This window comes from Methylobacterium sp. 17Sr1-1, from assembly GCF_003173775.1.
In the GTDB taxonomy this organism is placed as follows: domain Bacteria; phylum Pseudomonadota; class Alphaproteobacteria; order Rhizobiales; family Beijerinckiaceae; genus Methylobacterium.
Genome location: NZ_CP029552.1, coordinates 1,745,001 through 1,800,103, shown reverse-complemented (window position 1 = coordinate 1,800,103; position 55,103 = coordinate 1,745,001). Strand labels below are relative to the sequence as shown.

Here is a 55,103-nt window from a genome sequence, read left to right as displayed (position 1 = left end):
GCTCGCGGGTGAGGCGGGCCGATTCCGCCGCCCGCCAGCGGGCGATCGCCGCGTGGTTGCCGCCGGTCAGCACCTCCGGGATCTCCCGCCCCTCCCATTCCCGCGGCCTCGTGTAGTGCGGGTATTCCAGGCCGCCGCTCTCGAAGCTCTCCTCGACGCCGGAGGCGTGCTTGCCCATCGTGCCGGGCAGGAGGCGCACGCAGGCGTCGAGCAGCACCAGGGCCGCCGGCTCGCCGCCCGACAGGACGTAGTCGCCGATCGAGACCTCCTCCAGGGCGCGGGCCCCGATCACCCGCTCGTCGACGCCCTCGAACCGGCCGCAGACCACGATGACGCCCGGCCCCTCGCTGAGCGCCCGCACCCGCGCCTGCGTGAGCGGCCGGCCGCGGGGGCTCATCAGCAGGCGCGGGCGGGCATCGTCCGCGGGCGCCGCCGCGTCGATCGCTGCGGCAAGAACGTCGCAGCGCAGCACCATCCCGGCCCCGCCGCCGGCCGGCGTGTCGTCCACCGCCCGGTGCCGGCCGAGGCCGTGGTCGCGGATGTTGCGCGCCTCCAGGCTCCAGGCACCCCGCGCCAGCGCGTCGCCGGCGAGCGAGAGCCCGAGATGGCCGGGGAACATCTCGGGGTAGAGGGTCAGGATCGTGGCGCGCCAGGGCGAGACGGGAGCGGTGGGGGAGGTCATGCCGGTTGATGGCCCCGGCGGGCCGGACCGGTCAACCGGGAGCCCGCTTCACCCGGCCCGGCTCGGCGCCAGCCAGGCCCCCGCGAAGCGGAAGACGGGCTCGCCGCGCTGGTTGGTGCCGGTCGCGGTGTGGCTGACGATGCCCCAGCCCGGCCGGGTGCGCGACGGCCGCGCCTCGGTCAGGGTGACGTCGTAGCGGATCGTGTCGCCGGCATAGACGGGCTTCAGCCATTGCAGGTCGCGGAACCCCGGCGAGGGACCGCCCTCGACGATCGGCTCCCCGCGCTCCAGGGCCAGCGCCCGGCCGCGGTCGCGGGCCGCGACCATGCGCTTCATCCAGGCCGCGGCGGTGTGCCAGCCCGAGGCGCACAGACCGCCGAAATGGGTCTGTTCCGCCGCCGCCTCGTCGACGTGGAAGGGCTGCGGGTCGAAGGCGCGGGCGAAGCGCAGGATGTCGTCGCGGGTGAAGAGATGCGCGCCGAGGTCGAAGGTCCGGTCGAGCGGCATGTCCTCGAGATGGACCGAGGGCAGCGCCTCGCCCTCGGGCAGGTCGGCGGGGGCCGGCGTCTCCGGCGGGCGCGGGCGGGGCGGCAGCGGCGGCGTGCCGGCCTTGCCGAACATCGCCCAGAAATCCTGGGTCATCACCGGCTGGCCGGCCCCGTTCGCGATCTCGAGCAGGAAGCGCACGAAGCCGCGGTCGGGCTTGCTGCCGGAGGGCCGGCTCTCGGTGACGCTCATGCGCATCGACAGGGCGTCGCCGGGACGGACCGGGCGCAGCCAGCGCACCGCCTCGATGCCGGGCGAGCCCATCGAGCTCGATTGCAGGATGAAGCCGTCGGCGACGAGCCGCATGCCGAGCGCGCAGGTGTGCCAGCCCGACGCGATCAGCCCGCCGACGAAGCTCTCCCTCGCCGCTGCTTCATCGGTGTGGAAGGCTTGCGGGTCGAATTCGCGGGCGAAGCCCACGATGTCGTCGCGGCTCACCGCCAGCGGCCCGAAATCGAGCCGGAGACCGGGCGTGAGGTCCTCGAAGCAGTAGCGGGGCATGGGGCGCGTCCGGCGGCGGTGACGGGCCGCCGGGCTAGCACGGCGACGGTCTGACGCGAAAGCGCCCGCAACACGAAGGGCCCGTCGAGGCCACCGGCCTGGGTCACACCCTCGATGTCATCCCGGGGGCCGCCGCAGGCGGGAACCCGGGATGACGCGGAGGGTATGAATGGGGCTCGCCAACTTGGACAGACGTCTCAGGAAAACGCTCCCGCCGCCTTGTGGGCGAGGCGGATCGGCTCGGGCAGGCGGAATTTCGGCGCGCAGGCGAGCACCAGGGCGACGCTCGTCGGGATGTCGGCGAGGTGGCCCGGCGAGATGAACAGCGGGTGCTTCCCCGTGCGGGTGCGGACGACCGCGCCGATGGTCTCACCCTTGTCGACCAGCGGCTGGTGGGCGCCCTTCTCCTCCTCGAGAGGCGCATTGCGGCCGCAGAGCCGGGTCTTGCCGACGCCGATCGTCGGACGTTGCAGCCACAGGCCCATATGGCTGGCGATGCCGATGCGGCGCGGATGCGCCGTGCCCATGCCGTCGAACAGGAAGACGTCCGGCTCGGAGGCGAGCCGCCCGAACGCCTCCTCCAGCACCGGGCCCTCGCGGAAGCTGAGCAGGCCCGGCACGTAGGGGAACGGCGTCGGCATCAGGGCCGTCACGGTCTCGACCACCCGGAAATCCGGATAGGTCGCGACCACGATCGCCGCGTGCGAGCGGTCGTTCTTCACGCTGACGTCGACGCCGGCGACGAGCCGCACGGCGTCGAGGTCGAGGGGCCGGTCGGCCACGACCTCGGCGGCGAGCTGGCGCTGGAGTGCCACCGCCTGCGTCGGCGTCAGGTCCCAGCCGTGGCGTCGGACGAGGTCCATCAGGTGTTGAAGCGGAAATGCAGCACGTCGCCGTCCTGCACCAGATACTCCTTGCCCTCGAGCCGGAGCTTGCCGGCCTCGCGGGCCCCCGCCTCGCCCTTCAGCGCCGTGTAGTCCGCATAGGCGATGGTCTCGGCGCGGATGAAGCCCTTCTCGAAGTCGGTGTGGATCACCCCGGCGGCGGCCGGCGCGCGGGTGCCCTTGGTGATCGTCCAGGCCCGGGCCTCCTTCGGCCCGACGGTGAAGTAGGTGATGAGGCCAAGCAGCTCGTAGCCCGCACGGATCACCCGGTTGAGGCCGGGCTCGGTCAGGCCGACCGCCTCCAGGTACTCGACCTGGTCGGCCGGCGGCAGCACCGCGATCTCGCTCTCGATCTTGGCCGAGACCACGACCGCCTTGGCGCCTTCCGCCGCAGCGCGGGCGAAGACGGCGGCCGAGTGGGCGTTGCCGGAATCGGCCGAGCCTTCCTCGACGTTGCAGACGTAGAGCACGGGCTTGGCCGTCATCAGGCCGAGCTGCGAGAACAGGCGCTCCTCCTCGGCCTTGCGCTGGACGAGGCGCGCCGGCTTGCCGTCGCGCAGGAGCGGCAGCGCCCGCTGGACGAGGTCGAGGACTTCCTTGGCCTCCTTGTCGGACCCCTTGGCCTTCTTCTCGAGCGCGACGACGCGCTTCTCGAGGCTGTCGAGATCGGCCAGCATCAGCTCGGTCTCGATCGTCTCGATGTCGGCGATCGGGTCGACCTTGCCCTCGACGTGGGTGACGTCGCCGTCCTCGAAGCAGCGCACGACATGCGCGATGGCGTCGACCTCGCGGATGTTGGCGAGGAACTGGTTGCCCAAGCCCTCCCCCTTCGAGGCGCCGCGCACCAGACCGGCAATGTCGACGAAGGTCAGCCGAGTCGGGATGATCTCCTTCGAGCCGGCGATCCGGGCGAGGTCATCGAGCCGGTCATCGGGCACGCCCACCTCGCCGACATTCGGCTCGATGGTGCAGAACGGGTAGTTCGCCGCCTGCGCCGCCGCGGTCTGCGTCAGCGCGTTGAAGAGCGTCGACTTGCCGACGTTCGGCAGGCCGACGATGCCGCATTTGAAGCCCATCAGATCGTTCCGTTCAGTTCAAGCAGAGCGCCGGCCCGCGGCGTTGTTGGTGGGTTCGGGAGTCGGGGTCAAGCCGGCTTCTCGCCGACGCGCTTCACCTCGTCCCAGCCGCGGCCCGCCATGGCGACGTGGACCTTGTTCTGGAAGCGGGCATCCTCGCCCGCGGCCATCAGCTCGGCGGCGTCGGCCATCGCGTCGCACAGGTCCTCGACCCAGGGCATCTCGGCCTTGGCGAAATCGTTGAGGACGTAGGCGTGGACGAGGGCCTTGTCGCCCGGATGCCCGATGCCGAGGCGGGCGCGCCAGTACTCGTTGCCGCATTGCGCGGTGATCGAGCGCAGGCCGTTATGGCCGGCATTGCCGCCGCCCTTCTTCACCCGGAGCTTGGCGGGGGCGAGGTCGAGCTCGTCGTGGAACACCACCACGGCTTCGAGCGGAATCTTGTAGAAGCGCTGCGCCTCGGCCACCGCCCGGCCGGATTCGTTCATGAAGGTCAGGGGCTTCAAGAGCAGCACGCGCTCAGGCCCGATCACCGCCTCGGTGCAATCGCCCTGGAACTTGCGCCGCCACGGCGCGGCGCGGTGCCGGCGCGCGATCGCGTCGAGCGCCATGAAGCCGATATTGTGCCGGTTGCCCGCGTAGCGAGGCCCGGGATTGCCGAGGCCGACGAACAGACGCATGGCGAAATCAGGCTCCCCGAGAAAAGGGAAACGCCCCGGGTCTCGCGACCGGGGCGTCTCGATGCTGTCGAGAGGTGAGCCGTAAACCGGCTCAGCCCTCCTTGGCCTCGTCGTCCTTGGCGGCCTCTTCGGCGGCCTCGGCGGCCGACTCGGCGCGGGCGGCCTCGGCCACCGCGGCCTCCTCGGCCTCGACCTCGGCGCCGAGCACCGTCGGCGGCACGATCGTGGCGACGACCTCGTCACCGCCGAGCACGAAGGTGACGCCGGCCGGGGCGGGCAGGTCCGAGACGTGGACGGTGTCGCCGATCGCCTTGCCGGTCAGGTCGACGGTGATCGCGTCGGGGATCGACTCGGGGGCGACCTCGACCGCGACGGTGTGGTGCACGACGTTGAGCGTACCGCCCTCCTGCTTGATGCCGGGGGCCGCGTCCTCGTTGGTGAAGTGCACCGGCACCTCGACCTCGATCGACTGGCCGGCGACGACGCGCAGGAAATCGACGTGCAGCGGCACGCCGGTGACCGGGTCGAGCTGGAAGTCGCGCGGGATCGCCCGGACCTTGCGGCCGCCGGCATCGATCTCGAACACGGTGGTGCGGAAGCCGCCGGCGTAGATCAGGGTGCGGGTGCGGATGAGGTCGATGGCGATGGCCTGCGGCGGCTTGTTGCCCCCGTAGATGACGGCCGGCACCTGGCCCTGGCGACGAACGGCCCGGGCGGCCCCCTTGCCGACCCGGTCGCGTGCCACGGCCTCAAGCGGCTTCACGGCGCTCATGGCGTGATCCTTAAATCTCTGGTGTTGCGGATGGCTCAAACGCCGAAGGCCGCCCCCTCGAGGACGGCCCTGTGAACCGACGTCGCCACGCCCGTTCCCGTGACGGGACGATCCGGCCTCCAAGGGTGTCCGGCGGGCGGGGGTGCAGCTAGCAGAGACGGGCCGCGATGGCAAGGTCGTGGTGCGGACGACGCTTCGGCGAGGATAGCCGCGAGTTTCGGGCATCGGCCCGACGGATCCTTAACCGGTCGGGCGCGAGCCTCGGCGCCCGTCTTCCCGATCCCGGAGATCTCCCGTGACGCGCCCGATCCTCTGGGCCATCGGCGTGCTTGCCGGCGCCGCCGTCACCGGCGGATCGATGACCGAGCGCTTCGCCCGGATCGGCCAGGACCAGACTCACGCGCCGGTCCAGGCTCCGGCGCACGATCGCGCTCCCGCCGAGGCGCCCCGGGTCGCGCCGGGCTTCGAATCGCGCGTGACCCTGTCCCAGGACCCGTCCGGCCATTTCCGCGCCCACCCGCAGGTCGAGGGGCAGGTCTTGCGCATGCTGGTCGATACCGGCGCGACGCTCTGCGTCTTCACCCGCGAGGATGCGGACCGGATCGGGCTCGCCGTCGCCGAGCGCGACTTCACCGCGCAGGTCGGCACCGCCAACGGCACCGTGCCGGCGGCGCGTGTGCGGGTGCGCGAGATGCGACTCGGCGGGATCGCGGTGCGCGACGTCGAGGCCCTGGTGCTGCCGCGGGGGCGCCTTGAGACCAGCCTGCTCGGCATGTCGTTCCTGCGCCGCCTGCGCGGGTTCGAGGTCACGGCGGGACGGATGATCCTGCGGGGGTGAGAGGCTGGCCGCACCGACCGGGCGGACCGTCTGCGATGACCCTCTCCCGCCCTGTCCCGGACGGCTGGAACGAAGTGGACGGAGATCCGGGAAAGGGGGGAGGTAATCGAGGCGGATAGGCCACTTTTCCAGCACGACCGCCCACCTTCGGATCTTGTTCTACGACGCGCCCAGACCTCGTCCTAGGTGCTCGGGCAGGCCCCGCCGTTGCTGTTGGAGACGACGGTCGGCAGCACCACCTCCGGGCTCGACGTGACCGAGGCGTTGTAGATCTTGCCGTTGCGCACCGGCCAGATCACGGTCTCGGTCAGGGTGCCGAGGTTGAACCGCCGGGCGAAGCTGGCGGCGAAGACTGGCCGGTAGGCCATCGACAGCTCGACGACGACGTAGCGCGCACCCGCTTTCTTGAAGACGTCCGGCACCGGCGGCAGGTCGGTCGGGCCGGCGGGTCCCGGCGCGGCGGCGTTGCCGGCATCCACCGCGTAGGAGCAGACCCTGGCTCGGCCGGCGGCATCGTAGACCCCGACCGCCTTGGTGGCGATCCGTGCGCCGGCCCCGTCATAGGGCGCCAGCACCGCCCGCCCGGCCTTGGCGATGAGGGCGAACTGGCTCGCCGGAATGTCGCCGCCCTCCCGCGCCACCAGATCGGCCATGGTGCGGGCCGCCAGCGTCACCTTCCGGTAGTTGCTGATGTAGCCGGCGAGATCGGTCGTGCCGAAATAGAGCAGCAGCAGGAGCGGCAGCACCAGCGCGAACTCGACCGCGGCGACGCCGTCCTGCCCGCACCGAAAGCGCGCGAGCGCGTGGTGAAGACTATTCAGGCACGCGAGCGCGTGATGCAAAGTGTCCAAGCGCGCAAGCGCGCGATGCAGGCATCCCGAGCGCGCGGGTCCGGGACGGAGGGCGCCCGGACGGCCCGGAGCCCGCCGGGCGATCACTGGAACGGCTCCGTGCGGAAGGCCACGGTGCTCTGGAGCACCCGCCGGCCGTTCGTCAGCGTGTGCGGGTTGAGGAAGCCGAAGAAGACCGGGAACTCCGCCGCCGCCTGCACGATCACGATCTGGCTCGGTCCGGGCTTCTGGTACCGGGTGCCGAAGTCGCTCCGCCAGGACCGCGCACCGGCATCGACCGGGCTCGCCGGCGTGAAGCTGGCGCCGTCGGCCAGCGCCAGCACGTCGACCTTGATGGTGTTGCAGGAGAAGATCGCGACCCGGCTGGCACAGATCGCGTCCTTGAACTTCCGCAGGGCGACCTGCTGGGTGGTGGTGTCGGGGGGCGGGGGCGGATCCGCCGCGCGGGCGGCCTGGAACTGCCCGGTATAGAGTTGGCGGGCCGCGCCCGAGACGGCGTTGTCGAGGACCTGGCCGGCGAAGAACGCGAGGGCGGTCTCGGTGATCGCCGCGATGAGGAGGAAGAACGGCAGCCCGATCAGCGCGAACTCCACCGCAGTCGCCCCCTCGCGGGCGGACGGAAAGCCGGCGATCCTCGGTCGGATCGCGCTGATCCGGGACCGGAAGCCCGCCGGGACGGTCCGTGGCGGGAGCGGGCGGCGACGGGGCATGGCGCGGCTCAGGTCCGGACCGGCGCTGCGGGCGGGGGCCGGAACGGGTCGGCAACGGGCCCCTGGACGGTCATGCGCAAAGCCGTCGCTCAGCGCGTCGGCGCCGTTCCGCCGGCCGTCGCCAGCGAGTTGCGCTGGCCGGCCTGCCCGCTCACTTCGGAGAAGTAGCGCTGCGCGTCGCCGAGCTGCACCGCCGGCTGGCAGGCGGGCGTACAGGAATAGGATTCGCGTTCGAGCCCGCGCTGCACCGTGATCACCGACGGGTTGCCGGCCCGCACGCTGATCGCCGATTCGGCCAGCATCGTGCCGGCCGCGTCCAGGGCGATCAGGTTGGTGCTGCCGAAGCTCTTGCCGGTCAGGACCACGATGCCGTTCCGCTGCAGCGACACGTCGGCGATGATCGGGTTGCCGACGATCACCGTCGCGGTGCGCTCGGGCAGGCGGATCACCTTGGCGTTGTCGACCGAGACGGTGACGGTGGCGCCGTCGCTCGCCGGCGCGGCGGCGGCCGGCAGCGCGAGGAGCAGGAGGCACGCGGCAAGGCGCGGGACGCTCGGGCGGCGGGGCGGGCTCATCGGCGGAGAGGTCTTTCGGACGCGATCGTGGCTCCCGGCCATCAAGCGTCGGATGGGTTGACAAACCGCTAAGCCTGCTCGGCGGCACCGTCCTGCCCCTGGGGACGGCCGGCGCGCGCCGCCGTCACGCACTCGTTAACCACGGCCGCGATTTCGGATCGATCGACCGGGATCCGCGACCGCTTTAACCCAACCTCAACGGCCGCCGCCTAGCTTGCCGTCAGTCCCGATCGGCGCCAGTCGATTGTCGACGGACTAACCGATACCACTCAGGCGGGAACACAGTTATGATGACCAAGCTGAAGCGTTTCGTCAGCGACGAGTCGGGCGCCACCGCGATCGAGTACGGCCTGATCGCGACCCTGATCGCCATCGCGGTGATCGTCGCGGCGAGGGCCGTCGGCAACAACCTGTCCGGCACGTTCAACAACATCGCCGGCAACCTGAAGTAAGACGCGCCGGGCCGACCCGCACCGGGCGGGTCGGCGCGCCCCTTCTCGCGGGCGAGGCGCCGAGCCCGCCTTTAACTCGGCGGCTCGGTCCGCGCATCGCCGCGCGGGTCGCATCCCCCGGAGACCTTCCGGCCGGCCTCCGCGCGCTCCCCGGAGCGGCCGAGGGCGGTTCCTGACGAGCCGGCCGACGGGCACTGCGCTCACCGCCTGCCTGCTTAGCTCCGCCTGCCCCCTCGCCTGCTTCCCTGCCCGCCGCGAGCCCGCATGGTCAGCCTCTGCCTCCTCGTCGTGTTCCCGTTCCTGATGGCCTACGCGGCGGTCAGCGACATCCTGACGATGACGATCCCCAACCGCATCGGCCTCGCCCTGGTCGCCGCCTTCGCGGTGCTGGCCCCGGCCTCCGGGCTCGGCTGGCTCGAGATCGCCGGCCATGTCGGTGCCGGCGCGCTGGTGCTCGCGGTCGGCTTCGTCATCTACCTGCGAGGCGTGATGGGAGCCGGCGACGTCAAGCTGGCGGCGGCGACCACCCTGTGGCTCGGGATCGGGGCGGTACCCGAGTACCTCGTCGCGACCGCCATGTTCGGCGGCCTGATCGCCCTGGGGCTGGTGCTCGTGCGCGGCCACCCCCTCCCCGGCTTCGCGGCGACCTGGCCCTTCGCCCTGCGCCTGCATGACGAGCGCGTCGGCATTCCCTACGGCGTCGCCCTCGCGGCCTCCGCCCTCGTCACCTGCCCCGCCGCGCCGCTGTGGCGGCTGGTGCTGGCGGGCTGACCGCATCCGTCTCGTCGACAATCACGGCCGGGCCGGGTCGCGGCCGGGGATGGGCTTGAAGCCTCCCGGCCGCTCGCGCGTGTCCGCACCCCTGCTCCCGGTCGTCGTGCCGCTCCACGCCTCCGCCCTTGGGGTTTTCCGAACGCCCGTCCGCCCGGTACCGCTTCGTTAACCCTAAGGGCTATTAACCTTAATTTGAGGAATCCATGGTGGAGTCCGGTCATGGGCGGCCTCCCGCCCTGCCGTTTCCTCTCCTTTGGCGCCCCATGAAGTCCTCGCGCTTGCTCCTCATCAGCGTCGCCGCCGTGACCGGCGCAGGGGCCTTCATCGTGATGAGCGGCCGCGAGCCGCCGCCCCCGCCACCGGCCGAGCCGGTCGCCGCGCCCGCCCCCGCCATCGAGATGACGGAGGTGCTGGTCGCCGCTGCCGAGCTGCCGATGGGGCAGTCGCTCAAGCCGGCGGACCTGCGCTGGCAGCCCTGGCCAAAGGGCGCGGCGAGCGACAGCACGCTCCAGCGCGCCAGCGCGCCGACGGCGCTCGAGGACACGGTGGGGTCGATCGTGCGCAGCCCGTTCCTGTCTGGCGAGCCGATCCGGCGCGAGAAGCTGATCAAGGCCAACGGCAGCGGCTTCCTGTCGGCGATCCTGCCCGCGGGGATGCGCGCCGTCGCGATCTCGATCGATGCCCGCGGATCGAACACCGCCGGCGGCTTCATCCTGCCGAACGACCGGGTCGACGTGCTGCGCATCGCCCGGGACGAGGACGCGGCGCGCGCCGGCGGGGGCGACGCCCAGACCGCCGAGACCATCCTGACCAACATCCGGGTCCTGGCGGTCGGCCAGACCGTGCAGGAGCGCAACGGCGAGCGGGTGGTCACCGGCGACACCGCGACGCTCGAGCTCACCCCGGCCCAGGCCGAGACCGTGACCCTGGCCCAGAAGGTCGGCCAGCTCTCCCTCACCCTGCGCAGCCTCGCCGATGCCGGGCAGGTCGCCCAGGCCGCACAGGAGCCGCAGGCCGAGTCCGGCGTCACGATCGTGCGCTACGGCGTCACCAAGCAGATGCCCCGCCGATGAGCCCGCGCCCGTCCCGCCTCGACCGCGCGAGCGGTTCCCGCCCCGCGAGCCCCCGTTCCATGACGATGTCCGAGCCTCCCCCGGCGGTCCTGCGGGCCGCGGCCGCCGCCCTCCGCGCCGCCCTGTGCTCGGCGATGATCACCGGTGCTATGGCCGTCACGGCGGCCGGGCCCGCCGCCGCGATCGAGGGGCTGGGTCTGCGCGGGACGGTCCAGCGCGGCGGCCTCGCGCCGGCGCCGGTCGTGAATGTCGGGCCCAACGAGGCCGACGTGTCGCGCCGCATCGACCTCACCATGGGCCGGTCGCTGGTGATCGACCTGCCGCGGGACGCCAAGGAGGTGTTCGTCGCCAACCCCAAGGTGGCGAACGCCGTGGTGCGCTCGACCCGCAAGGTGTTCATCATCGGCATCGAGAACGGCGCCACCTCGATCTTCGTGATGGACGGCGACGGGCGCCAGATCGCCGCCCTCGACGTCACGGTCGGGCGTGACCTCAACGTGCTGCGCCAGACCCTGGCCGCCAGTCTCCCGAACGGCCGCTTCGACGTGCGGCCGGCGGGCGATTCGGTGCTGCTCACCGGCTCGGTCGCCTCGGCGGCGGAGGCCCAGCAGGCCGTCGACATCGCCAACGCCTTCGTGGGCACCGGCGGGGCCGGCGCGCCGACCCGCGGCGCGGTGATCAACAACCTGACGATCCGCGGCAAGGATCAGGTGATGCTGCGCGTCACCGTGGTCGAGGTGTCGCGCCAGGTGCTCAAGCAGTTCGGCGTCAACCTGAACGCCAGCTGGAGCACGATGAATTTCGTCAACGGCGTGCCGTTCCCGCTCACCGGCGGCTCCTTTCCGGCGGGCAACGGGATCACCGGCAAGGCCACCTCCGGCGGCTTCTCGCTGCAGGCCAACCTGCGCGCCTTCGAGCAGGCCGGGGTGTCGCGGATCCTGGCCGAGCCGACCCTGACGGCGATCTCCGGCGAGGCGGCGAACTTCACCGCCGGCGGCGAGATCCCGGTCCCGACCAGCCAGAGCTGCTCGGCGGTGCTCGCCTCGAACTCCTCGAATTGCTCGGTCGGCATCGAGTACAAGCCCTACGGCGTCGCGCTGAACTTCACCCCCGTGGTCCAGTCCGAGAACCGGATCTCGATCCGGGTCGGCACCAACGTCACGGAGCTCGATCCGCAGAGCGCGGTGCCGGTCTCGAACGGCAACAACACCATCTCGGTGCCGGGCCTCACGGTGCGCAAGTCCGAGACGACGATCGAGCTGCCCTCGGGCGGGACGATGATGATCGCGGGCCTGATCCAGCAGCGCAACCGCCAGGCGATCAGCGGCCTGCCGGGCCTGCTCAACCTGCCGGTCCTCGGCGCCCTGTTCCGCTCCCGCGACTACCAGCGCCAGGAGACGGAGCTGATGATCATGGTCACGCCCTACGTCGCCAAGCCGATGGACCCGGCCCAGGTCAGGAAGCCCGACGACGGCTTCACCGAGTCGACCGACAGCCAGGCGATCGTGCTCGGGCGCCTGAACCGCCTCTACGGCACGGTCGGCGGCGCCCCCCTCGCCTCCGGCTATCGCGGCCGGGTCGGCTTCATCACCGACTGACGGCAGCGCGCCCCCGGGCCGCCGGGGAGACATCGCCGAGACTCAAAGACTTCGTCGAGACCATGCCCGCGATGACCCGCATTGCCCTTCGCCTGACGCTCCTCGCCGCCACGGCCGGCCTCGCGGCCTGCGCCGCCGACCGCCGGCTCACCACGGGCTCGACCTACCCGGCGACGGTTCCCGAGCGGCACCCGATCGTCCTGTCGGATTCGCCCCGCAACCTCGACGTGTTCGTGACCGGGACCGGGCACATCGACCCGCGCCAGGCCGACGACGTCGACGCGTTCCTCACCGAGTACCGCCGCTACGGCCGCGGCGTGCTGGTCCTGGAGGTTCCGCGCGGCTCGCAGGTGCCCGGCGGCGCGGTGGAGCGCACCCTCGAGCGGGTCCGCGCCCGGGCGGTCGCCTGGGGCGTCGGCCCGCGGGAGATCGTCGTCGCGCCCTATCCGGTCGCCAACGTCGCGGTGAGCGCGCCCGTGCGCCTCAGCTTCCAGCGCATGCAGGCCAAGGTGGCCGGCTCCTGCGGGCTGTGGCCGCAGGATCTCGGCGTCACGAATGCGGGCTTCAACGCGCGCAACGAATCCTACTGGAACTTCGGCTGCGCCACCCAGGCGAACATCGCGAGCCAGATCGTCGACCCGGTCGACCTCGTGCGCGGCCGCCAGGAGGGCCGGATCGATACGGTGATCCGGACCCAGAACCTGACCGACCTGCGCACCGGAAAGGATCCATCAACCAGTTGGAAGCAGGATGGCCGCGCCAGCGTGAAGAACCAGGTGGGGCAGTGATGACGACGCGCCGGACGAGAGTCTCAGCCGCGACGGGGCGCACCGGCGCCGGCCGGGCCCGGTCCGGCGAGGGACGGCGTCCCGCGCCGGGAGCCGCCTCGCGGGGAGCGACGCGCCATGTCTGAGCCGAGCGGCGAGCCCGCCGGCCGGGTCATCACCCCGGTTCCCCGCATCACCGTGCAGGCCTTCTGCGAGTCCGGCGAGGTCGCGGCGGTGATCGAGGCGGCCGCCGGCGACCGGCGGATGCAGAAGGCGCATACGCGCGTCCAGATGGGCGGCGCGCCCGCCGCCGTCGAGGCCTATCGCGGCGCGCCGACCCCGAACGTCCTCATGGTGGAGCTCGGCGCGTCCCGGGGCAACCCGCTCGCCGCCCTCGACAGCCTGGCCGAGGTCTGCGATTCCGGCACCAAGGTGGTGGTGGTCGGCCACGTCAACGACGTCGTGCTCTACCGCGAGTTCATCCGCCGCGGCGTGAGCGAGTACCTGATCGCGCCGATCGATCCCGTCACGGTGATCGCGGCGATCTCCGAGCTGTTCTGCGATCCCGCCGCCGAGCCCCTGGGGCGGACCATCGCGGTGGTCGGCGCCAAGGGCGGCGTCGGTGCCTCGACGCTCGCCCACAACATCGCCTGGGCGGTGGCCCGCGACTACGCCACCGCGACGGTGATCGCCGACCTCGACATCGCCTTCGGCACCGCGGGGCTCAACTTCAACCAGGACCCGCCGCAGGGGGTGGCCGAGGCGGTGTTCGCGCCCGACCGGGTCGACGCGAACTTCGTCGACCGGCTCCTGTCGAAATGCACCGACAACCTGAGCCTGCTCGCCGCGCCCGCGACCCTCGACCGCCCGACCGACTTCGTCGAGGGCGCCTTCGACGGGGTGATCGACGTCCTGCGGACGAGCGTGCCCTGCATCGTGCTCGACGTGCCGCATGCCTGGTCGGCCTGGTGCCGGCGGATGCTGATCGGCGCCGACGAGATCGTGGTAGTGGCCGGCCCCGACCTCACCTCGCTGCGCAACGCCCGCAACCTGTTCGAGGTGCTGCGGCAGTCGCGGCCGCACGACCGCATGCCGCGCCTCGTCCTCAACGGGGTCGGGATGCCCAAGCGCCCCGAGATCGCCGTGGCGGAATTCGCCAAGGCCCTCGACGCGCCGGTGGCCGCCACGGTGCCGTTCGAGCCCGCCCTGTTCGGCACCGCGGCCAATAATGGCCAGATGCTGGCCGAGGTGCAGCCCGGCGCCAAGGTCACGGAGACCTTAAGCGAGCTCGCCGGATCCCTCACGGGCCGCGCCGAGATCCGCCGCGGCCGCGGGAACATCCTGGAACCGCTGCTGGCCCGGCTCGCCCGCCGCAAGGCGTCGTGAGCCTCTCCCCTCCCGCCCCGTCCCGTCGCCCGTTTCCGAGAAGGTGTCGCTGATCCATGTTCGGCAGGAGACCCGGAGCGACCGCGCAGAAGGCGCCGGCCCCGCGCCCCGCCGGCCCCGCCCCGGTGCTCACCGAGGCGGCCGCGCCGGTCTTCCAGGACGGCAAGCGGGCCGAGACCGCCCCGCTGAACGCCTCCCTCGCCGCCTCCCGCGAGGCCCCGGTGCCCGTGGAGAACGGCCGCTCCGACGAGTATTACCGCACGAAGAGCATGATCTTCGGCGCGCTGATCGAGGCGATCGACCTCACCCAGCTCGCCCGGCTCGAGCCGGACGCGGCGCGGGAGGAGATCCGCGACATCGTCATCGAGATCATCGGCCTCAAGAACGTCGTGATGTCGATCGCCGAGCAGGAGGAGCTGCTCGACGACATCTGCAACGACGTGCTCGGCTACGGGCCGCTGGAGCCCCTGCTCGCCCGCGACGACATCGCCGACGTGATGGTGAACGGCGCCAACCGGACCTACATCGAGGTCGGCGGCAAGATCCAGATGACCGCGGTGCGCTTCCGCGACAATCAGCAATTGATGAACATCTGCCAGCGGATCGTCAGCCAGGTCGGCCGCCGGGTCGACGAATCCTCGCCGATCTGCGACGCCCGCCTGCCGGACGGATCGCGCGTCAACGTGATCGCGCCGCCGCTCGCCATCGACGGCCCGGCGCTCACCATCCGCAAGTTCAAGAAGGACAAGCTCACCCTCGACCAGCTCGTGCGCTTCGGCTCGATCTCGCCCGAGGGCGCCAAGATTCTGCAGATCATCGGGCGGGTGCGCTGCAACGTGGTGGTCTCGGGCGGCACCGGCTCGGGCAAGACCACGCTTCTCAATTGCCTCACCCGCTACATCGACGACGACGAGCGCATCATCACCTGCGAGGACGCGGCCGAGCTGCAATTGCAGCAGCCGCACGTCGTGCGCCTCGAGACGCGGCCGCCGAACCTCGAGGGCCAGGGCGCGGTCTCGATGCGCGACCTGATCAAGAACTGCCTGCGCATGCGGCCCGAACGGATCATCGTCGGCGAGGTGCGCGGGCCGGAGGCCTTCGACCTCCTCCAGGCGATGAATACCGGCCATGACGGTTCGATGGGTACGCTGCACGCCAACTCGCCGCGCGAGTGCCTGGGCCGCATCGAGTCGATGATCTCGATGGGCGGCTTCAGCCTGCCCTCCAAGACCCTGCGCGAGATGATCGCCGGGTCGATCGACGTCGTCGTCCAGGCCGCCCGCCTGCGCGACGGGTCGCGGCGCATCACCCACATCACCGAGGTGATGGGGATGGAGGGCGACGTCATCACGACCCAGGACCTGTTCGTCTACGACGTCGTCGGCGAGGACCAGAACGGCAAGCTGATCGGCCGCCACCGCTCGACCGGCATCGGCCGGCCGCGCTTCTGGGAGCGGGCGCGCTACTACGGCGAGGACCGGGCGCTCGCCGCCGCCCTCGACGCCGCCGAGGTGCGCGTGGAGGAGACGGCATGACGTCCCGCGACGCGGTGGGGCGCGTTCCGGCCCGAGCATTGTCCGGCGAAGTGGACACCGGTTCGTCGAAGACAATGCGGCAAAGTCAAAGACCCGGAGCCCCCTTCGATCGCAACGCGATCGAAGGGGGCTCTGCTGGAGGGCGGGGGTGATGGACGTCGAGGCGGTGATCGCGGCGGGCCTGCTCGCGGCAAGCGCGGCGGCGCTCGCCTCCGCCGTGGTGGTACCGCTCCTGCCGAGCGAGGCCCGGGCTGCCAAGCGCCAGCAATCCCTGGTCGGCCAGCGCCAGGCGGTCGAGCGCGTCCAGGCGGTGAGCCGGCGCGACCAGGTGGCCAAGAGCCTGAAGGAGATCGAGGACAAGGAGAAGAAGAGCCGCGTCAGCCTCGAATTGCGGCTGACCCAGGCGGGGCTGTCGATCTCCAAGGTCCAGTTCTGCGTGTTCAGCGCGCTCGGCGGCCTCTTCGTCGGCGTCTTCGGCCTGCTGATGAGCGGCGACCTGCTGATGGCGGCCGGCCTCGCCTTCGCGGCGGGCCTCGGCGTGCCGCGCTGGCTGCTCTCCTACCTGCGCCAGCGCCGGATGACCCGCTTCATCCTCGAACTGCCCAACGCCATGGACGTGATCGTGCGCGGCATCCGCTCCGGCCTCCCCGTCGGCGACTGCCTGCGCATCATCGCCCGCGAGGCCCGGGAGCCGGTCAAGGGCGAGTTCCGGGCGATGATCGAGGCCCAGGCGCTGGGCATCTCGCTCGGCGATGCGGTCGGGCGCCTCTACGAGCGGATGCCGGTGCCGGAGGCGAATTTCTTCGCCATCGTGATCGGCATCCAGCAGAAATCCGGCGGCAACCTGTCGGAGGCCCTGGGCAACCTCTCGCGGGTGCTGCGCGACCGGCGCAAGATGGCCGACAAGGTCAAGGCGGTGAGCATGGAGGCCAAGGCCTCGGCGGCGATCATCGCCTCGCTGCCCTTCGTGGTCGGCCTCCTCGCCTACGTCACCAGCCCCGACTACATCTCGCTGCTCTGGACCACCACGATCGGCCACGTGGCGCTGGCCTGCTCCGCCGTGTGGATGCTCATCGGCGTGTTCGTGATGAGCAAGATGATCCGCTTCGACATCTGATACCAATGGCCCCGTCGATCTCGAGCAAGCCCGAGATCGACGGGGCCATTGATCCATCTCGAATTTTCGATGCCAAGCCAGAGGCTTGACGAAAATTCGAGAGCAGAACCAAAGGTCGTTTTCAACGGCCGTTGGTATGAGCGCGGCGCCGTTCCGGACCCGCCTTCCCGACACTTCCGGCATCCCCGACGCTCCAGGAGGCGGCGCATGCAGTTCCTGTATCAGCTGGCCGATCCATACCTCCTCGGCGCGGCCCTCGCGGCGGTGGCGGCGGCGGCCACAGTCTTCACCCTGGCCCAGGCGCTGCTGGAGCCCGACCGGCTCCGCCACCGCCTCAAGGCGGTGGGCAAGGAGCGCGACCGCATCCGCCTGCGCGAGCGCGAGCGCCTGAACCAGAAGGCGTCCTTGCGCCAGGAGCCCAAGGCCTACATGAAGCGCGTGGTCGAGCGCCTGCGCCTCGACGACTGGCTCGGCACCGAGAACGCCAAGAACAGCCTGATGATGGCGGGCTATCGCGGCCCGCAGGCCGAGATCGCGTTCCTGTTCTTCCGCCTGGTGATGCCGATCGCCTTCTTCGTCCTGTCGGTGTTCTACCTGTTCGTGATCGAGGTGGTGGACCAGCCGGCGCTGATCCGCTTCGGAATGGTGGTGGTGGCGGTCTATCTCGGCATCAAGGCGCCGGAGGTCTTCCTGCGCAACCAGACCTCCAAGCGCCGGGCGGTGATCCAGCGCAACTGGCCGGACACGCTCGACCTCCTGCTGATCTGCGTCGAATCCGGCATGGCGATCGAGGCGGCGTTCCGGCGCGTCGGCGTCGAGATCGCCAACCAGTGCATGACGCTGGCCGAGGAGATGGCGCTCACCACCGCCGAACTGGCCTATCTCACCGACCGGCGCGTCGCCTACGAGAACCTCGCCCACCGCACCGGGCTCGAATCAGTCAAGAACGTCACCACGGCGCTGATTCAGGCCGAGCGCTACGGCACCCCGATCGGCCAGGCCCTGCGGGTGCTGGCCCAGGAGAGCCGCGACCAGCGCATGAACGAGGCCGAGAAGAAGGCCGCCGCCCTGCCGCCGAAGCTCACCGTGCCGATGATCCTGTTCTTCCTGCCGGTGCTGTTCGTGGTGATCCTCACCCCCGCCATGGTGCAGGTGTTCAGTTCGAAGTAGGTCTCACCCGCCCGCCCCGGCGAAGAACCGGTTCTCCGGCCGGGGCAGGCCGAGATGCTCGCGCAGGGTCGTGCCCTCGTACTCGGTGCGGAACAGGCCGCGGCGCTGCAGCTCCGGCACCACCTTGCGGGTGACGTCCTCGAGCCCCTGCGGCACATCCGAGACCATGACGTTGAAGCCGTCGCTCGCCCCGGCCTCGAGCCAGGCCTGCATCTCGTCGGCGATGGTCTCGGGCGTGCCGACCATCGCGAGGCCCGCATAGCCGCCGAGGCGCTGCGCCAGCTGGCGGACGGTCAGGCCCTCGCGGCGCGCCAGCGTGATCGCCCGCTCGCGCCCGGTCTTCGACTGATTGCTCTCCGGGATCTCCGGCAGCGGACCGTCGGGATCGAAGGCCGAGGCATCGACGCCGAGCGCGATCGACAGGGCGGCGATGGCGCTCGCCTCGTGCACCAGGCCGTCGAGATGCGCGCGCTTCTCGCGCGCCTCCTCCACCGAGTCGCCGACCACCACGAAGCAGGCCGGCAGGATCTTGAGATGGTCGGGATCGCGGCCCGCCGCGACCATGCGGCCGCGCACGTCCTCGGCGAATCGCCGCCCGTCCTCGAGGCTGGCGGCGGCCCCGAAGATCACCTCGGCGGTCTCGGCGGCGAGCTGGCGCCCGGCCTCGGACGCGCCCGCCTGCACGATCACCGGCCAGCCCTGGACCGGCCGGGCGACGTTGAGGGGTCCGCGCACCGAGAGGTGGGGTCCCTGGTGGTCGAGGACGTGCATCTTGTCGGGGTCGAAGAAGATCCCGCTCGCGACGTCGCGCAGGAAGGCGTCGTCGGCGAATGAATCCCACAGGCCCTTCACCACCGTGACGAATTCGTGCGCCCGGTCGTAGCGGTCGGCGTGCTCGGGATGGTGCTCCAGGCCGAAATTCTTCGCGGCATCCGGGTTCGAGGTCGTCACCACGTTCCAGCCGGCGCGGCCGTTGCTTAGGTGATCGAGCGAGGCGAAGCGCCGGGCGACGTGGAACGGCTGGTCGTAGGTGGTCGAGGCCGTGGCGACGAGCCCGATCCGCTCGGTGACCACGGCGAGCGCCGGCAGCAGCGTCGCGGGATCGAACGAGGTCACGGTGGCCGAGCGCTTGAGCGCCTCGACCGGCATGTTCAGCACCGCGAGGTGATCGGCCATGAAGAAGGCGTCGAACTTCGCCGCCTCCAGCTCGCGCGCGAACCGGGCGAGGTGGCGAAAATTGAAGTTGGCGTCCGGCAGGCCGCCCGGATAGCGCCACCAGGCGGTGTGGATGCCGACCGGGCGCATGAAGGCGCCGAGATGAAGCCTGCGGTGTCGCGCCATGTCGGGCTCCCCGTGCTGGCCCGTGCGGCCGCGCCGCCCCGATCTGGGATCGCCGCCCTGGTTAGTCAATGAAGTTCGTGTACTACTCCGCCCGGGGCAGCGGGAACGGGCGAGGGTCGCATGAGCGAGACGGGACGGGGCGACGCCCTGAGGGCGCGGTACGGCGCGGAGACGGCCCTCGACATCGCCTGGAACGAGGTCATCGCGGGCCTCCTCGCCCACCGCACGGTGCGGGCGTTCCGGCCCGACCCGCTCCCCGACGGCACCCTGGAAACGCTCGTCGCCGCGGCGCAATCGGCGCCGAGCTCGTCCAACCTCCAGACCTGGAGCGTCGTCGCGGTCGAGGATCCGGCAACGAAGCGCCGCTTGTCCGAGGTGGCGCGCGGCCAGCGCCACGTCGTCGAGGCGCCGCTGGTCCTGGTCTGGCTCGCCGACCTGTCGCGCCTCGGCGCGCTCGGGCGCGACCGGGACGCGCCGACGGAGGGGCTCGACTACCTCGAGATGCTGATGGTCGGCGTGGTCGATGCCGCGCTCGCGGCCCAGAACGCCACCGTGGCGCTCGAATCCCTCGGCCTCGGCTCGGTCTATATCGGGGCCCTGCGCAACGATCCGGAGGCGGTGGCCGACCTCCTCGGCCTGCCGCCGAACGTGCTGGCGGTGTTCGGCCACTGCGTCGGCTGGCCCGATCCAGAGCGGCCGGCCGCGGTCAAGCCGCGCCTGCCGCAGGAGGTGGTGCTGCATCGCGGCCGCTACGATCCCGCCCTCGCGGGCGGTCCGATCGCGGCCTACGACGCCGCGATGGTCGGCTTCCAGGCCGGGCAGCGGATGCCGGAAGTCGGCTGGAGCGGGGCCGCGCTCGAGCGGGTGCGCGGGCCCGGCTCGCTCAGCGGCCGCGATCGCCTGCGCGGCATCCTGGAGCGCCGCGGCTTCGGGCTGAAATAGCACTTCTATTCGCCGCTCCGAACGCTTTTTCGTTGATCGTCCGTTTCGTTCTTCATAAAGAACGAAACGGACGCAGCGCGCGAGCGGGAGAGAACGACGTGCCCGATCAGGACTTGGCGAACGAGCACAGGCGGGCGGAGACGATCGCCGCCGCGAACGGGATCGGGACGGACACGGCCTTCGGCGCGGTGACCCCGCCGCTCTACCTCTCGACGACCTACACCTTCGCGGAGTTCGAGAAGGCCCGGGCCTACGACTATGCCCGCCTCGGCAACCCGACCCGCGACCAGCTCGCCGATACCCTGGCGAAGCTGGAGGGCGGCGCCCGCGCGGTGGTGATGTCCAGCGGCATGGCGGCCCTCGACCTCGCCCTCTCCCCCTTGCGCCCCGGCGACCTCCTGGTGGCGCCGCACGATTGTTACGGCGGCACCCACCGGCTGCTGTCGATGCGCGCGGCGCGGGGCCACTACCGCGTCGCCTTCGTCGACCAGACCGACGAGGGGGCGCTGAGGGCCGCGCTCAGTGAAGGCGCCCGGATCGTCCTCACCGAGACGCCCAGCAACCCGCTGATGCGCATCACGGATGTCCGCCGCGTGGCCGCGCTCGCCAAGGCGGCGGGTGCGCTGTTCGTCGTCGACAACACCTTCCTGTCCCCGGCTTTGCAGCAGCCGCTGGCGCTCGGGGCCGACCTCGTCGTCCACTCGACCACCAAGTTCATCAACGGCCATTCGGACGTGATCGGCGGCGCGGTGATCGCCGCCGACGCCGCCCTGGGCGACGAGCTCGCCGCCTGGGCCAACACCGTCGGGGTCACCGGCTCGCCCTTCGACGCCTACCTCACCCTACGCGGCGTGCGCACGCTGTTTCCCCGCATCGAGCGCCAGAGCCGCAACGCCGCGGCGGTCGCCGCCTTCCTCGACGCGCATCCGGCGATCGCCCGCGTCTACTATCCGGGCCTGGAAGGCCATCCCGGCCACGCCGTCGCCAAGGACCAGCAGCGCGGCTTCGGGGCGATGCTGAGCGCCGAGCTCGCCGGCGGGCGCGAGGCGGTGCGCCGGCTCGTCGGGGCGCTCCGGATCTTCAGCCTGGCCGAGTCCCTCGGCGGGGTCGAGAGCCTGATCGCCCACCCGGTGACCATGACCCACGCGGCGATGGACCCGGAGGCCCGGGAGCGGGCCGGCGTCGGCGACGGGCTGGTGCGGCTCTCGGTCGGGCTGGAGGCGGAGGAGGATCTTCTGGGAGACCTAGCCCGGGCGCTCGACGCGGTCGCGCGAGGGTGACGGGCAGATCGCGCGCCCGGCGCTAGATCCGACGACAGGGTCCCGATACCTCGGGGGAGCGATGACTGACGGTACGATGCGCCTCGGCGCCTTCTTCTACGCCACCGGCCACCACGTCGCCGGTTGGCGCCACCCGTCGAGCGAGGCCGATGGCGGCCTTGTCCTCGACCGCTATGTCGGCTGGGCCAAGCGGGCGGAAGCGGCGAAGTTCGACCTGATCTTCCTCGAGGACGGCACCGGCATCCGCGACGCCGACCTGCGCTCGAGCGAGCGCACCGCCCGCTCGGCGCATTTCGAGCCCGTCACCCTGCTCTCGGCGCTCGCTGCGGTCACGAGCCGGATCGGCCTCGTCGCCACCACCTCGACGAGCTTCAACGAGCCCTACAACGTCGCCCGCCGCTTCGCCTCCCTCGACCACCTCAGCGGCGGCCGGGCCGGCTGGAACCTCGTCACCTCCGCCACCGACCTCGAAGCGGCGAATTTCGGCAATGACCGGATCGCCCGCCACGCCGACCGCTACGAGCGGGCGGAGGAGTTCGTCGACGTGGTGCTGGGTCTCTGGAACACCTGGGACGACGACGCGGTCGTGATCGACAAGGCGTCGGGCCAGTTCTCGAAGCCCGACGGCTTCCGGCCCCTCGACCATCACGGCACGCATTTCGAGGTCCGCGGCCCGCTCAACATCCCGCGCACGCCGCAAGGCCAGCCGGTGCTGGTCCAGGCCGGCTCGTCGGGGCCGGGCCGGGACCTGGCGGCACGCACCGCCGAGATCGTGTTCACGGCCAACCAGACCCTCGACGAGGCGGTGGACTTCGCCCGCGACCTGAAAGGCCGCATGGCCCGCTTCGGCCGCTCCCCCGACGACCTCAAGGTGATGCCGGGGCTCTTTCCGGTCGTCGGCCGCACCGAGTCGGAGGCGCGGGACAAGTTCGAGGAGCTGCAGGCGCTGATCGACCCGGTGGTGGGGCTGGCGCTCTTGAGCCGCATGGTCGGCCACGACCTCTCGGGCTTCGATCCCGAGGGCCCGGTGCCGGAGCTGCCCGCGACCGAGGGCGGAAAATCGCGCCAGCAGCTGATGCTGGATCTCGCCCGCCGCGAGGGCCTGACGCTCCGCCAGCTCTACCTGCGCATCGCCGGCGCCCGGGGCCACTCGCAGATCGTCGGCACGCCGGCGCAGATCGTTGACGAGATGGAGGCGCGGTTCCGCGCCGGGGGCGCCGACGGCTTCAACATCATGCCCCCGACCCTGCCGGGCGGGCTCGACGACTTCATCGAGCTGGTCCTGCCGGAACTGCGCCGCCGCGGCCTGTTCCGTGACCAGTACGAGGGCCGCACCCTGCGCTCCCATCTCGGCTCGCGCCCGCCCGCCGGCTACGGGCCGGGGCGGACGACCACAGGGTAAAAATGCTCCCCGGGACCTTGGCGGGGTTCCGCTGCGTTCACCGTCCGGGCGACCGCCCGGACGGAGAGTTGTTTCGATGTTGCACCCTACCGGCGCCCGCCTCGGGCTCGCCCTGCTTCTCCTGGCCGGCGCCGCGCCGGCGGCCCTGGCGCAGGGAGCGAGCCCCCGCCTCGACAAGGTCGCGAGCTTCGACCATCAGGTCACCGGCGTCACGGTGGCACGCGACGGCCGGATCTTCGTCAACTTCCCGCGCTGGAGCGAGGATGCCCCGGTCTCGGTGGCCGAGCTGAAGGACGGCAAGCCGGTGCCCTATCCGGATGCCGGCTGGAACTCCTGGCGCAACGCCAAGCAGGACGAGATCGACCCCAGGACCCACTTCGTCTGCGTGCAGAGCGTGGTGGCCGACGCCCAGGATCGACTCTGGGTGGTGGATGCCGCCGCCCCCGCGATGGGGGCGGTGATCAAGGACGGGCCGAAGCTCGTCGGCATCGATCTCAAGACCAACCAGGTGGTCAAGACGATCCCGTTCGACGCGAGCACCGTGCTGCAGGCCTCCTACATCAACGACGTGCGGATCTCGCCGGACGGCAAGACCGCCTACCTCACCGATTCCGGCGCCGAGGGCGCCCTGATCGTCGTCGACCTCGACGGCGGGGCGGCGCGGCGCGTCCTCTCCGGCCATCCCACGACCATGCCGGACAAGAGTGTGACCGTGACCGCCGACGGCCAGCCGCTGCGCCGGCCGGATGGGCGCGGCGTCAGCTTTTCGGCCGACGGCATCGCGCTCTCCCCCGATGGCAAGACGCTGTACTGGCAGGCGATCAAGGGCAAGACGCTCTACAGCCTGCCGACCGACGCGCTGACCGGCTGGGCCACCGCGTCCGTGGTGCCCGAGATGCTGACCGACCGGACGCTGGGCGGCAAGGTCGTCGCGGTCGGCGAGAACGGGCCGGCGGACGGCCTGCTGATCGCGCGCAAGGACGGCCGGATGTACGTGACCTCGCCGCAGGACGACGCGGTCAAGGTGCGCGACCTCGCGCAGGCCGGCGGCGGGCTGACCACCCTGGTCCAGGACAGGCAGCTGCGCTGGCCCGACACCTTCAGCGAGGGACCGGACGGCACGATCTACGTCACCACCTCGCACATCCAGGATTCGGCCGACTACAAGCCCGGCGCCCCGATCAGCCTGCCGACGGAGCTGTGGGCGATCCGCACGGGGCCGGGGGCGGGACCCGTGCGGTGATGCGTATCTGCCCCCCCTCTGCGGCAGGGTCTTTCGGGGAAAACCCTTTAGAATCAACCGCGGGATCCCCTCTCCCGAGTGGGAGAGGGGTAGGGGCGATCGAAGATCGCGCAGGGTGGCTCGGTTCAGGATAAACTGCCAACGGTCGAGCTGCGCAGCTCGACGGTTCAGGGTCATTGCGGAAGCCGAGCCACCCTCACGCGGGATCTTCGATCCCCCCAGCCCCTCTCCCAAACGGGAGAGGGGGGACCTGCGCTCGTTCTTTTCCTGGACAGCCCGGCTTCTACGGGGGAGGGTTCGGGTGCCGGCCTCATCCGCCGATGCGTGACGGCTGCCCGCTCCGCCGGGCCGCCGCCAGCGCGCTCCCGCCGATCAGCCCGGCTGCGGCGATCAGCCCGATATGCAGCCACATCGGATCCGCCGCGACGACGCTCCCTTTCGCCCGGTCGTCGAACCGCCCGCGGGCGCCGTGGTCCCGCCGGGCATCGACCGGCTCGAACAGGTTGTCGGGCCGGCCGCGTTCGGCGGCCTGCGCGGTCATCTCGCCGCGATAGCCGTGGCGGGCGAGGTAATGGTCGCTGAAGGCAGGCGCGGCCTGCGCGCCGAAGATCGCGAGCCAGGACGGGGTGCCGATCCAGAGTTCGCGCGGCGCGTCGTGGGCGGCGCGCACGATCTCCTCGGCGATCGCCTCGGGCTGGAAGATCGGTGGCACAGGCTGCAGTTTGCGCGGCAGGCGCGAGCGGGCCCAGTCGAATTGCGGCGTGTTCACCGCCGGCAGCTGCACCATGGTCAGCCGGATCCGGCTGCGGTGGTGCAGCAACTCGGTGCGCAGGCTGTCGACGAAGCCGCGCACCGCCGACTTGGCGGCGCAATAGGCCGATTGCAGCGGGATCGACCGGTAGGCGAGCGCCGAGCCGACATGCACGATGGTGCCGCGATCCGACGCCTTCATGTGGCGCAGGGCGGCGAGCGTGCCGTGGACCTGGCCGAGATAGGTGACCTCGGTGACGCGCCGGAACTCCTCCGGGCTCGTGTCCGCCACCTCGGCGTAGACCGTCACCATCGCGTTGTTGACCCAGACGTCGATGCCGCCGAATTCCTGCGCGAAGGCGTCCGCCGCCCGGTCGAGAGCCGCCGGGTCGGCGACGTCGGCGCGGTAGCCGAGCGCCTGGCCGCCGACCGCCCGCACCTCCTCGACCGCCGCCTCGATCCCGGCCCGGCCCCGCGCGACGATGCCGACGTTCCAGCCCCGGCGCCCGAAGGCGACCGCGACGGCGCGCCCGACGCCGGCGCTGCCGCCGGTCACCACGACGGTGGGACGCGTTGTTCCGCTCATGCGACTGCTCCTTACGCGACTCTCGCGTCAGCCCCGACAACGCGCGCGGCGGCGTTCGGGTGCAGGGGGCGGAAAGCGCAGGGGATGTGCCGGATCGGCGGGCAGGCTGCCCGCTATTATGTCTATACACAAAGGCTGGGCGACGGTACGACAGGCGAGGCTCAGGCGGGAGGGGACGATGAGGGCGGTTGCCGCAGGTTTGGTGGGAGCAGTCGCGCTGGTGCTGCCGGTGCAGGCTCAGGAGACGAAGGTAACGGTCGGCCTCAGCGGCTGGACCGGCTTCGCGCCCCTGACGCTCGCCAAGGAAGCCGGCATCTTCAAGAAGAACGGCCTCGACGTCTCGCTGAAGAAGATCCCGCAGGCGAGCCGCCACCTCGCGATCCGCTCCGGCGACGTGCAATGCGCCGCCACCACGGTCGAGACCTGGGTGGTGTGGAACGCCAACGGCGTGCCGACGAAGCAGATCTTCCAGCTCGACAAGTCCTACGGCGCCGACGGGCTGGCCGTCCGCAACGACGTCGCGGCGATCAAGGATCTGAAGGGCAAGACCGTGGCGGCCTCGGTGCCCGGCACCGCGCCGTATTTCGGCCTCGCCTGGATGCTCAAGGCCAACGGCCTGTCGCTCAAGGACGTGAAGGTCGTCAACCTCGAGCCGGGACCGGCCGCGCAGGCCTTCATCGCCGGCCAGAACGACGCCGCGATGACCTACGAGCCCTATCTGTCGTCGGTGCGCGCCGCGCCGCAGGCCGGCAAGATCATCGCCACCACCCTCGACTACCCGATGGTGATGGACACCTTCGGCTGCACCCCCGACTTCCTCGACCAGAACCCGAAGGCCGCGAAGGCGCTCGCCGACAGCTACTTCGAGGCGCTCGACATGATCGCCAAGGATCCCCAGAAATCCTACGAGATCATGGGCGCCGACGTGAAGCAGACCGGCGAGGCCTTCGGCAACTCGGCAAAGTTCCTGCGCTGGCAGGATCGCGCCGCCAACAAGGCGTTCTTCAACGGCGAGATCCAGAAGTTCTCCGAGCAGGCGGCCGACCTGCTGCTCGAGATCGGGGTGATCCGGCAGAAGCCCGACATCGCCGGGCTCTCCGACGGCCGCTACGTGCAGTGAGGCGTTCGGAGTGAGGCACCTGCGTCCGCTGCAGCCGGTCGGCGGGCCGGCGAAGGTCGTCTTAGGACTGAGCTTCTTCGTGCTGTTCGTGGCGGCCTGGGCCGCCGCGACCCTCGGGGGGCTCGTCCCGAAGACATTCCTGGCCGATCCGGTCACGATGGTCCAGGACGGCTGGCTGCTGCTGACCCGGTTCGACTTCCTGTCGGATATCGGCGTCACGGTGTGGCGGGTGGTCGGCGGCTTCCTGCTCGCCTGCCTGGTGGCGGTGCCGCTCGGCGTGATGATGGGCGCCTACAAGCCGGTCGAGGCGTTCTTCGAACCGTTCGTGTCCTTCGCCCGCTACCTGCCGGCCTCGGCCTTCGTGCCGCTCTTGATCCTGTGGGCCGGCATCGGCGAGACGCAGAAGCTCCTCGTGATCTTCATCGGCTCGGTGTTCCAGCTGATCCTGATGATCGCGGTCGCGGTCGGCAACGTCCGGCGCGACCTCGTCGAGGCAGCCTACACGCTGGGGGCCAGCGACACCGGCATCATCCGCCGGGTGCTCCTCCCGGCGACCGCCCCGGAGATCGCCGAGATCCTGCGCCTCGTGCTCGGCTGGGCCTGGACCTACGTCATCGTCGCCGAGCTGATCGGCTCCTCGTCGGGCATCGGCCACATGATCATCGAGAGCCAGGCGCTGCTCGCCACCGGCCAGATCATCTTCGGCATCATCGTCATCGGGCTGATCGGCCTCGTCTCGGACTTCCTGTTCAAGGCGGCCAACCGGCTCCTGTTTCCCTGGAAGCTCGCCTGATGCGGGACAGTATCGAGGTCGCGGTCGAGGGGGTGTCGCGGACCTTCCCCGGCCACCGCGGCGCCAAGCCCGTGCAAGCCCTCAGCCCCACCGACCTCACGGTGGCGAAGAACGACTTCATCACCATCCTCGGGCCCTCGGGCTGCGGGAAGTCGACGCTCTTGCGCATCATCGCCGGGCTCGACCGGCCGAGTGCCGGCCGCGTCCTGGTCGAGGGGCGCGAGGTGCGCGGGCCCGGCCCCGACCGGGGCATGGTGTTCCAGTCCTACACCCTCTTTCCCTGGCTGACGGTGGCGGAGAATATCGGCTTCGGCCTGCGCGAGCGCGGCGTGCCGATCAACCAGCGCCGCGAGACCGTCGCGGCCTATCTCGACAAGGTGGGCCTGCGCGGCTTCGAGGGGCACTACCCCAAGCAGCTCTCCGGCGGCATGCAGCAGCGCACCGCCATCGCCCGGGCGCTCGCCAACGACCCCGCCATCCTGCTCCTCGACGAGCCGTTCGGCGCGCTCGACAACCAGACCCGCGGGCTGATGCAGGAACTCCTGCTCGGCATCTGGGAGCGCGAGCGCAAGACCGTGATCTTCGTCACCCACGACATCGAAGAGGCGATCTTCATGGCCTCGCGGGTGATCGTGATGACCGCCCGCCCCGGGCGGATCAAGGCCGACGTGCCGGTCGATCTCGGCCATCCGCGCCACTACACGATCAAGACGAGCCCCGAGTTCTCGCGGCTGAAGGCGCAGCTCACCGAGGAGATCCGGGCCGAGGCGGTGCTGGCGGCGCGGGAGCATTGAGGACTTAAGCCTAGCGGCCTCGGCTGACCTCGTTCTCCCGCGTCAGGCCAGGGCGGTCACCTCCGTTGCAAGCAGAAGCCGGATCAAGAACTCTCCCCCTTTCCCGGACGACTGAAGCGAAGCGGAAGGAGATCCGGGATCCAGCGCGAAAAGTCGCGAAGCGTCCGCATGTCTGCAACGTTACAAAGATAGAGCCGCTACGCGGCACTTCTTCCGCTGGATCCCGGATCTCCTTCCGCTGACGCTCCAGTCGTCCGGGAAAGGGCGGTGGCTCATGATGCGTGGTCGAGCCGTTCGGCTTGGCGGCGCCCTCAAAATCCCCTCCCGCCCCGCTCGAATCCCCCGCCGCATGTTCTAACTGCACCCCCTCACCGAACCCCGCCGCCCGCAAGGCGGCGCAACCGGCCAGGAGGACAGAATGCAGGCCTTCGTCGTCCGCACACCCGGCGGCCTCGACCGGCTCGAGATCGCCGAGCGGCCCGATCCCGGGCAACCGGGCCGCGGCGAGATCCGGGTGGCGATCCGCGCGACCTCGCTCAACTTCCACGACCTGCTGGTGGCGAGCGGGCGCTCGCCCGCCGAGGACGGTCGCGTGCTGATGTCGGACGGGGCCGGCACCGTCGAGGCGGTGGGCGCGGGCGTCACCGAGTTCGCCCCCGGCGACGCGGTCGTCTCCTGCTTCTTCCCGCACTGGGCCGACGGGCTGCCGCAAGCGCCGGTCGGCACCTTCGCGCAGGTGCCCGGCGACGGGATCGACGGCTTCGCCGTGACGCACGCGGTCCGGCCGGCCGGCGCCTTCACCCGCGCGCCGCGCGGCTGGAGCCATGCCGAGTCCGCCACCATCACCACCGCCGGGCTCACCGCCTGGCGCGCCCTCGTCGGCGACGGCGGGCTGAAGGCCGGCGACACGGTGCTGGTGCTCGGCACCGGCGGCGTCTCGATCGCGGCCCTGCAGATCGCCAAGGCGATGGGCGCCGCGGTGATCGTCACCTCCTCCTCGGACGAGAAGTTGGAGCGGGTGCGGGTGCTCGGCGCCGACCACACCCTCAACTACCGCACGAATCCCGACTGGGGCCGGCGCGTGCGCGACTGGACCGGCGGTGTCGGCGTCGACCACGTCGTCGAGGTCGGTGGGCCCGGCACCCTGGCGCAGTCGATCGAGGCGGTCCGCGTCGGCGGCCACATCGCGCTGATCGGCGTGCTCACCGGGCGGGCCGGCGAGGTCCCGACCTCGGCCCTGATGGCGAAGCAGACCCGGCTCCAGGGCCTGATCGTCGGCAGCCGGCGCCAGCAGCAGGACTACGTCGCGGGCCTCGACCGGACCGGGATCCGCCCGGTGATCGACCGGACCTACGCGTTCGAGGCGCTGCCCGAGGCGTTCCGCCACCAGGAGGGCGGGAGCCATTTCGGCAAGCTCTGCGTCGCCTGGTAGCGCCCAAGCTCGCCGCAGCGCCAAGCTCGACGCCGCTGCGTCTTCCGGGGTATGTCCTGCCGATGAACGGAATCGTGGTGGTCGGTGCCGGCCAGGCCGGCTTTCAGCTCGGGGCGTCCTTACGAGAGGGCGGCTATGCCGGGCCGGTGACCCTCGTCGGCGAGGAGCCCGGCCTGCCCTACGGCCGGCCGCCCCTGTCGAAGGCCTACATGCTCGGCAAGACCGACGCGGCGGGTCTCGCCTTGCGGCCGGAGGCCTACTTCGCAGAGCACCGGCTGACGGTGCGGGCGGGAGAACGGGCGGTCGCGATCGATCGGACGGCGCAGCGCCTCCAGCTCGCGTCCGGGGAGGCGCTGCCTTACGACCACCTCGTCCTGGCGACCGGCTCGCGCAACCGGCCGCTACCGGTGCCGGGCGCCGATCTGCCGGGGGTGCACCAGCTGCGGACCCTCGCCGAGGCCGAGGCCCTGAAGGCGGCGCTCGCCGGGTCACGCGCGGTCGCGGTGGTGGGAGCCGGCTTCATCGGGCTCGAATTCGCGGCGGTCTGCGCGCAGCAGGGCCTGCCCGTCACGGTGATCGAGGGGCTGGAGCGCCCGCTCGCCCGCTCGGTCTCGCCCGGCATGGCGGCGCTGATCGAGGCCTCGCATGTCAGGGCCGGCACGCGCTTCCTGTTCGGCAGCGGCGTCTCGGGGCTGGTCGGGGACACCTGCGTCCGGGCGGTGGCTTTGTCGGACGGCCGCGAGGTCGCGGCCGACCTCGTCCTCGTCGGCATCGGGATCCTGCCGAACGACGACCTCGCGAAGGCGGCGGGTCTGCGGATCGAGAACGGGATCGCCGTCGACGCGATGCTGGCGACCGAGGATCCGGCGATCTCGGCGATCGGCGATTGCGCCAGCTTCCCCTCGCCCCATGCCGCCGGCGCGCGGGTGCGGATCGAATCGGTGCAGAACGCCGTCGACGGCGCCCGCTGCGTCGCCGCCCGCCTCACCGGGCGCTCTGCCGCCTTCGCGGCGGTGCCGTGGTTCTGGAGCGACCAGGGCCCGCTCAAGCTCCAGATCGCCGGCCTGTGCCAGCCGCACGACCACGCGGTGCGCCGGGGCGACCCGGATTCGGGCGCCGTCTCGGTGTTCTGCTACCGCGGGGAACGCCTCGCCGGGGTCGAATCGCTCAACCGCCCGGCCGATCACATGATCGCCCGGCGCCTGCTCCAGGCCGGCCGCAGCCCGACGCCCGAGCAGGCGGCGGATCCCGGCTTCGACCTCAAGGCCCTGGCGCTCGGCTGACGCGACGAAGCCCCCGAGGGATCGTCCCACGGGGGATCCTTTCCTACGAAGGCTGCTTTCCATAAGGGGATTTTTGCCGCCCATCCCGGGCCGGGACGGGCGGCTCGGGTCACGCCGCCCGGATCGTGTCGACGAAGCGGCGCACCTCGGCGGCCAGACGGTCGGACTGGCGCGACAGGCCGGAGGCCGTGTCGAGGACCTGGCTCGCGGCGCGGCCGGTCCCTTCCGCGGCCTGCGCGACGCCGCCGATATTGCCCGTCACCTCGCCGGTGCCGGTGGCGGCCTGGGACACGTTGCGGACGATCTCCTGGGTCGCCGCGTCCTGCTCCTCCACCGCCGCGGCGATCGAGGCGGACACGCCGCTGATCTCGCGGATGCTGCCGGCGATGCCGTCGATGGCCGCCACCACCGTGCCGGTCGAATCGCGCACCGCCCCGACCTGGCCGGCGATCTCGGCGGTCGCCCGCGCGGTCTGGTCGGCCAGCGCCTTCACCTCGGCGGCCACCACCGCGAAGCCCCGGCCCGCCGCACCAGCGCGCGCCGCCTCGATCGTGGCGTTGAGGGCGAGCAGGTTGGTCTGCGCCGCGATCGTCGAGATCATCTCGGTGACGTCGCCGATGCGCGCGGCGGCCTGGCTCAGGCCCTGCACCGCCTCGCCGGTGCGGCCGGCCTGCGCGACCGCGGCCTCGGCGAGGCGGGCGGCGCCGTCGACCTGGCGGCCGATCTCCTGGACCGAGGAGCCGAGTTCTTCCGCCGCCGCCGCCACGGTGTGGACGTTCGCCGCCGCCTGCTCGGCCGCCGCGGCCACGGCGGTCGATTGCGCCGCGGATTCGGTCGCGGTGGAGCTCATCGTGCGGGCCGCGTCCTGGAGCTGGGCGGAGGCGGAGGCGATCGCTCCGGAGATGCCGCCCACCTCGCGCTCGAATTCCTCGGCGAGGCCGATCAGCATGCCGCGGCGCTCCTGCGACGAGGCGGAGACGGCCTGCTGTCCGCGCTCGGCATCCTCCACCACCTTGCGGGCCACCATGGCCTTGATGCCCTCGACCGCCCGGGCCACCGCGCCGACCTCGTCGCCGCGCCGCGTCTCGACGAGGCGGGCCTCGACCTCCCCCTCGGCCATCCGGTTCATCGCCGCGATGAGGCGGTTCAGCGGCCGGGTGATGCCGAAGGCCGACATGACCATCGCGAGGACGAAGCCCGCCGCCACGGCACAAAGGCCGAGCGCGTGGGTCATGCCCTGCGCCGCGCGGGTCTCGGCGGCGAGGCCCGCGGCCTCGGCCTCGATGGCGGCGGCGATGTCGTCCGAGAGGGCGCCGAAGCGCTCGGTCGCCGTCTTCGTCAGCGGATCGACGACCTGCCGGACCTGGGCGGCGGCGCGCGACGCCTCGCCCGCCTCGATCATCCGGCGCACCGCCAGGCTCTCGGCGGCGAAGCGCTCGACCGCGCCGGCCTGGGCGGCGATCCGGCTCGCGAAGGCGGGCAGCTGCGCCGGCAGTTCGGCCATGACCTGCCGCAGCCGCGCCTGCGACGCGTCGACCTGCGCGAGGTAGGGCTGCCGGGCCGCCGCGTCCGGCGCCGCCACGGCCCGGTCGAGGGCGTAGCCGATCTCGAACACGGACCGGGCCACGTGCCGGGCACCGGCGAAGCCGCGATTCTCGCGGGCGACGAAGCGGTCGTAGCGGGCACCGATCTCGGTCAGACGAGACGACGCGTACCACAGCGCAAAGCCGGCCATGACGCAGAGCAGCGAGGTCACCACCGCGATCTTCGCGGCGATCTTCAGTCGTGAGAACATTTTACCCTCAGACGGGACATCATATCCCGTCCGGCAGACTGGACGTCTAACAGTTAAAAATTACGGCATGGGACAATATTCAGCCCGCGACCACTCAACCCGATCGATCTGACCGATGGATTTCGCAACGTAAGATGGCAGCGTTCGAGCGCTGCTCGCGCGAAGGGGCATCGCCTCCCGGGCGCCGCCACGCCAGCGGCAGCGCCGTCGTCCGGCCGATCAGCGATCATTCTCGGTGGTGAGCTCGCTCGGGTGGATGCCCTTGTCCGGCGCGTCGTCCGGGCGCAGCCGGGCATCCGGATAGGCGCCGTCGGTCAGTTCCACGCCCGCGGCGACGAGGGCGCCCCGGAGCGCGGCCCGCTGCCCGGCGGAGGCTGGGTAGCGGCCCGCCTCGAACAGGCGGATGCTGTCCGCGTCGACGTTGGCGCGCAGGGCCAGCTCGTCCTCCGACCAGCCCAGGAGGTCCCGCGCCCGGCGCAGCTGCGCCGCCGTGATGTCGTCTGCGCCGTTCACTGAAACCCGTCCCCTGCTCTCTCGTGCCTCGTCCCGTCGCGCGGCAATCGCGGCGACGTCCTGGCTAACGGCGGGGCACGGCATTCGTTGCCACACCGACAAGCTTTCGCGAGTCCTGCCATATTATGGCCAAGCTTGCCGCATAAATGCAACAGTCGTCGGCAAGATGCCGCGACGGGGCATCCGCGACCGTGGCCAGGGTTGCGGGCGCGGGGTGCCCTCTCTACGGTCCGCCACAACACGACAAGACGAATGGGGAATGCGATGAAGGCGATGCAGGTTGCGCTGGCCGCCGGTGCCGTCGCGCTGTTGGCGTCGGCCACGCAGGCTTCGGCGCAGAACATGCTCGGCTACGGCCAGAAGAACCGCGACAAGCCGGCCCAGCAGCAATACATCCCGCCGCTGAAGGCCAACGAGAAGGTCTTTCCGCTCGATTCGACCTGGACGGCGGTGAGCCTCAACGGCAAGCCCTTCGCGGGCACCGAGCGGCCGAGCTTCATCATCGACAAGCAGTACCGCGCCCGCGGCTTCGGCGGCTGCAACACCTTCGCGGCGACCGCCTTCCCGCTCAAGGAGCAGCACCTGGCGGTCGGCCCGCTGGCGCTGACCAAGCGCAACTGCGACAAGACGGTCGGCGCCTCCGAGATGCAGTTCTTCACCGCTCTGCGCACCTCGGGCCAGTGGGACCTGGTCGGCTCGCAGCTGGTGATCAAGAGCCAGGCCGGCGAGCTGCGCTTCGACCGCGCGCTCTGACACCGTCATCCTTTCGCAGCATGTCAGAACGGCTCCGCCCACCGGCGGGGCCGTTCTCGCGTGATGTCCCGTCGGAATCGATTTACCGCCGCGCTCCAGTGCTTTAAGGGCCTGTCTCGTCCAGCGCGACGGTCCGGCTTTCGAGCCCCCGCCGGCCGCACGGACCAATCGTCTTGGCCCAACGAGAACGGCGTTGCGAGGAGGAACCGGGATGCGGTCGATGTCGAGGAGAGTGCTGCTCGCGGCGGCGCTGCTGGGAAGCAGCCTGGCCGGCGTCCAGGCGCAGGACAAGACCCCGGTCAAGCTCGGCGCGATCGAGATCCTGACCGGGCCGAACAGCCGCTACGGGATCGCGATCCAGCGCGGCTTCGACCTGGCGCTCGCCGACATCAACAAGGCCAGCGGCGTGCTCGGCGGCCGGCCCCTGGCCATCGCCTACGAGGACTCGGCCGGCGCCAAGGAGCAGGCGCTCAACGCCGCCCGCAAGCTGATCGGCCGCGACAAGGTCCCGCTGATCCTCGGCCCCACCCTGTCGAACGAGATGTTCGCCGCCGGCCCCGTCGCCAACGAGCGCAAGGTGCCGATCGTCGGCACCTCGACCACCGCCAACGGCATCACGGCGATCGGTCCCTACGTCTTCCGCACCTCGCTCCCCGAGGCCGACGTCATCCCGGTCACGCTCAAGACCGCCAAGGACAAGTTCGGCATCAAGCGCGTCGCCGTGATGTACGGCAACGACGACGCCTTCACCAAGTCGGCCTACGACGTGATGAAGGCCGGGCTGGAGAAGCTCGGCATCGAGACCCTGACGACCGAGACCTTCGGCTCGAAGGATTCCGACTTCTCGGCCCAGCTCACCAAGATCAAGGCGCTGAACCCCGACGCGATCGTGCTGTCGGCGCTGGTCGAGGCGGCCTCGGGCATCGAGCTCCAGGCGCGCCAGCTCGGCATCCCCGACAAGGTGTTCTTCATCGGCGGCAACGGCCTGAACTCGCCCAAGCTCGGCGACATCGCCGGCAAGGCGGCGGACGGCACGCTGGTCGGCAGCCCGTGGTTCATCGGCAAGCCGGACGCAGCCAACCAGGCCTTCGTCAACGCCTTCAAGGACAAGTACGGCGGCGACCTGCCCGACCAGTTCGCGGCCCAGGCCTACGACACCCTGTTCATCGTCGCCAAGGCGATCGACGCCGCCGGCGCGCCGGACTCCGAGAAGATCAAGGACGCGCTGATCAAGGTGAAGTACACCGGCGTGATGGGCCCGTTCTCCTTCTCCGACAGCCGCGACCCGGCGGATACGTCCGGCGTGGTGGTGCTGGTGATGAAGGGCGGCAAGTTCCAGCTGCTGCAGTGAGCAACTTCTATCAGTGAAGCACCTCCCCTCCCCAGGCGATCCCGGGCTTGCCCGAGATCGCTCAAGCTTGTGGGGAGGGGCCGGGGGTGGGGGTGGTGCCGGATAAAGCTCAGCGGTGCCTCCTGCACCACCCCCACCCCTAACCCCTCCCCACAGGGGGGAGGGGAAGGCGCCCTATTCTGGAAAGCTATCGTCAACCCCCCACCGATTGACCCGCCGCGCGATATCGGCCACGTCGCGCCATCGTCATCCTGTTCGGCCCCGGGGCCGGGCCGCAGCGGGCGCCGGGCGCCCTACCGAAACCCCACGCCTCCCATGCTTGAGCAGCAGCTCGTCAACGGCGTCGTGCTCGGCGCGACCTACGCCCTCTTCGCCATCGGCTTCACGCTGATGTTCGGCGTGATGGGCGTCATCAACCTCACCTACGGGGTGTACTTCGCGCTCGGCGCCTTCGCGGCGCTCTGGAGCACCCAGGCGGCCGGGCTGCCGATCTGGGCCGCGCTCCCGGTCGGCGCGCTGATCGCCGGGCTGATCGCGGTCCTCCTCGACACCCTCCTCCTCACCCGCCTGCGCAAGGCGAAGGCACCCGAGCTCGCCTCGCTGATGGTGACGCTGGGGGCCACGCTCTTCCTCTATGCCGGCATGGCCGCAGCGCTCGGCACCGAGATCCGGCGCTTTCCCGCGGAGGTCTTCTCCGGCGGCGCCTACAGCCTCGGCGACGTGCGGGTGGGCACGACCCAGATCCTGATCCTCGCCGCCGCCATCGTGCTGATGCTGGCGCTGCTCGCGCTGGTGCGCGGCTCGCGGATCGGCCTCGCCATCCGGGCGGTGGCCGAGAACCCGGACGCGGCGTCCTTGATGGGCATCAACGGTGCCCTGATGCTGCGGGTGGTGTCGTTCCTGTCCGGCGCCATCGGGGGCGCGGCGGGCGTGCTCGTCGGGCTCAACTTCAACGCCATCCAGCCCTTCATGGGCGAGCACATGATGCTGCGGGGCTTCGCCGTCATCATCGTCGGCGGGCTCGGCGACCTGCGCGGCGCGCTGCTCGCCGGCCTGCTGCTCGGCCTCGCCGAGGTGCTCACCGCCGCCTACCTCTCGTCGACCCTCAAGGACATGATCGCCTTCGCGCTCCTCGTCGCCACCCTGTGGTTCCGTCCGCTCGGCCTGTTCGGCCGCGCCGCCGCCAAGCGGGCTTGAGAAGACCATGTGGGAAGCCCTCGACGACTTCTACTGGACCTACCAGAGCCTGATCCACGGGATCGGGGTGAACGGCATCCTCGCCCTCTCGGTCTACGTGGTGCTGGCGGTGGGCCAGCTCTCGCTGGGCCAGGCCGCCTTCATGGGCGTCGGCGCCTATACCGGCGCCCTGCTCTCGGTGAAGTTCGGCGCGCCCTTCGCGGTGTCGATGGTCGCCGCCGCCCTGGTGCCGGCCCTGCTGGCGCTGGTCGTCGGCGGGCCGACCTTGCGGCTCACCGGCGTCTACCTCGCCATCGCGACGATCGGGCTCGGCGAGATCACCCGCATCGTCTTCCTCAACTGGGACTATGCCGGCGGCGCGCTGGGCCTCTCGAACATCCCGGAGCGCGGCGGCGTGCCGGCGATTTACGGGACGCTGGCGGTGCTGCTGATCGGCCTGACGCTGGTGGCGCGCTCCCGCGTCGGCCGCGCCATGGAGGCGATGCGCGAGGACGAGGCCGCGGCCGGCGTGATGGGGGTGAACCTGCCGCGCTACCGGCTGGTGGCTCTCGTCGTCTCCTCGGCCATGGCCGGGGTGGCGGGCTGCCTGTCGGCCCACGTCTCCTCGTTCATCGGCCCGAACGAGTACGGCTTCGAGGCGGCGGTGACGATCCTGAGCTACGCGCTGCTCGGCGGCATCGGCTCGCCGCTGGCGCCGGTGCTGGGCTCCACGATCCTCACCCTGCTGCCCGAGGTCCTGCGCCCGCTCGCCGATTTCCGCCTGATGGTGAACGGCCTGATCATCGTGCTCGCCGTCCTCTTCATGCCCCGGGGCATCCTGCCCTGGCGCATCGCCCGGACGGGCTGAACGATCATGGCGCTTCTCACCGTCCAGGGTCTCACCCGCCGCTTCCAGGGCCTCGTCGCGGTCGATTCCGTCGACTTCACGGTCCAGCCCGGCACCGTCCACGGGCTGATCGGCCCGAACGGCGCCGGCAAGACCACCCTGTTCAACCTCGTCTCCGGGGTGCTGGCGCCGAGCGCCGGCAGCGTCCGCCTCGGCGACCAGCCCCTCGACGGGCTCCCGCCCTACCGGCGCACGGCGCTCGGCCTCGCCCGCACGTTCCAGAACATCCGCATCTTCTCCGAGATGACGGTGCTGGAGAACGTGATGACCGGCCTGCACACACGGCTGTCCGCGACCTGGGGCATCCTGCTGCGCGGCCCGGGCTTCCGGGCCGAGGAGCGCCAGGCCAAGGCCAAGGCGCGCGACCTCCTCGCCTTCGTGGGCCTGTCCGAGGCCGCCGATACCCGCGCCGGCGACCTGCCCTACGGCGACCAGCGCCGGCTCGAGATCGCCCGCGCGCTCGCCTGCGAGCCGCGCCTCGTGCTCCTCGACGAGCCCGCCGCCGGCATGAACCCGGCCGAGACCCACGCCCTCCTCGGCCTCCTGCGCCGCCTGCGCGACGAGCGCGGCCTGACCCTGCTGCTCGTCGAGCACGACATGCCCCTGGTGATGAGCCTGTGCGACCGGCTGACGGTCCTGAATTTCGGCCGCCGGATCGCCGACGGCACGCCGGCGGAGGTGCGCGCCCACCCGGCGGTGATCGAGGCCTATCTCGGCACCGGCAGCCACGAGGTCAGCGTGAGCCGGGGGGCGGTCTCGTGAGCGAGCTTCTGGCTGTCGAGGGCCTGCGCCTCGGCTACGGCCGGGCCGACGTGGTCCACGGCATCGGCCTGACGGTCCGGCGCGGCAGCATCGTGTCGCTGATCGGCTCCAACGGCGCCGGCAAGACCACGATCCTGCGCAGCCTCTCGGGGCTGATGAAGCCCCGGGCGGGCAAGGTGCTGTTCGGCGACGAGGCGCCCGTCGACATCGCCGGCGAGGCGGCCCACCGCATCGCGCGCCGCGGCATCGTGCAGGTGCCCGAGGGCCGCCAGGTCTTCGCCAACATGACGGTGGCCGAGAACCTGCGGCTCGGCGCCTACCACGTGCCGGGGCCGGAGGCAGCGCGGCGCCAAGCGGCGGTCGAGGCGCGGTTCCCGCGGCTCGCCGAACGCTTGCGCCAGCAGGCGGGCTATCTCTCGGGCGGCGAGCAGCAGATGCTGGCGATGGGCCGCGCGCTCATGGCCGAGCCGGTGCTCCTCCTCCTCGACGAGCCCTCGATGGGCCTCGCCCCCCTCATCGTCGACGAGATCTTTTCCATCATCGCCTCCTTGCGGGCCGAGGGGCGCACCATCCTGCTCGTCGAGCAGAATGCCAGCGCGGCACTCGCCATCGCCGACTACGCCTACGTGCTGGAGACCGGGCGCATCCGCCTCCAGGGCCAGGCGGCGGAGATCGCCCGCAACCCGGAGGTGACGGCGGCGTATCTGGGGGTGTGAGGGCGACCGCCCTCACTGCCACACACCCGCCTTGCGCGCCTTCGCGCCCGCCTCCGCCGCCTGAAGGTCCGGCGGAGCCCCCGGAGCGGCACGACCGCCACCGTTGAACAACACCACCTCGGACAGGTCCTGCTCGCCGGCACGGCAACGGTAGAGATCGGCGCCGCCGGCCGGCTGGCACGTCACCTCGCGCCGGCGCAGGTACTGGCGGAACTCGCGGGCGAATGCGCCGCCCTGCCCCTCGACGCCGGCGAGGCGCACGTTCTGCCCGTCGAGGCGCAGGCGGCCGGTATCGATCACCCGCGGCACACCGCGCAGGATCGGGCTTGAGGCCGGGCGCTCGCCGGGATTCTGCCAGGCCGGGCGGGCCGACGGGCGGGCGGTGCTGCCGGTCTCGCGGGCGCCCTCGCGCGCCTCGGCGACCGGAGGGGCCGGGCGGGCTTTCGCCAGTTGGGCCGCGACATCCTGGAAGAACGCCTCCGGCCCGTCCCCGGCGCCGTTCTCCGCCGCCGTGCCGGAGACAGAGGTGCCGACCAGGAGGTCGCCGACCGAACCGACGAACACTCCGTCCCGGCTCGCCGGATCGTCGGATTCCTCCGGCGGGCGGGTCAGGCCGGCGAGCAGCGTGAGCAGCGCCGTGCGCCGCTCCGCCGCCGGCATCGCCCCGGCGACGAGGCGGTCGTAGACCGGGCGGCCGTCGCGCCCGAGATGGCGCAGGCTGGCGCTCGCGGCGCGGCGGGCCTCCGGCGTGTCGGGGAGCGGGGCGCCGCCGGCGACCACCGCCTGCACCCCGCCGTCGGGTCCCAGCACCAGGAGGCCGGCCCGGGCGCCGGCGCGGCCGGCAGCGTCGAGGCGGCGCTCGGCCGCGGCCTCGGCCATGGCCTGGAGACCGCGGTCGAGGGTGGTGCGCACGACCGCCTCGCGCGGCGCCGCGGGGCCGAGGCGGTCCGCGGCCTCGGCCAGGACGAGGTCGGGGAATCCGCTGCGGGTCACCGGCGTGGCGCCGGCCGGGCTGAGCCCGTCGAGCGACCGCCCGGCCTCCGCGGCCTCGGCCGCGGAGAGCGTGCCCCGCATCACCATGCCGTCGAGCACGGCGCGGCCGAGCGCCCGGACGGCGGTCACGTCCCGGTCGGGCTGCAGGCCGGGGGCGAGGCTCAGGCCGGCGAGGTAGGCCGCCTCGGCCGTGCCGAGGGAGGCCGCCTCCTTGCCGAACAGGCCTCTGGCCGCCGCGTCGATCCCGACGAGGCCGGGGCCGAACGGCGCGAGGTCGAGGGCGCGGGCGAGGATCCGCGCGCCGCTCTCCCGCGCGGAGAGCCACAGCACCAGCATCGCCTCGCGCACCCGGTCGGCGAGGCTGCGGGGCGCACCCGGCGCGATCCCGATGATGTCGCGGCGGACCAGCCGCTGTGTCAGGCGCGGGCCTCCGGAGCGGGGCCCGTCGCTGATCGTGTCGCGGAAGGCGCGCCCGATCACCGCCGCGACGCCCGACGCATCGAGGCGGTAGCCGTCCTCGAACCACGGATCCTGGGCGGCCAGGAACGCCTGGCGCATGGCCGGCGACACGGATTCCAGCCGCAGCGCCCTCCCCCGCTCGACCCCGCGGCGGGCGATCGGGGTGCCGTCCTCCGCCTGGACCGTGAGGGTGCGGGGCGACGGCTGTCGTCCGCCCAGGGGCGGCAACGTCGCGGCACACCAGGCGAGGAACAGGGCCGCGACGCCGAGGGCTCCCAAACCGGCGAGCAGCAGGGCGCGCCCCCAGGGCAGCGCTCCGGCCCGCCGCGCGGCGCCGGCCGCGCGGGACGCGAGGGGATGGGCGCCGACGCGCTGCGCCGCCGCCTGCCAGATGGGCGCGGCCCGACGCAGGGGCGCGGCGGCGGCCGCGAGCACCGGCTGGAAATGCCCGGCGGCGGCGCTCCCGGCCCGCGCAGCGCCGGTGCGGACCTGCGCCAGCCCGGTGAAAAAACTGTCCGCGGAGAGTCCGTTCCGGACGGCGGAGACGCGGGAGGGAGCGGGAGCCTCCGGAGGCTCCGGCGGCGGCTGCGGCGGGCTGGACAGGTCGAGCCAATCCCGCCCGGGCTGCGTCGTCATCGGCTCCGCCACCATCCTGCGCGCTCATCCTCCGTCTCGACGCCGCCGGCCCCGAGACGCTGAGACGGGACGCGAAACGGCTACGGTCCCCAGCAACGTTGGCGCCGCAGAAACAGTTCCGCGCCCAGCTACCCGCGCGGGCGCACGGCGCTGAGGAACGGCGCAGTCCGCCGATGCCGACCTGTGGTGGCGGCAAGTCTTCGTCCACAAGCTCGGCCGTTGCGTAACACGATACGCCAGACGACATGCGAATAGTCCGGAACGATATTTTGAAGTCGGCGTTTTGAAGCATCTTCGGAGCGCCGCCGCACCAATCCCGGCGCGCAGGGAGGCAACCGATCATGAACAGACTGACAGTTGGACTGGCGGCACTGCTGCTCAGCACTTCGGCTTACGCGCAAACGGCCGGGAGCTCGGGCGCGGGCGGCGCGCCGGGTCGCGGCGGCGAGATGAGCCAGTCGGGCCCGAAGGCCGGCCAGGGTGGCCAGATGGGCGCCGGCCAGCAGGCCCGCGGCGAGATGGGCAAGGCGGAGGCCGGCAAGGCCGATTCCGGCAGGTCCGAGATGGGTCAGGCCCGCGCCGAGCAGGGCCGTCAGGGTGCCGGCCGCGACGGCATGAACAAGGCGGACGCCAACAAGGCCGACGCCAACAAGGCCGACATGGCCGACCGCAAGGACGGCACCCGCGACCGCGCCGAGACCGGCCGCGCGGGCGAGCGCGGGGCCGAGCGGGATTCCCGCCGGGCGATGGACGAGCGCCGCGACGGCGACCGCCGGGCGGAGCGCCGCGACGACCGGGCCGACCGGTCCGAGCGCCGCGAGGGCCGCGCCGGTTTCCGCAGCGAGGCGCGTGAGGACCGGATCACCACCGTCGGCGGCCGCCGCTACGTCACCATCGCGGGCCAGCGGGTGATCTATGGCTCGCCCGAGTATCGCCGCCTCGCCGTGGTCGAGCGGCGCGAGAACCGCGGCGTGCGGGCCGGCCGGGTCGAGTTCGTGACCATCCAGGGCCGCCGGGTGCGGGTCGGCTCGCCCGAGTACCGCCGCCTCGTCATCCGCGAGAAGAGCGGTCCGCGCCGGTACGTCGTGGTGCGCGGCCAGCGGGTGATCTACGGCTCGCCCGAGTACCGTCGCCTGATCGTCTCCGAGCGCACCGGCGGCGACCGCTACGTGGTGATCTCGGGCCGGCGCGTCCTCGTCGGTTCCCCCGAGTATCGCCGTCTGTCGGTCAGCGAGCGCACCAGCGTCACCGGCAGCGTCCGCAGCCGTGAGGACGTGCGCGGCGAGCGCCGCGAGGATCGCCTGAGCCGCAGCGAGGAGCGCCGCGACGGCCGGATGGACCGCGAGCGCAACCGCGACCTGTCGCGGGGCGAGATGGGCGAGCGCAACGGAGCCCGGCCCGAGCAGGCGGCAGGCAACCAGCCCGGCCGCAACGGGCCTGAGCGCGGCATGAACGAGCGGCAGGCGAACGACCGCCAGGTGGGCGGCCGTGGCACCGGCCCGGAGACCACCGGCAGCACCCAGCGCGGCGGCGCCGGCGGCCAGCCGGGCGGCAAGTCGATGGACGGCAAGTCGATGCAGGAGGGCGGAGCCCGGTCCATGCAGGACGGCGGCACCAAGGCTGGCCAGCCCGGCGGCGCGGGCGGCCGGATGTAATCCGCAGCCATCATCGTCCGATCGTGAACGAGGCCGGTCCCGGGGGCACCCGGGGCCGGCCTTCGCGCGTGCGGCGAAGGCGCCGGGTTGCGGCAATGGAGCGCCCGGGCCCCGATGTGATTGTGCTCACCCGGGTCATGCGCTACCGCCGGAGACCTGCGCCGGCCGCCCCAGTGCCGCCCGGTTGACGCCGCATGGAGGCGGTCGACGCGCGCCGCGGCGGGAGCCGGCCGTGTTCGGGAGGATCAGGATGCCGAGGCGCGCGCCCATCTCCATCATCGGCCCGGACGACGCCGTCGCCCGCGTCGCCCCCTCCGTCCGGCTCGCCCCGGCCGGCGCCCCCACCCATGCCAGCCGAGCAGATTCGACGCGCAGATGCTGAAAACCGCCATCGTCGCGGCGCGGGACCGCCAGCGCCTCCAGGAAATCGCCGGCATCCTGATCGGCTTCGGGGTCAACAAGGTCGTCGACCGGCTCGGCCTGCGGGCGATCCCGCGGCTCGCCTGGCGCAGTGCGCCCGCCGTCGACCTCACCCGCCTGTCGCAGCCCGAGCGCCTGCGCCGGGCGATCGAGGCCTTGGGCCCGACCTTCATCAAGCTCGGCCAGGTGCTGGCGAGCCGCGCCGACCTGCTCGCGCCGCAATGGACCGAAGAGCTCGGCAAGCTGCACGACAAGGTCGCGCCGCTGCCCTGGGAGGTGATCCGGCCCCAGCTCGAGGCCGATCTCGGTGCCCCGCCCGCTGAGATCTTTTCGGAGTTCGACACCAACCCGATCGCCTCGGCCTCGATCGCCCAGGTCTACCGGGCGCGGCTCGAGACCGGCGAGGAGGTGATCGTCAAGGTCCGGCGCCCGGGCCTGCAGAAAATCATCGAGGCGGACCTGCGGCTCCTGTCGCACGCCTCGCGCATCGTCGAGACCGAGTGGCCCGAGATGGCCCGCTATCGGCCGACCGAGCAGATGCGCCACATCGCCAACGGCCTGCGCGAGGAGCTCGACCTCGCCAACGAGGGCCGCAACTGCGAGATGCTGGCGGCCCTGTTTCCCGACCGCGACGACGTCGTGTTCCCGAAGGTCTACTGGGAATACACCTCCGAGCGGGTGCTGGTGCAGGAATTCATCCACGGCATCCCGCCGACGGACACCAGGCGCCTGGAGGAGGCCGGGCTCGACCGCAAGGTGCTGGCCCAGCGCGGGGTCGACGCCTTCCTGCAGATGGCGATGATCGAGGGCCTGTTCCACGCCGACCCGCATCCGGGCAACCTCCTGGCGATGCCCGGCAACCGGATCGCCTTCATCGATTTCGGCATCGTCGGGCGGCTGTCGCAGCGCCGGCGCTCGCAGCTCCTGATGCTGATCGGCGCGATGCTGCAGGAGGATGCCGACGGGCTGATGGCGGTGCTGCTCGATTGGACCGGCGCCAGCAACCCGGACCTGACCCGACTGGAAGCCGCCTCGCAGGCCTTCGTCACCCGCCACAACGGCGCGACGCTCAATCTCGGCCTGGTCCTCACCGACTTCATGACCATGGCGCGCGAGAACGACCTCGCGATGCCGACCGACCTCGCGATCCTGTTCAAGGGCCTGGTCACCGCCGACGGCGTGATGCGCCAGCTCGACCCCGCCTTCGACCTGTTCGCGGCGGCAGGCCCGACCGTGAGCCGCCACATGCGGTCGCAGTTCTCGATCAAGGACGTGAAGGGCAAGTTCCAGGGTCTGGCGACCGGTCTCTATGGCGCGGCCTCCGAGCTGCCGACGCTGATCCACCTGATGCTGGTGCGGCTCAAGCAGGGCCGGGTCACGGTGGAGATCGAGCTCAAGGGCATGGACAAGCTGACCCGCGGCATCGAGCGCGCCGCCGCCCGGGTCGCGGTCGGCCTCGTGGTGGCGGCCTTCGCCACCCAGCTCGCCCCGCGGCTGATGGAGCACGGCACCCCGGCCTTCGCCACGATCGGCATCCTGGTGCTGACGATCGGGATCGGCTGGATCCTGCTGCTCGCCCGCAACCGCTGAAGGCGGCGGGGCGGCCGAGCGACGTTCGCATCGGGGCCGCCCCCGAGGGGACGGCCCCTACCCTTCCGGATGGTCCTCCGGGCTCAGGCGTCGAGGCGCCGGCCGCGCCGGCGGGCGTGCAGGTCCTGCGCCGCCCGGGTGGCGTGGCGCGGGCTGCGGAACACCCGTCCCTCCAGGGTGTGGAAGTCCGGATGGGCGGAGAAGAAGCGGAAACCGTCGGTCTCGGGAACGACGATGCCGGCGGAGGTCTCGCCGACCTCGACGATGCGGGCGGGCTGCATGGGCGTACGTCTCCGGTCGCGGCCGCCGCTTAAGGGCGCGCCGCGGAATGCCTGTCGCGAAAGAAGCTTTGCGAGAGTCGGGCCGGCCTCGGGCGGCCCGGGCGGACGGCGCGCGCCTAGCCGCGGCGTCCGCCGCGGCGACACGGGTCGCGGCGCGCCGGAACGGGGCGGCCAGCGAAGGGCATGCGGCGGAGCGGCATCGCGGGGATCTCCGGTTTGGCCCGCCGGCGCCGTGCTCGCGCGCCGGGGTGCTTTAGCGTTTGGTCTCGCGGCGCAATCGCCTCAAATCACCGCGGCGAGGGCTCGTGAACGGCCCCGAAAGCCTGGACAAGATCGGCCTCGCAGACAGCGATGTCAACGAGAATGTTCTTTTTATGGAACAAGTCGAAAGACAAGGAGCTTTTACTCGCCAGCTTATTCGCAGAAAAATGTTTACGTCCCGGCTTGCTCCGGCACCATCGCCTCGCGCGCAACCGAGGTCCGTTCTGTAAAACGAACGTCTTGCGCGACGGACGCTCTGGCGCCCCGTCGCCGCGTGGCGCAGGATGCGCGCCCTGGACCCTCCGGAGACCACCGATGTCGGACGAGCCTCACGACCACGCCCATTCCCACGCGCACGATCATGCCCATAACCACGCGCACGACGCGCCGCGCTGGAAGCACGACGGCGTCCGGGTGATCACCGGTGACAAGCTCGACCCGAATACGGCGCAGACCCCCGGGATGTTCCGCCAGGCGGCGATCAACCACGCCCGGGTCGGGGCGCAGAAGATCTGGGCCGGCACCGTGGCGATCGAGCCCGACGCCAAGACCGGCGTGCATCATCACGGGGCCCTCGAGAGCGTGATCTACGTGGTGCGCGGCCGCGCCCGGATGCGCTGGGGCGAGCAACTCGAATTCGTCGCCGAGGCGGGCCCGGGCGACTTCATCTACGTGCCGCCCTACGTGCCCCACCAGGAGATCAACGCCTCGCCGGACGAGGCGCTGGAATGCGTGCTGGTGCGCTCCGACAACGAGGCGGTGGTGGTCAACATCACCGATATCGAGCCCGTGGAGCGGCCGGAGGCAGTCTACTGGGTCGACCCGATCCACAAGCACCCGTGATCCCAGGGCCTTTTGCCCCTCGGCTCCCAGGACCCCCGCCTCCGCGGGGCCGGGTTAACGCGGGAGAGTAATCGCGGTTCCATGCCGGCGGATTCCAGCAGCCCATAGTGTCCCGCGGGGGGATGTCGCAGGTTTCCCCCCCGGTCCTGCACCCGCTGCATTGCTGGGCAGGCGGATCGGCGGGCTGGCGGCGGGATCCGGCCCGCCGCAGGACAGTGGCTCCGGCGCATCAGGTCTCGTGACGACTTGGACGCCGGGGATTTTCCCGCTTCGCTTAACCTCCTGTTAAGCACGCCGGGCGACCCTCGGGGCAATTCCTGATCATCCCGAGGATCCCATGCCCGCGCAGCAGGCCCGCCTGCCCTTTTCCGACGACTGCCCGGTCTCGCTCGACGTGCTCGGCACGCTGTATCGCGCCGATGCCGAGGCGGTGGAGACGCTCCTCTCCGACATCCCGTCCGCGACCCGGGCCCGCCTCGCGACGTACCTGTACGGCAAGAGCCACCTCCACGCCCTCGGCCTGCGCGTCGCCTCGGCCTGCACCGAGACCGATCTGGTGCGGGTGGCCGGGACGGCGGGAGCGGTGCTGTTCGCCCAGTCCCGCGCCGCGCCGCGCGCGCCCGAAACCCGCTACCCCGGCCAGCGCCGCATCAGCCTCGCCGGCAGCCGCTCCGTAGCCTGAGCGAAATCTCGGTTTCTCGCCGATCCCCGCTTGTGGTCCGGCGAGAACCCATGCTAATGCCCCGCCTGCGCTGGCGACGGCGCCCGCGGAGAGGTGGCAGAGCGGTTGAATGCACCGCACTCGAAATGCGGCATGGGCGCAAGTCCATCGGGGGTTCGAATCCCTCCCTCTCCGCCAAGAATTCTGAAAACCCTTTGTTTTCAGTTTCTTCCAGGGAAATCAGAGACATCGCGGCCGCCCGGTGGTACACACGGGTGGTAAACACATGGTTCTGGCGATGTCGCGTCCCTAGCCCATCCGAAGACCGGCGTTTTCTGGTTCCGCAGGCGGGTCCCCAAGGACCTCCTGTCGATCGTCGGCAGGCGGGAAGAGAAGGCCAGCCTCGGCACGAAGGATGTCGGGAAGGCCAAGCGCCGCTTCGCCGAGCACGCCGCGAACTCATCCCGGATCAGGACCTACGTACCTCGAGGCCGTGCTCGATGAACGTCCCTGGCGGCGCGTGACGTGGCGCTGGGGCATCAAGGGCAAGCTGTCGGCCCGCTTCTCGGCCCTGCGGGTGCGGGTCGCCGATGGGCCGGTCTTCGGCAACAACCGCCATCTGCCGGGCGCAGAGGTCTGGCTCGTGGGCGAGCGGCGCTCCTCGGGCGAGCGCAAGTACGACCTGTCCAACCTGCCCGAACGGATCACGCTGGGTCTGCGAGCAGGCGCACCAGCAGCTCGAGGAGGAACTCGGCCTCGACCACTTCGAGGGCCGCTCCTGGACCGGACTGCACCGCCACGCGCTGATGACCTGTCTGGCCGTCGCTTACTTGCAGCATCGGCGCCTCGCCGGGACGACCCTGGCGGGGCGGGGGGAAAATGACGGGGCGGCTTCCAGGGCCGCCGCCTTCGCCGAGCCTGCCGCTCGTGCGCCACGCGATCATCGCGCGACTGTTCGAGGATCTTCTCTCGCCCGTTTGGTGCCCCCGCTGCCAGCACCGCTTCCGCTTGCCCCCACACCTCAAAGTGCCCAGGTGTGCCAGAAGACGTCGATCGACTCCCTGTCGGGGCGCGCCCCGGCGCCGGAGGGTCTCGGTCAGGCGTTCAGCGCCCGTTCCAGCTCGCCCTTCGACATCGTCGAGCGGCCCGGGATGTTCTTCGCTCGCGCCTTCCGCATCAGCTCGGCCTTGGTCGGCCCGCTCTCCCGGCTGCCGGTCTTGTGCGAGGCCTTGCGCGCCGCGGCCGCCTTCTCCGCCACGTCCTTCGGCTGCTTCGAGTGCTGCTTACCCTTGGCGCTGTCGGCGCGCTTCTTGGCGGTCGAGCGCTTGTACTCGTCGTCGGAGAGTTTCTCGCGTGCCTTCTTCGGCAGGTAGCGCTCGCCGGTCTCGCCGCTCTTCTCGCCGGACTTGGTGCCCCACTCCTCCTCGGTCCACTGCTTGAGGTGGTTGTCGGACGACTTCTTGCCCTCGTAGCCGCCGCCCTCCTCCTTGTATTCCTGCACTGCCATCTGCGCCTTGCGGGCCGACCACTGGCCGGGCTTGCCGCCCTTCGAGGAACGGGTGACGTCCTTCTTGACCTTCTCCCAAAGCTTCGGGTCGGTCTTCTTGGCGGTGCCGGCCATGATGGGCTCCTCGCGTCGTCTGCTGTCGATCTGGCAGCACAACCGGGGCGCGCGGCCCGGGTTCCTCTGGGGCGCGGTCCTCTTGTGGACGGCCCATGCGACACGAGACCGTCGCACTCGCCGTGGCACGCTCACGGCCCGCGGACCGTCATTGGCGATTGACTCGACGGTCCCCCGCCCCCCATCACCACGCGCGTCGCCCGGCATCGACCGGTCCGCGCCACGGAGCTCATCGCCCATGACCCGCAAGCACAGCCCGAGCGTCTTCATCGACGGCGAGGCCGGCACGACCGGTCTCGGCATCCGCGAGCGCCTCGACGCCTTCACCGACATCACCGTCCGGTCGATCCCGCACGAGAGCCGCAAGGACCCGGAGGCGAAGCGCAAGCTCCTGTCCGAGGTCGACCTCGTCATCCTCTGCCTGCCCGACGAGGCCTCGCGCGAGACGGCCGCGCTCGCCGATTCGCTGCCCGGCGGCGGCCCGCGGCTGCTCGACGCCAGCACCGCCTACCGGGTCGATCCGGCCTGGACCTACGGCTTCGCCGAGCTGGCGCCGGAGCAGGAGGCCGCCATCCGGGCCTCGCGCCGCGTCTCGAACCCGGGCTGCTACCCGACCGGCGGCATCGCGCTCCTGCGCCCGCTGATCGATGCCGGCCTGATCCCGGCCGATTTCCCCATCAGCATCAACGCGGTGTCGGGCTATAGCGGCGGCGGCCGCAAGATGATCGAATCTTACGAGGCCGGCGAGGCCCCGGCCTTCCAGCTCTACGGCCTGGGTTTCAGCCACAAGCACCTGCCCGAGACCCAGAAGTACAGCGGCCTCACCCGCCGCCCGATCTTCGTGCCGTCGGTGGGCAATTTCCGGCAGGGGATGCTGGTGTCGATCCCGCTCCATCTCGACCTGCTGCCCGGCAAGCCCAGCCCGGGCGATCTCGAGGCCGCCCTCGTCGCCCGCTACGAAGGCGCCAAGCTCGTCACGGTCGTGACCGGGGCCGAGGAAGGCGCGCATCGCGAGCGCATCGAGCCCGAGGCGCTGAACGGCACCGATAAACTCGAGCTTCGGGTGTTCGGCTCCGACAGCCACCGCCACGCGGTGCTGGTCGCCCGCCTCGACAATCTCGGCAAGGGCGCCTCCGGCGCCGCGGTGCAGAACCTGCGCCTGATGCTGGATCTGGATTGAGGATCCTGTCGCCGGAGGGCCTGAACCCGCCAGCGCTCCTGGTAACCTGCCTGACCCTCCCAACAGTCCTGACACGCTCGGCGTCGTCCCGGGGCTCGCCTTCGGCGAGAACCCGGGATCCATAACCGCCGACGCCGAAGACCGAAGCGCATCGCGTTCCGCCGTGTCCTGCACCGTCGGCGGTTATGGATCCCGGATTCCGCTTACGCGGCCCCGGGATGACGCGGAGGGTGGAAGGACTGTCGTGCGCGCCGAACCGGCGCCAAGCCTTATCCCCGCGACGGAATCTCCAGCCCCCGCTGCACCGCCGGCCGGGCGAGCCCCCGCTCCAGCCAGGCCGGGACGTGCGTGAGCGCGTCGTACTCCACGAGCTCCCGCGCCTCGTAGAAGCCGATCAGGTTGCGCACCCAGCCGAGCATCGCGATATCGGCGATGGTGTAATCCGCGCCCATGATCCAGTCGCGGCCGGCGAGCCGCGTCTCCAGCACCCCGAGCAGCCGCTTCGACTCGTCGCGGTAGCGGTTGAGCGGCCGCTTGTCCTCGATCTCGCGGCCGGCGAACTTGTGGAAGTAGCCGAGCTGGCCGAACATCGGTCCGAGCGCCGCCATCTGGAAGAAGAGCCACTGCGCGGTCTCGTAGCGCCCGGCCGGATCGGCGGGGATCAGCCGCCCGGTCTTCTCGGCGAGGTAGAGCAGGATCGCGCCCGATTCGAACAAGGCCAGCGGCTCAGCCCCAGGTCCGTCCGGATCGAGGATCGCCGGGATCTTGCCGTTGGGGTTGAGCGACAGGAATTCGGGCGTCCAGGTCTCGTTCTTGCCGATGGCGACCGTGTGCGCCTCGTAGGGGAGACCGAGCTCCTCCAGGGCGATCGACACCTTGACGCCGTTCGGGGTCGGGAAGGAGTAGAGCTGGATCCGGTCCGGATGCCGGGCCGGCCAGCGGGCTGTGATCGGGAAGGCGGAGAGGTCGGGCATCGCGAGAAGCTCCCTTGAAAAGCTCCCTTGGGGGCCGCGACGATACCCGCCCTCCCCTGCCGGACAAGGCCGGTCGTTAGTTCTTCGCCAGGTGCTTGGCCACCAGCGGCAGGTGGTCGGTCCCGTGCCCCGCCTCGACCAAGCCGTCGAGATCGGCCAGCACCCCGTCGGCGACGGCGTGCGCGGCCCCCAGGGTCTCGGCCATCGCCACGTAGTAGCTCAGGTCCTTGCGGGCATTGGCGATCGAGAACCGCATCGGCGAGGAATCCCCGGCGAGCAGGTAGGGCGACAGCCGGTCGAGGGCCGCGCCGTGGCCGCCGCCCTTGCGCAGCACGTCGACCAGCACCTCGGGGGCGATGCCGGCCCGGCCGGCGCTGGCGGCCGCCTCGGCGATCAGCGTGACGGTGCCGAGCGACACGTAATTGTGCAGGAGCTTCAGGGTGTGGCCGGCCCCGGCCTCATGCCCGGCATGGAAGATGTTTTCTGCAAACGCCGAGAGCAGCGGCTGCATCGCCGAAAACAAGTCGGGCTCGGCCCCGACCAGGAGGTTGAGCCGGCCTTCCGCCGCCTCCTTCGGCGTGCGGGTCATCGGCGCGTCGAGGAAGCGTCCGCCGGCCTCGCGCACCGCAGCGGCGAGCCGCGCCGTCGAGGCCGGAACCGCGGTCGAGCAATCGATCACCACGGTGCCCGGCTTCAGGGCGGAGAGGAGTCCGCCGTCGCGCGGGCCGTCCCGGCCCAGGAGCACGTCCTCGACCTGTGGCGTGCCGGTGACGCACAGGATCACCACCTCGCTCGCCCGCGCCAGCGACGCCCGATCGGCGTGGCGCGTCGCGCCCAAGGCGTCGAGGTCGTCCGTCGGCTGGTTGCCCGGATGGTCGAGGTAGCCCAGCGGCCAGCCCTTGCGCGCCACGTTGAGGGCGATGCCGTGCCCCATCAGCCCGACGCCGACGATGCCCACATTCTGCTTGGTCATGATGTTCGTCTCCTAAACGATGGAAAGATCAGGCGAGCGCGCGGCGTACCGCGTCGGTCACCTCGGTGCAGGTCGCGCTGCCGCCGAGATCCCGCGGCACAGCGCGGCCCTCGGCGAGCACGGTTCCGACCGCCGCCTCGATCCGGTCCGCGGCCGCCGCGAGGCCCGCATCGCTCGTCCGATGGCTGAGCCAGCGCAGCATCATCACCCCCGACAGGATGGTGGCGACCGGGCTCGCGACGTTCTGCCCGGCGATGTCCGGCGCCGAGCCGTGGGCGCCCTGGAACAGGGCGTGGGTGTCGCCGATCTCGCCCGAGGGCGAGATGCCCATGCCGCCGACGGTGGCGGCCCCGAGATCCGAGATGATGTCGCCGAACATGTTCTCGGCCACGATCACGTCGTAGAAGTCCGGCCGCTTGAGCATGTGCACGGTGATCGCGTCGGCATAGGCGTAGTCGATGGCGATGCCCGGATAGTCGCCGTGCACCTCGTCGCAGATCCGGCGGAAGAAGGCGTAGGCCCGCAGGATGTTGGCCTTGTCGCAGACCGTGACCCGGCGCTGCCCGTCTCGTGGCGCACCGCTGCGCTTTTCCGCGAGGTCGAAGGCGAAGCGCGCCACCCGCTCGGTGCCCTTTCGCGTCACCACGAGGCTGTCCGTGGCGATCTCGTCGCGCAGGAGCACCCCGGCGCCGCGGCTGGCATAGAGGCCTTCCGTGTTCTCGCGCACGATGACGTAGTCGATCCCCCCCTTCTCGAAGGCCCGCAACGGCGAGAGCACGCCGGGCAGGAGCTTGATCGGGCGCACGTTGGCGTAGAGGTCGAGGCGGAAGCGCAGGCGCAGGTGCAGGTCGTTGCCGACCTCCGTTCCGTCCGGATAGACCACGCCCGGCAGGCCGGCGGCCCCGTGCAGGATCGCGTCGGCGTCGCGGCAGCCCGCGAAGGTGTCCTCCGGCAGGACCTCGCCGCTCTTCCGGTAATGCCCGGCGCCGCCCTCCAGCATCTCGAAGGCGAGGGTCCCAGTTCCGCAGGCCTCCGCCAGCACCGCCATCGCCGCCCGCGTCACCTCGGGGCCGATGCCGTCGCCCTCGATCGTGGCGATGCGATACTGCGCCATGTCTCCGCTCCTCCCCTTGAGATCCGCCGGCAGCGCGGAACCTTTGCGGGGGCGCGTAGCATAGCACCGCGGGCCGCGACATCCGGTCCGACGCAAGAAAGGGAGGAACCGCCGATGACCGGAGAGCCGTTCACCTATCACGTGCCGGACGCCGCACTCGCCGACCTGCGCGAGCGCCTCGGCCGCACCCGCCTGCCCGACCAGGCGCCCGAGGCGCCCTGGACCTACGGCACGGACGTCGCTTACCTCGCCGACCTCGTCGCCTATTGGCGCGACCAGTTCGACTGGCGCGCCGAGGAAGCCGCGCTCAACGCCTTCCCGCAGGCCAGGCTGCGGGTGGGCGAGATCGACCTCCATTATCTGCACGTGCCGGGACAGGGACCGAATCCCCGCCCGCTTCTCCTCTGCCACGGCTGGCCCGGCTCGGTGTTCGAGTTCCTCGACCTCATCCCGCGCCTGACCGACCCGGCCCGCTTCGGCGGACGGCCCGAGGACGCCTTCACGGTGGTGGCGCCGTCGCTGCCCGGCTACGGCTTGTCCTTCCGCCCCGGCCAGCCGCGCCTCGGCGTCGAGGAGATCGCGGATCACTTCGCGGAGCTGATGACGCGGCTGGGCTACGACCGCTTCATGACGCAGGGCGGCGACTGGGGCGCCTTCATCACCACGCGGCTCGCGTGGCGCCATCCGCAGCGGGTCGAGGGCCTGCACCTCAACATGCTGCCGGTGCGCCGCGACCTCTCCGGCCGCGACGCGACACCCGAGGAGGCGGCGCATTACGCGCGCGTCGGCACCTGGCTCAAGGAGGAGACCGGCTACCAGTGGATCCAGGGCACCAAGCCCCAGACCCTGGCCTTCGCGCTCACCGACTCGCCCGCCGGCCTCGCCGCCTGGATCGCGGAGAAATTCCGGTCCTGGTCCGACTGCGACGGCACGATCGAGACCGCGATTCCTCGCGACCGGATGCTCGCGAACATCTCGCTCTACTGGTTCACCGGCGCGATCGGCTCGTCGTTCCACCCTTATTATTCCAGGATGCACCGGCCCTGGCCGGTCCCGGACGGCGAGAAGGTGCAGGTGCCGACCGCCTACGCCGCCTTCCCGAAGGAGATGGTGCGCCCGCCCCGCTCGCTGGCGCAAGCCACGATGTTCTCGGATCTGCGCCGCTGGACCGAGATGCCGCGCGGCGGCCATTTCGCGGCGCTGGAGCAGCCGGACCTCCTCGCCGAGGACGTGCGGGCCTTCGCGGCCTCCTTGCGAGGCTGACCGGCCCTGGCGCCGAAGATGCATGGCGGGAGGCTCCTCTCCTCGCACGCGGCCACCCCATGCATCGCCAGCCCTTCCCCGAAGATACGCCTGCGCCCGGGGACCGGGCATGAGCGAGCCCGACGGCTGGGCCGAGCGCCGGCGCATCGCCGAGCAGGCGCGGGGCGAGCGCGCCTGGTCGCTCTGGGGGCCCTATCTCAGCGAGCGCCAATGGGGCACGGTGCGGGAGGATTACAGCCGCGACGGCACTGCCTGGCGCTCCCTCACGCATGAGGAGGCGCGCTTCCGGGCCTATCGCTGGGGCGAGGACGGCATCGCTGGGCTCACCGACGATCACGGGCTGATGTGCCTCTCCCTCGCCCTGTGGAACGGGCAGGACCGCATGCTGAAGGAGCGCCTGTTCGGCCTGACCAACGAGGAGGGCAACCACGGCGAGGACGTGAAGGAGGTCTACCACTACCTCGACGCGGTCCCGAGCCACGCCTACCTCAAGTACCTCTACCGCTACCCGCAAGCTCCCTTCCCGTACGAGGCGCTGCTCGCCGAGAGCCGCCGGCGCGGCCGCGACGCGCCCGAATACGAGATCGAGGAGACGGGAGCCTTCGACGGCGGGCGCTTCTTCGACGTCACGGTCGAGTACGCCAAGGCCGAGACGGACGACATCCACGTCGTCGTCACGGCGGTGAACCGGGGGTCGGAGCCGGCCGCCCTGCACCTCGTGCCCCAGCTGTGGTTTCGCAACACCTGGTCCTGGCGCGAGGGGGCGGAGGCCTGGCGGCCCCGGCTCGCGGCGCGCCCGGACGGCAGCGTCGCCTGCGAGCATCCGCGCCTCGGCTCCTACCGGCTGACCTATGACGGCGCCCCGGAGCTCCTGTTCTGCGAGAACGAAACCAACCCGCGCCGGCCCGGCGCCATCGGCCCGTTCAAGGACGGGCTCGACGCGGCGATCGTCGCGGGCGAGGCCGAGGCCGTGGTGGCGGACGGCGGTACCAAGCTCGGCCTGCACTACCCTCTGACCCTGCCGGCCGGCGGCCGCGCGGTCGTTCGCCTGCGCCTCGCGGCCGGCGGCACGCCCCGCCCGGTCGATGCCGGCGGCGTGGTGGTGGCCCGCCGCATCGCCGAGGCCGATGCCTTCTACGACGCCCTCCAGGACGGGATCGCCGACCCGGACGAGCGCCGGATCTACCGCCAGGCCGCCGCCGGCCTGATCTGGACCAAGCAGCTCTACCGCTACGACGTCGGCCTGTGGCTGC

The 55,103-nt window shown here is 71.5% G+C and carries 52 protein-coding genes, 1 tRNA gene and 1 pseudogene (2 of these 54 cut by a window edge); 35 read left to right on the top strand and 19 right to left on the bottom strand.

The annotated features are described in order from the left end of the window. From trmD to DK412_RS08030, 6 genes are all read right to left on the bottom strand, one after another. Nucleotides 1-682, bottom strand: partial view of a tRNA (guanosine(37)-N1)-methyltransferase TrmD gene (gene trmD, locus DK412_RS08055; RefSeq protein ID WP_109971530.1) — the 5' portion only. The gene continues 62 nt to the left of window position 1, outside the view; the window shows 682 of its 744 coding nt (coding positions 1-682); its start codon is at nt 680-682; its stop codon lies off the left edge, out of view. A 48-nt stretch (nt 683-730) separates the two neighbouring features. Then, on the bottom strand, nt 731-1,729 hold the full coding sequence (locus DK412_RS08050) for a MaoC family dehydratase (protein WP_109971529.1): 999 nt from the start codon (nt 1,727-1,729) through the stop codon (nt 731-733). A gap of 197 nt (nt 1,730-1,926) precedes the next feature. Continuing rightward, nucleotides 1,927-2,592: a deoxyribonuclease V gene (gene nfi / locus DK412_RS08045; protein ID WP_109971528.1), complete on the bottom strand. Its 666-nt coding sequence runs from the start codon at nt 2,590-2,592 to the stop codon at nt 1,927-1,929. Continuing rightward, the gene (gene ychF, locus DK412_RS08040) at nt 2,592-3,689 is read right to left on the bottom strand and encodes a redox-regulated ATPase YchF (RefSeq protein WP_109971527.1); all 1,098 of its coding nucleotides are present in this window, start codon (nt 3,687-3,689) and stop codon (nt 2,592-2,594) included. Before ychF ends, nfi begins: the two co-directional genes overlap by 1 nt. Before the next feature lie 68 nt (nt 3,690-3,757). Continuing rightward, nucleotides 3,758-4,369, bottom strand: coding sequence for an aminoacyl-tRNA hydrolase (gene pth / locus DK412_RS08035; protein ID WP_109971526.1), 612 nt, complete (start codon nt 4,367-4,369; stop codon nt 3,758-3,760). Nucleotides 4,370-4,460: 91 nt separating this feature from the next. Beyond that, nucleotides 4,461-5,141, bottom strand: coding sequence for a 50S ribosomal protein L25/general stress protein Ctc (locus tag DK412_RS08030; RefSeq protein WP_109971525.1), 681 nt, complete (start codon nt 5,139-5,141; stop codon nt 4,461-4,463). A gap of 295 nt (nt 5,142-5,436) precedes the next feature. On the opposite strand from DK412_RS08030, the gene DK412_RS08025 reads away from it, so the two are divergent. Continuing rightward, a complete protein-coding gene (locus tag DK412_RS08025) occupies nt 5,437-5,979 on the top strand; it encodes a TIGR02281 family clan AA aspartic protease (RefSeq protein WP_109971524.1) in 543 nt (180 codons plus the stop codon). A gap of 182 nt (nt 5,980-6,161) precedes the next feature. Here DK412_RS08025 and DK412_RS08020 read toward each other — a convergent pair whose 3' ends face one another. The 3 genes from DK412_RS08020 to DK412_RS08010 form a co-directional block, all read right to left on the bottom strand. Then, nucleotides 6,162-6,830: a TadE/TadG family type IV pilus assembly protein gene (locus DK412_RS08020; RefSeq protein ID WP_245447479.1), complete on the bottom strand. Its 669-nt coding sequence runs from the start codon at nt 6,828-6,830 to the stop codon at nt 6,162-6,164. A gap of 83 nt (nt 6,831-6,913) precedes the next feature. Continuing rightward, a complete protein-coding gene (locus DK412_RS08015) occupies nt 6,914-7,423 on the bottom strand; it encodes a TadE family protein (RefSeq protein ID WP_245447477.1) in 510 nt (169 codons plus the stop codon). Between the two features lie 206 nt (nt 7,424-7,629). Next, nucleotides 7,630-8,115 carry a pilus assembly protein N-terminal domain-containing protein gene (locus DK412_RS08010; protein ID WP_109971522.1) on the bottom strand — a complete coding sequence of 162 codons (486 nt, stop codon included), beginning with the start codon at nt 8,113-8,115 and terminating at the stop codon, nt 7,630-7,632. Nucleotides 8,116-8,402: 287 nt separating this feature from the next. Between DK412_RS08010 and DK412_RS08005 the strand changes: the two genes are divergently transcribed. From DK412_RS08005 to DK412_RS07965, 9 genes are all read left to right on the top strand, one after another. Then, nucleotides 8,403-8,567: a Flp family type IVb pilin gene (locus tag DK412_RS08005; RefSeq protein WP_109971521.1), complete on the top strand. Its 165-nt coding sequence runs from the start codon at nt 8,403-8,405 to the stop codon at nt 8,565-8,567. A gap of 264 nt (nt 8,568-8,831) precedes the next feature. Further along, entirely contained in the window at nt 8,832-9,338 is a 507-nt protein-coding gene (locus tag DK412_RS08000) for a prepilin peptidase (RefSeq protein WP_109971520.1), read from the top strand. Nucleotides 9,339-9,604: 266 nt separating this feature from the next. Further along, the gene (gene cpaB, locus DK412_RS07995) at nt 9,605-10,414 is read left to right on the top strand and encodes a Flp pilus assembly protein CpaB (protein ID WP_109971519.1); all 810 of its coding nucleotides are present in this window, start codon (nt 9,605-9,607) and stop codon (nt 10,412-10,414) included. Nucleotides 10,415-10,548: 134 nt separating this feature from the next. Continuing rightward, nucleotides 10,549-12,012: a type II and III secretion system protein family protein gene (locus DK412_RS07990; RefSeq protein WP_109975130.1), complete on the top strand. Its 1,464-nt coding sequence runs from the start codon at nt 10,549-10,551 to the stop codon at nt 12,010-12,012. 71 nt (nt 12,013-12,083) lie between these two features. Next, entirely contained in the window at nt 12,084-12,800 is a 717-nt protein-coding gene (locus DK412_RS07985; protein ID WP_245447475.1) for a CpaD family pilus assembly protein, read from the top strand. A gap of 117 nt (nt 12,801-12,917) precedes the next feature. Then, nucleotides 12,918-14,165: an AAA family ATPase gene (locus DK412_RS07980; RefSeq protein WP_109971517.1), complete on the top strand. Its 1,248-nt coding sequence runs from the start codon at nt 12,918-12,920 to the stop codon at nt 14,163-14,165. Nucleotides 14,166-14,221: 56 nt separating this feature from the next. Further along, entirely contained in the window at nt 14,222-15,700 is a 1,479-nt protein-coding gene (locus tag DK412_RS07975; protein ID WP_109971516.1) for a CpaF family protein, read from the top strand. Nucleotides 15,701-15,851: 151 nt separating this feature from the next. Further along, complete coding sequence (locus DK412_RS07970; RefSeq protein WP_109971515.1) at nt 15,852-16,817, top strand: type II secretion system F family protein; 966 nt, start codon at nt 15,852-15,854, stop codon at nt 16,815-16,817. A gap of 207 nt (nt 16,818-17,024) precedes the next feature. Further along, a complete protein-coding gene (locus tag DK412_RS07965; protein WP_109971514.1) occupies nt 17,025-17,987 on the top strand; it encodes a type II secretion system F family protein in 963 nt (320 codons plus the stop codon). Nucleotides 17,988-17,990: 3 nt separating this feature from the next. Here the strand turns inward: DK412_RS07965 and DK412_RS07960 are convergent, their stop codons facing one another. Continuing rightward, nucleotides 17,991-19,328: an LLM class flavin-dependent oxidoreductase gene (locus tag DK412_RS07960; RefSeq protein ID WP_109971513.1), complete on the bottom strand. Its 1,338-nt coding sequence runs from the start codon at nt 19,326-19,328 to the stop codon at nt 17,991-17,993. Nucleotides 19,329-19,448: 120 nt separating this feature from the next. On the opposite strand from DK412_RS07960, the gene DK412_RS07955 reads away from it, so the two are divergent. The 4 genes from DK412_RS07955 to DK412_RS07940 all read left to right on the top strand — a co-directional run bounded on the left by DK412_RS07955 (nt 19,449) and on the right by DK412_RS07940 (nt 24,195). Then, complete coding sequence (locus DK412_RS07955; protein ID WP_109971512.1) at nt 19,449-20,270, top strand: NADPH-dependent oxidoreductase; 822 nt, start codon at nt 19,449-19,451, stop codon at nt 20,268-20,270. A gap of 113 nt (nt 20,271-20,383) precedes the next feature. Continuing rightward, nucleotides 20,384-21,550: a cystathionine gamma-synthase gene (gene metB, locus DK412_RS07950; RefSeq protein WP_109975129.1), complete on the top strand. Its 1,167-nt coding sequence runs from the start codon at nt 20,384-20,386 to the stop codon at nt 21,548-21,550. 61 nt (nt 21,551-21,611) lie between these two features. Then, nucleotides 21,612-22,952 (top strand): LLM class flavin-dependent oxidoreductase, encoded by a 1,341-nt coding sequence (locus DK412_RS07945; protein ID WP_109971511.1) that lies wholly within the window; start codon nt 21,612-21,614, stop codon nt 22,950-22,952. Nucleotides 22,953-23,028: 76 nt separating this feature from the next. Then, nucleotides 23,029-24,195, top strand: a complete 1,167-nt coding sequence (locus tag DK412_RS07940) for an L-dopachrome tautomerase-related protein (protein WP_109971510.1) — start codon at nt 23,029-23,031, stop codon at nt 24,193-24,195. A gap of 310 nt (nt 24,196-24,505) precedes the next feature. Here DK412_RS07940 and DK412_RS07935 read toward each other — a convergent pair whose 3' ends face one another. Continuing rightward, entirely contained in the window at nt 24,506-25,531 is a 1,026-nt protein-coding gene (locus tag DK412_RS07935; RefSeq protein WP_109971509.1) for an SDR family oxidoreductase, read from the bottom strand. Between the two features lie 178 nt (nt 25,532-25,709). Here DK412_RS07935 and DK412_RS07930 point away from each other — a divergent pair, with 178 nt between their 5' ends. The 5 genes from DK412_RS07930 (at nt 25,710) to DK412_RS07910 (ending at nt 30,953) form a co-directional block, all read left to right on the top strand. Continuing rightward, on the top strand, nt 25,710-26,651 hold the full coding sequence (locus tag DK412_RS07930) for an ABC transporter substrate-binding protein (protein WP_109971508.1): 942 nt from the start codon (nt 25,710-25,712) through the stop codon (nt 26,649-26,651). A 19-nt stretch (nt 26,652-26,670) separates the two neighbouring features. Continuing rightward, nucleotides 26,671-27,444, top strand: a complete 774-nt coding sequence (locus DK412_RS07925) for an ABC transporter permease (protein ID WP_109975128.1) — start codon at nt 26,671-26,673, stop codon at nt 27,442-27,444. Beyond that, nucleotides 27,444-28,238, top strand: coding sequence for an ABC transporter ATP-binding protein (locus DK412_RS07920; protein ID WP_109971507.1), 795 nt, complete (start codon nt 27,444-27,446; stop codon nt 28,236-28,238). The genes DK412_RS07925 and DK412_RS07920 overlap by 1 nt, the downstream gene beginning before the upstream one ends. A 418-nt stretch (nt 28,239-28,656) precedes the next feature. Then, nucleotides 28,657-29,670, top strand: coding sequence for an NAD(P)-dependent alcohol dehydrogenase (locus tag DK412_RS07915; protein ID WP_109971506.1), 1,014 nt, complete (start codon nt 28,657-28,659; stop codon nt 29,668-29,670). A 62-nt stretch (nt 29,671-29,732) separates the two neighbouring features. Further along, nucleotides 29,733-30,953, top strand: coding sequence for an FAD-dependent oxidoreductase (locus DK412_RS07910; RefSeq protein ID WP_109971505.1), 1,221 nt, complete (start codon nt 29,733-29,735; stop codon nt 30,951-30,953). A 109-nt stretch (nt 30,954-31,062) separates the two neighbouring features. On the opposite strand, the gene DK412_RS07905 is transcribed toward DK412_RS07910, so the two are convergent. Next, on the bottom strand, nt 31,063-32,748 hold the full coding sequence (locus DK412_RS07905; protein WP_109971504.1) for a HAMP domain-containing methyl-accepting chemotaxis protein: 1,686 nt from the start codon (nt 32,746-32,748) through the stop codon (nt 31,063-31,065). A 219-nt stretch (nt 32,749-32,967) separates the two neighbouring features. Then, the gene (locus DK412_RS07900) at nt 32,968-33,261 is read right to left on the bottom strand and encodes a transcriptional regulator (RefSeq protein WP_245447470.1); all 294 of its coding nucleotides are present in this window, start codon (nt 33,259-33,261) and stop codon (nt 32,968-32,970) included. Nucleotides 33,262-33,525: 264 nt separating this feature from the next. On the opposite strand from DK412_RS07900, the gene DK412_RS07895 reads away from it, so the two are divergent. The 6 genes from DK412_RS07895 to DK412_RS07870 all read left to right on the top strand — a co-directional run bounded on the left by DK412_RS07895 (nt 33,526) and on the right by DK412_RS07870 (nt 38,926). After that, nucleotides 33,526-34,014, top strand: coding sequence for an META domain-containing protein (locus tag DK412_RS07895; RefSeq protein ID WP_109975126.1), 489 nt, complete (start codon nt 33,526-33,528; stop codon nt 34,012-34,014). Between the two features lie 220 nt (nt 34,015-34,234). Beyond that, entirely contained in the window at nt 34,235-35,365 is a 1,131-nt protein-coding gene (locus tag DK412_RS07890) for an ABC transporter substrate-binding protein (protein ID WP_245447469.1), read from the top strand. 315 nt (nt 35,366-35,680) lie between these two features. Then, nucleotides 35,681-36,562, top strand: a complete 882-nt coding sequence (locus tag DK412_RS07885; RefSeq protein ID WP_109971502.1) for a branched-chain amino acid ABC transporter permease — start codon at nt 35,681-35,683, stop codon at nt 36,560-36,562. 7 nt (nt 36,563-36,569) lie between these two features. Then, nucleotides 36,570-37,409 (top strand): branched-chain amino acid ABC transporter permease, encoded by an 840-nt coding sequence (locus tag DK412_RS07880; protein WP_109971501.1) that lies wholly within the window; start codon nt 36,570-36,572, stop codon nt 37,407-37,409. A gap of 6 nt (nt 37,410-37,415) precedes the next feature. Beyond that, nucleotides 37,416-38,210 carry an ABC transporter ATP-binding protein gene (locus DK412_RS07875; protein WP_109971500.1) on the top strand — a complete coding sequence of 265 codons (795 nt, stop codon included), beginning with the start codon at nt 37,416-37,418 and terminating at the stop codon, nt 38,208-38,210. Beyond that, nucleotides 38,207-38,926 carry an ABC transporter ATP-binding protein gene (locus DK412_RS07870; protein WP_109971499.1) on the top strand — a complete coding sequence of 240 codons (720 nt, stop codon included), beginning with the start codon at nt 38,207-38,209 and terminating at the stop codon, nt 38,924-38,926. The genes DK412_RS07875 and DK412_RS07870 overlap by 4 nt, the downstream gene beginning before the upstream one ends. A gap of 12 nt (nt 38,927-38,938) precedes the next feature. Here DK412_RS07870 and DK412_RS07865 read toward each other — a convergent pair whose 3' ends face one another. After that, the gene (locus tag DK412_RS07865; protein ID WP_245447467.1) at nt 38,939-41,014 is read right to left on the bottom strand and encodes a transglycosylase domain-containing protein; all 2,076 of its coding nucleotides are present in this window, start codon (nt 41,012-41,014) and stop codon (nt 38,939-38,941) included. 449 nt (nt 41,015-41,463) lie between these two features. Between DK412_RS07865 and DK412_RS07860 the strand changes: the two genes are divergently transcribed. Both DK412_RS07860 and DK412_RS07855 read left to right on the top strand, forming a co-directional pair. Then, complete coding sequence (locus DK412_RS07860; protein WP_162596149.1) at nt 41,464-42,669, top strand: hypothetical protein; 1,206 nt, start codon at nt 41,464-41,466, stop codon at nt 42,667-42,669. 375 nt (nt 42,670-43,044) lie between these two features. Continuing rightward, nucleotides 43,045-44,679 carry an AarF/UbiB family protein gene (locus tag DK412_RS07855; protein ID WP_093567643.1) on the top strand — a complete coding sequence of 545 codons (1,635 nt, stop codon included), beginning with the start codon at nt 43,045-43,047 and terminating at the stop codon, nt 44,677-44,679. 83 nt (nt 44,680-44,762) lie between these two features. Here DK412_RS07855 and DK412_RS07850 read toward each other — a convergent pair whose 3' ends face one another. Next, nucleotides 44,763-44,960 (bottom strand): hypothetical protein, encoded by a 198-nt coding sequence (locus tag DK412_RS07850; RefSeq protein WP_109971496.1) that lies wholly within the window; start codon nt 44,958-44,960, stop codon nt 44,763-44,765. A 576-nt stretch (nt 44,961-45,536) separates the two neighbouring features. On the opposite strand from DK412_RS07850, the gene DK412_RS07845 reads away from it, so the two are divergent. The 5 genes and pseudogenes from DK412_RS07845 to DK412_RS30585 form a co-directional block, all read left to right on the top strand. Further along, entirely contained in the window at nt 45,537-46,064 is a 528-nt protein-coding gene (locus tag DK412_RS07845) for a cupin domain-containing protein (protein ID WP_109971495.1), read from the top strand. A 337-nt stretch (nt 46,065-46,401) separates the two neighbouring features. Next, complete coding sequence (locus tag DK412_RS07840; RefSeq protein WP_093567646.1) at nt 46,402-46,746, top strand: hypothetical protein; 345 nt, start codon at nt 46,402-46,404, stop codon at nt 46,744-46,746. An 87-nt stretch (nt 46,747-46,833) separates the two neighbouring features. Further along, nucleotides 46,834-46,923 (top strand) — tRNA-Ser (locus DK412_RS07835). Nucleotides 46,924-47,091: 168 nt separating this feature from the next. Beyond that, nucleotides 47,092-47,229, top strand: coding sequence for a hypothetical protein (locus DK412_RS31540; RefSeq protein ID WP_348629397.1), 138 nt, complete (start codon nt 47,092-47,094; stop codon nt 47,227-47,229). Then, a pseudogene (locus tag DK412_RS30585) lies at nt 47,213-47,576 on the top strand (IS701 family transposase); the annotation flags it as partial. The gene DK412_RS31540 and the pseudogene DK412_RS30585, both read left to right, overlap by 17 nt. A 245-nt stretch (nt 47,577-47,821) precedes the next feature. Here the strand turns inward: DK412_RS30585 and DK412_RS07830 are convergent. Then, a complete protein-coding gene (locus DK412_RS07830) occupies nt 47,822-48,346 on the bottom strand; it encodes a DUF5872 domain-containing protein (protein ID WP_109971494.1) in 525 nt (174 codons plus the stop codon). A gap of 238 nt (nt 48,347-48,584) precedes the next feature. Here DK412_RS07830 and argC point away from each other — a divergent pair, with 238 nt between their 5' ends. Then, complete coding sequence (argC, locus tag DK412_RS07825) at nt 48,585-49,526, top strand: N-acetyl-gamma-glutamyl-phosphate reductase (RefSeq protein ID WP_109971493.1); 942 nt, start codon at nt 48,585-48,587, stop codon at nt 49,524-49,526. 269 nt (nt 49,527-49,795) lie between these two features. On the opposite strand, the gene DK412_RS07820 is transcribed toward argC, so the two are convergent. The 3 genes from DK412_RS07820 to DK412_RS07810 form a co-directional block, all read right to left on the bottom strand. Next, entirely contained in the window at nt 49,796-50,500 is a 705-nt protein-coding gene (locus DK412_RS07820; protein WP_109971492.1) for a glutathione S-transferase N-terminal domain-containing protein, read from the bottom strand. Between the two features lie 76 nt (nt 50,501-50,576). Beyond that, complete coding sequence (locus DK412_RS07815) at nt 50,577-51,473, bottom strand: NAD(P)-dependent oxidoreductase (protein WP_109971491.1); 897 nt, start codon at nt 51,471-51,473, stop codon at nt 50,577-50,579. 28 nt (nt 51,474-51,501) lie between these two features. Next, on the bottom strand, nt 51,502-52,587 hold the full coding sequence (locus DK412_RS07810; RefSeq protein WP_109971490.1) for an isocitrate/isopropylmalate dehydrogenase family protein: 1,086 nt from the start codon (nt 52,585-52,587) through the stop codon (nt 51,502-51,504). A gap of 114 nt (nt 52,588-52,701) precedes the next feature. Between DK412_RS07810 and DK412_RS07805 the strand changes: the two genes are divergently transcribed. Together DK412_RS07805 and DK412_RS07800 are read left to right on the top strand one after the other, a co-directional pair. Further along, on the top strand, nt 52,702-53,850 hold the full coding sequence (locus tag DK412_RS07805; protein ID WP_109971489.1) for an epoxide hydrolase family protein: 1,149 nt from the start codon (nt 52,702-52,704) through the stop codon (nt 53,848-53,850). A 109-nt stretch (nt 53,851-53,959) separates the two neighbouring features. Then, on the top strand, nt 53,960-55,103 hold the 5' end (the start) of the coding sequence (locus DK412_RS07800) for a glucosidase (protein ID WP_109971488.1). 1,502 nt of this gene lie beyond the right edge of the window; the window shows 1,144 of its 2,646 coding nt (coding positions 1-1,144); its start codon is at nt 53,960-53,962; its stop codon lies beyond the right edge, outside the window.

What these genes read in the sequence shown, in the direction of transcription:
- DK412_RS08050 (WP_109971529.1), bottom strand. Translation starts at nt 1,729, where the DNA reads ATGCCCCGCTACTGCTTCGAGGACCTCACGCCCGGTCTCCGGCTCGAT.
- nfi (WP_109971528.1), bottom strand. Translation starts at nt 2,592, where the DNA reads ATGGACCTCGTCCGACGCCACGGCTGGGACCTGACGCCGACGCAGGCG.
- ychF (WP_109971527.1), bottom strand. Translation starts at nt 3,689, where the DNA reads ATGGGCTTCAAATGCGGCATCGTCGGCCTGCCGAACGTCGGCAAGTCG.
- pth (WP_109971526.1), bottom strand. Translation starts at nt 4,369, where the DNA reads ATGCGTCTGTTCGTCGGCCTCGGCAATCCCGGGCCTCGCTACGCGGGC.
- DK412_RS08030 (WP_109971525.1), bottom strand. Translation starts at nt 5,141, where the DNA reads ATGAGCGCCGTGAAGCCGCTTGAGGCCGTGGCACGCGACCGGGTCGGC.
- DK412_RS08010 (WP_109971522.1), bottom strand. Translation starts at nt 8,115, where the DNA reads ATGAGCCCGCCCCGCCGCCCGAGCGTCCCGCGCCTTGCCGCGTGCCTC.
- DK412_RS08005 (WP_109971521.1), top strand. Translation starts at nt 8,403, where the DNA reads ATGATGACCAAGCTGAAGCGTTTCGTCAGCGACGAGTCGGGCGCCACC.
- DK412_RS08000 (WP_109971520.1), top strand. Translation starts at nt 8,832, where the DNA reads ATGGTCAGCCTCTGCCTCCTCGTCGTGTTCCCGTTCCTGATGGCCTAC.
- cpaB (WP_109971519.1), top strand. Translation starts at nt 9,605, where the DNA reads ATGAAGTCCTCGCGCTTGCTCCTCATCAGCGTCGCCGCCGTGACCGGC.
- DK412_RS07990 (WP_109975130.1), top strand. Translation starts at nt 10,549, where the DNA reads ATGATCACCGGTGCTATGGCCGTCACGGCGGCCGGGCCCGCCGCCGCG.
- DK412_RS07985 (WP_245447475.1), top strand. Translation starts at nt 12,084, where the DNA reads ATGACCCGCATTGCCCTTCGCCTGACGCTCCTCGCCGCCACGGCCGGC.
- DK412_RS07980 (WP_109971517.1), top strand. Translation starts at nt 12,918, where the DNA reads ATGTCTGAGCCGAGCGGCGAGCCCGCCGGCCGGGTCATCACCCCGGTT.
- DK412_RS07975 (WP_109971516.1), top strand. Translation starts at nt 14,222, where the DNA reads ATGTTCGGCAGGAGACCCGGAGCGACCGCGCAGAAGGCGCCGGCCCCG.
- DK412_RS07970 (WP_109971515.1), top strand. Translation starts at nt 15,852, where the DNA reads ATGGACGTCGAGGCGGTGATCGCGGCGGGCCTGCTCGCGGCAAGCGCG.
- DK412_RS07965 (WP_109971514.1), top strand. Translation starts at nt 17,025, where the DNA reads ATGCAGTTCCTGTATCAGCTGGCCGATCCATACCTCCTCGGCGCGGCC.
- DK412_RS07960 (WP_109971513.1), bottom strand. Translation starts at nt 19,328, where the DNA reads ATGGCGCGACACCGCAGGCTTCATCTCGGCGCCTTCATGCGCCCGGTC.
- DK412_RS07955 (WP_109971512.1), top strand. Translation starts at nt 19,449, where the DNA reads ATGAGCGAGACGGGACGGGGCGACGCCCTGAGGGCGCGGTACGGCGCG.
- DK412_RS07945 (WP_109971511.1), top strand. Translation starts at nt 21,612, where the DNA reads ATGACTGACGGTACGATGCGCCTCGGCGCCTTCTTCTACGCCACCGGC.
- DK412_RS07940 (WP_109971510.1), top strand. Translation starts at nt 23,029, where the DNA reads ATGTTGCACCCTACCGGCGCCCGCCTCGGGCTCGCCCTGCTTCTCCTG.
- DK412_RS07935 (WP_109971509.1), bottom strand. Translation starts at nt 25,531, where the DNA reads ATGAGCGGAACAACGCGTCCCACCGTCGTGGTGACCGGCGGCAGCGCC.
- DK412_RS07930 (WP_109971508.1), top strand. Translation starts at nt 25,710, where the DNA reads ATGAGGGCGGTTGCCGCAGGTTTGGTGGGAGCAGTCGCGCTGGTGCTG.
- DK412_RS07920 (WP_109971507.1), top strand. Translation starts at nt 27,444, where the DNA reads ATGCGGGACAGTATCGAGGTCGCGGTCGAGGGGGTGTCGCGGACCTTC.
- DK412_RS07915 (WP_109971506.1), top strand. Translation starts at nt 28,657, where the DNA reads ATGCAGGCCTTCGTCGTCCGCACACCCGGCGGCCTCGACCGGCTCGAG.
- DK412_RS07910 (WP_109971505.1), top strand. Translation starts at nt 29,733, where the DNA reads ATGAACGGAATCGTGGTGGTCGGTGCCGGCCAGGCCGGCTTTCAGCTC.
- DK412_RS07905 (WP_109971504.1), bottom strand. Translation starts at nt 32,748, where the DNA reads ATGTTCTCACGACTGAAGATCGCCGCGAAGATCGCGGTGGTGACCTCG.
- DK412_RS07895 (WP_109975126.1), top strand. Translation starts at nt 33,526, where the DNA reads ATGAAGGCGATGCAGGTTGCGCTGGCCGCCGGTGCCGTCGCGCTGTTG.
- DK412_RS07890 (WP_245447469.1), top strand. Translation starts at nt 34,235, where the DNA reads ATGTCGAGGAGAGTGCTGCTCGCGGCGGCGCTGCTGGGAAGCAGCCTG.
- DK412_RS07885 (WP_109971502.1), top strand. Translation starts at nt 35,681, where the DNA reads ATGCTTGAGCAGCAGCTCGTCAACGGCGTCGTGCTCGGCGCGACCTAC.
- DK412_RS07880 (WP_109971501.1), top strand. Translation starts at nt 36,570, where the DNA reads ATGTGGGAAGCCCTCGACGACTTCTACTGGACCTACCAGAGCCTGATC.
- DK412_RS07875 (WP_109971500.1), top strand. Translation starts at nt 37,416, where the DNA reads ATGGCGCTTCTCACCGTCCAGGGTCTCACCCGCCGCTTCCAGGGCCTC.
- DK412_RS07865 (WP_245447467.1), bottom strand. Translation starts at nt 41,014, where the DNA reads ATGACGACGCAGCCCGGGCGGGATTGGCTCGACCTGTCCAGCCCGCCG.
- DK412_RS07860 (WP_162596149.1), top strand. Translation starts at nt 41,464, where the DNA reads ATGAGCCAGTCGGGCCCGAAGGCCGGCCAGGGTGGCCAGATGGGCGCC.
- DK412_RS07855 (WP_093567643.1), top strand. Translation starts at nt 43,045, where the DNA reads ATGCTGAAAACCGCCATCGTCGCGGCGCGGGACCGCCAGCGCCTCCAG.
- DK412_RS07850 (WP_109971496.1), bottom strand. Translation starts at nt 44,960, where the DNA reads ATGCAGCCCGCCCGCATCGTCGAGGTCGGCGAGACCTCCGCCGGCATC.
- DK412_RS07845 (WP_109971495.1), top strand. Translation starts at nt 45,537, where the DNA reads ATGTCGGACGAGCCTCACGACCACGCCCATTCCCACGCGCACGATCAT.
- DK412_RS07840 (WP_093567646.1), top strand. Translation starts at nt 46,402, where the DNA reads ATGCCCGCGCAGCAGGCCCGCCTGCCCTTTTCCGACGACTGCCCGGTC.
- DK412_RS07830 (WP_109971494.1), bottom strand. Translation starts at nt 48,346, where the DNA reads ATGGCCGGCACCGCCAAGAAGACCGACCCGAAGCTTTGGGAGAAGGTC.
- argC (WP_109971493.1), top strand. Translation starts at nt 48,585, where the DNA reads ATGACCCGCAAGCACAGCCCGAGCGTCTTCATCGACGGCGAGGCCGGC.
- DK412_RS07820 (WP_109971492.1), bottom strand. Translation starts at nt 50,500, where the DNA reads ATGCCCGACCTCTCCGCCTTCCCGATCACAGCCCGCTGGCCGGCCCGG.
- DK412_RS07815 (WP_109971491.1), bottom strand. Translation starts at nt 51,473, where the DNA reads ATGACCAAGCAGAATGTGGGCATCGTCGGCGTCGGGCTGATGGGGCAC.
- DK412_RS07810 (WP_109971490.1), bottom strand. Translation starts at nt 52,587, where the DNA reads ATGGCGCAGTATCGCATCGCCACGATCGAGGGCGACGGCATCGGCCCC.
- DK412_RS07805 (WP_109971489.1), top strand. Translation starts at nt 52,702, where the DNA reads ATGACCGGAGAGCCGTTCACCTATCACGTGCCGGACGCCGCACTCGCC.